We start from the raw sequence: 57671 nt of genomic DNA, 5'->3' as shown, positions 1-57671 counted from the left end.
AACTATACTCGAAACTCTTGCAGACTATGCAACAACTACCCATGACACAGATGTGCTTACGGAGTATGTAAGGCAGGGGCTTAAGAGGGCCATATCCAATAAGTATTTTCCTCCTAATGAGACTACCAGTGTAGTAACACTTGATCCAAAGATTGAACAGGAGATTATGAATTCTGTAAAACAGACCGAGCAGGGGGCATATCTTACCATAGACCCTGCTGTTGCACAGAATATAATGGATTCACTTAAGATAGAAATAGACAAGCTCGACAAATTAGGAAAGGTTCCGATAGTAATGACCTCACCAATAGTAAGGATGTACTTCAAGAAGCTGACCATGGACTATTTTGCTGATCTGATAGTGCTTTCTTACAATGAGGTAGAATCTAACGTTGAATTACAATCGGTAGGTATGGTAACTATATGATAATTAAAAAATTTAAGGCAGAAACAGAGAAAGATGCTATCCTTTTGGCAAAAGAAGAACTTGGCGGAGATGCAGTCGTAATGAATATCAAAACTACAACACCAAAGGGATTTTTTAGGTTCTTACGTAAACCATATGTGGAGGTTACTGCTGCAATTGATGAGAACATCGAAAGTAAGCCTAAAACTGAACCTGTTACCGAAGGGGCTGTTCCTAAGCCTGCTCTAAAGCCTGTTCCTCCTGTAGCGAATGAGGTATCTGCTATAGAGAAGAAGCTAAACGACCTTCAGGGGCTTCTTGAAAAGCAGTTAAATGATTCCAAAATCAAAGAAATAAGAGATGGTTCAAAGGCGGCAGAAGCTGTGGTAAAGCCGTCTGAAATAATAGGTGATTTTTCGGACAGCCTTGAGGCAGACGCTCATGCTGAAGCCACTCAGGCAGACAAGAATCAGGATAAGAAGGAAAGCAAGCTTAATGCCTGTATGCAGCTCATATACAAGCAGCTTTTAAGCAATGAAGTAGATGAAAAGTATGTGAATGAAATAACAGGTGAAATAGAGAATTCAATTAAGAAGGATGCACAGCTTGACCGCATTCTTGGTGCTGTATATCAGAAGCTTGTCCTTAAGCTTGGACAGCCTAGCCTCATAGAAGCTGCTCCCGGTAAGACTAAGTATGTATTCTTCCTTGGTCCTACAGGAGTAGGGAAAACTACTACCATAGCTAAGATTGCTTCTAGCTTTAAGATTAAAGAAAAGAGAAATATAGGTCTTCTTACCGCCGATACCTACAGGATAGCTGCAGTGGAACAGCTAAGAACCTATGCTAATATACTTGGTATACCGCTAAGTGTGGTATATTCTGCTTCTGAGATACAAGAAGCAAGGAAAGACCTTGATAGATACGAGATTGTTCTTGTGGATACAGCAGGAAGGTCAGATAAAAATATAGAGCAGATTGATGAACTTAAGAGGCTCATTAGTGCTGTTCCAGAAGAAGACAGGGAAGTATATCTGGTGCTATCAGCCACAACCAAGTACGGAGACTTGATGCGGATTGCTGAGACCTATAAGGAGGTAGCAGATTATAAGCTCATTTTTACAAAGGTAGATGAGACCGGAACTATAGGAAATATATACAACATTTTGATGCAGACGGGTGCGAGCCTTTCTTATGTGACATTTGGTCAGAATGTTCCGGATGACATAAGCGCAGCGGATACACAGGCAATTGCAAAACAATTGTTATCATAAATTGTAACTATAAAGAGAATGGGAAAAATATGGATCAGGCACAAAATCTTAGAAATATAATTAAAGCTGAAAATGCTGTCCCTGTGCTATCCAGGGTAATAACCATAACCAGTGGTAAAGGTGGAGTAGGTAAGTCAAACCTCGCAATTAACCTTGCTATTTCACTTAGCAGACTGGGTAAGAAGGTGGTAGTGTTGGATGCTGATTTTGGTCTTGCCAACATTGAAGTAATGCTTGGTATAAGACCACAGTACAATCTTTCTGACCTTATGTTCAGAGGAAAGTCTCTCTCAGAGATTATAACGAAGGGGCCGGAAAATGTGGGCTTTATATCAGGAGGCTCGGGCATAAGAGAGATGACCAATCTGACCAAAGATCAGCTTGCCAATCTCTCTGCAAGGCTTTCTGAGCTTGACAGACAGGCGGATGTAGTGATAATCGATACAGGTGCAGGAATTTCAGAAAATGTAATGGAATTTGTGATGTCAAGTGCAGAGGTTCTTCTGGTTGCAACACCTGAACCTACATCTATAACTGATGCCTATGCATTATTAAAGACTCTTGACCGTCAGCCTGAGTTTACAAGAGAGCATTGTCATATAAAGCTTATTGCCAACAAGGTAAATGATGATCAAAGTGGTAAGGAATTATTTGAGAAGCTAAGCGTGGTGGCGGACAAGTTTCTAAATATTTCCTTAGAGTACATGGGGGCTGTACCAACGGATAGCAACATCAATAAGGCTGTGATGAAGCAACAGCCTCTGTCTATTGCATTTCCTAAATCACAGGCTTCAAGAGCAATAGATGATATAGCAAAGCTTATAATAGATCCTCAGGGAGAGACTGTTAATAAGTCAAAGAGGAGAGGGCTTGCTGGGATATTTACGGAGACTTTGAGAAGAACATTAAACAGATAAAGAAAGGGCGTAGTTAATATATGGCAACTTATTCTGTTTCTATAGGAGATAAAGTTGATATAGTTCGTCAGGCTTATGTAAGCAAGGATACAGATGAATTTGATACTCTAAGCAGCAAGGTAATAGATGTGATTGATGAAATTACATTCAAGCTTACCATGCCTATGAATAAAACAGTAACCATACCTCTTGAAGAGGGTGAAGAAAGTTATATGTATTTTTATACTGCTTTTGGAATTTTGGCTGCAAGGACGATGGTTACTGAGAGATTTTTCGAGGGAAGTATTGCAGTTATGATAATTAAGCTTGTGACAGAGCTTGAAAAGAGCCAGAGAAGGCAGTTTTACAGGCTTCAGTGCTCGATAGGAGCCAGATATCATATACTTACTGAAGATGAAAAACAGGGACTTAGCGATTTTATTGGCGAAAGTAGGTTAATTCAGGAGAATAAAAGCCGATATATAGATTTGGTAGCAGGTAATACCTATCTTTGGGAAGATTGTATCGTAATCGACCTGAGTGGGGGCGGAGTGAAGTTTCTGTCAGATAAGGAGATACCTAAAAATGAGCTTGTCATTCTTGGTATTGAATTTAACGTTGGAGACGATTCAAAAGAACAGTATTTTCTTATGAACGTCATTGGTTCATTTAGAAAATTGTCGGATTCATCGCCTACTAAATACGAAATCAGAACCAAGTTTATGGGGATGAGGGAGATATCGAGGGATACAATAGTTAGGTTTGTATTCGAAGAAGAACGTAGAAACAGGCGTAAAGAGCTGTTATAAAAGGCCTTTGATGCCCGTTTGTAATTAAGAGGTGTATTGAAAATGAAAAAAATTTTGATAATTGATGACTCTGCACTCATAAGAAGGGTACTATCTGATATAATAAAATCCGATAAGAGATTTCAGGTTAAAGATATTGCTCGTGATGGCCTGGAAGGATTGAACCTGCTTCTTACTAACAAGGGAAACTATGATGCGGTAATCTTAGATATCAATATGCCTAAGATGAACGGGCTTGAGTTACTGGCGGAGCTGGTAAGGGTAAAAAATAAAATTCCCGTAATTGTAGTGAGTACTCTTGTAAAAGAAGGAGCATCTGAAACTATCAAGGCTTTGGAATTAGGTGCGTTTGACTTTGTTCTCAAACCTGACAGCTATGCTAAGGTAAGGGAAGAAGTATTTAAGAACAATCTAATCGATAGTCTTGAAGCAGCGACAAAGGCTTTACCTCTCACAGACAAGGATGCTAATGCATCTGATAAGATGAAGGCTGTTAAAGTGGCTAAAGAATTTGTCTATCCTAAAAGGTTAGGTGCAGGAAACGGAAAGACGCTTATTGCTCTTGCCTGTTCAACTGGTGGTCCCAAAGCACTTCAGACTCTGATTCCTTTGCTTCCGCATAAAATAGGTGCGTCGATGCTGATAGTACAGCATATGCCGGAAGGCTTTACAAAAACTCTGGCGGACAGACTTCAGGAATCAAGTATGGTAAATGTAAAAGAAGCTGATGATGGCGACAGGCTAATGGAAAATCAGCTCTACATTGCAAAGGGAGGATATCAGCTTAGAATTAAAGAACAGTCAGGCGAAAGCTTTATTTCTCTTGAAAAAGATCCTCCAAGAGGAGGCCTAAGACCTTGTGCCGACATCATGTATGAATCCCTTATGGGAAGCGCGTATGACAAGATTGTCTGCGTGGTACTAACCGGGATGGGAGCAGATGGAACAGCCGGAATCAAACAATTGAAACAAACTAACAATGTTTATGTTATAGCCCAGGATGAGCCGACATGTACAGTGTACGGCATGCCAAGGATGGTAGCTGAAGCGGGACTTGTAGATGAAGTTCTGCCATTAGATCAGATTGCCGATGCTATAGTAAAAGCGACGGGGGTACATTAAATGGATACAAGTCAATATTTGGATATTTTCGTAGACGAAACTAAGGAACATATTCAGGTTTTAAGCGATCAGATTATGGTTCTTGAAAAAGAGCCGGACAACAGCGATGCAATTGCAGAAATATTCCGTTCCGCACATTCCTTAAAGGGTATGGCAGGAACTATGGGATTTAAGAGAATGCAGCGCCTTACACACGATATGGAGAATGTGTTCTCCGCAGTTCGTGAAGGAAAAATGAAGGTTAACGACAGCCTCGTGGATACTCTTTTTAGAGGTCTTGATGCTATTCAGGAATATCTTGATTTGATTCAGGAAACTTCTGATGAGGGAGATAATGACAATGAGGCAATTATAAATGAACTCAACCAGTTCTTAAATGGTGGAGGCGGCGAAGCGCCTGCGGCTCCTGCAGCAACCTCTGCACCTGCTGCAACGGCCTCAGCAGCTGCCACAGCTACTGAAGAGAATGCAGAGACAAATGCCAAGGCAAAATTTCATGATATCAAATTATCTGAAGTTGAGGAGCATGCAATAAAGAAAGCATTTGATGACAATATGAATGTGTTCGGTGCTACCGTGTATATTCAGGAGTCTTGTCTTCTAAAGGCTGCAAGAGCTTTCCTTGTGTTTAAGGCTCTTGAAGAAATAGGTGAGGTTATTATATCTAGTCCTGCTGTTCAGGAAATTGAAGATGAAAAATTTGATTTTGACTTCAGTCTTATCTTCTTAACAAAGGAGACTGAGAATGAAGTTAGGGCAGCTATACAGAACGTTTCAGAAATCGAAGATGTTGTGATTGAGGCTATTGATGAGCCTAAGGCTGACGAACCTAAAAAGGCTGATGAGCCTAAGAAGGAAGAGGCTCCTAAGTCTGCCGCTCCTGCTGCCACAGCCGCAGCCGCAGCACCTGCTGCAAAGCAGGATGCAAGCAAGGCTAAGGGAAAAGGAAAGCCTGTAGTCAGCCGTTCAGTCCGTGTGGATATTGAGAAGCTTGACAGCCTTATGAATCAGGTGAGTGAGCTTATTATAGCTAAGAACGGTCTTGTCTCAATGAGCGCAACTGATAAGAGAGACAGCGGTGATATGTCTGCATTTAATGAGCAGATTGAATATCTTGGAACTGTTACCACCAATCTTCATGAGACTGTTATGAAGGTGAGGATGGTACCTATTGAAAGTACAGTTCAGAAGTTCCCACGTATGATCAGAGACCTTTCAAAGAAGCTTGACAAGAAGATGGAACTCTACATGACAGGTGAGGATACTGAGCTTGATAGAACTGTTGTAGATGAGATTGGTGATCCTCTTATGCACCTTCTTCGTAACTCAGCAGACCATGGTCTTGAGTCAAATGAGGAGAGAGTGCGTCTTGGTAAGCCTGAGGTAGGATCAATCTTCCTCGATGCTTATCAGGAAGGAAACAACGTAGTTATAGAAGTACGTGATGATGGTGCAGGTATCAATGTAGAAAAAGTTAAGAAAAAGATGGTTGAAAGAGGACTTGTTCCTGCTGACCAGATTGATACAATAACAGATAAAGAAGCTATAGCTACATTATTCTCACCTAGCTTCTCTACTGCGGATAAGGTAAGTGATGTGTCGGGACGAGGAGTTGGTCTTGATGTTGTTAAGACTAACATTGAATCTCTTGGCGGTACCATTGAGTGTAAGACAGAGCGTGGAGCAGGAAGCAGTTTCACTATCAGACTTCCACTTACACTTGCTATTGTTCAGGCACTTATGGTAGAGCTTGGCACTGAGAAGTATGCTATACCTCTTGGAAGTATTCAGACAATAGAAGAAGTTACAAAGGACGATATAAAGTACGTTCAGTCTAAAGAGGTAATCAGCCTTCGTGGTACTGTTATCCCTCTTATCAGGCTTGATACACTTCTTGATGTTCCGGAGAGAGAGGCTAATAACGACAACATTGTGATAGTAATTGTAAGAAAGGCTGACAAGCTTGCAGGTCTTGTAGTTGACGGCCTTATAGGACAGCAGGAAATCGTTATCAAGTCAATTGGAAAATACATCAGCACTCCTAAGCTTATAAGTGGCTCTACCATACTTGGTGATGGTGAAGTTGCACTTATCTTGGATGCAAATGTATTACTTTAGTCCGGATGAAAGGGGTATAAACTCATGGATAAAAGAAGTTTAGAGGTAGAAGCTAAACAGTATATAGTTACAAAGCTTGGAACAGAGCAGTATGGAATAGATATTAGTTTTGTAGATAACATTGTAAGAATGACCAGGATTACAAGGGTACCTAAGTCACAGCCTTATTTCAAGGGTATCATCAACCTTAGAGGTGAAGTAATCCCTGTTATGAGCCTTAGGCTTAAATTTGGACTCTCTGATGATGAATTTACAAATGCTACAAGAATCATTATAATAAAGCTTGAAGAGCTGGGCGGCTCAATCGGCATCCTTGTTGATGAGGTAAAAGAGGTAGTAACCATTGCTGATGATTCGATTGAAAAGCCTTCTAACAGCAATAACAGCGAGAAAGCCAAGTACCTTATAGGCGTTGGAAGAGCTCACGATGCACTTATTTCTTTACTTAACATGCAGAATGTCATCATAGAAAAGGATAAGGAAAAGGATAAAGAAAAGGATAAGGAATTGGCATAATTTTGGAGGTACCAGGGTGGCAAATTTTGATTTAAATAATGTTGAAGGAATGCAGTTTGATGTCCTTAGAGAGTTAGGTAATATAGGAGCAGGTAACGCTACTACAGCCCTTTCAAGCATGCTAAATACAAAAGTAGATATGAATGTTCCTAAGGTAGACCTTCTTAGCTTTGAAGAGCTGCACGAAATAATGGGCGGGGCTGAGACAATAGTAGTTGGTATCCTTGTCACACTTGACGAGGATATTGACGGAATGATGATGTTTATGATGAAAACAAAATCAGCCTTTGGACTGGTGGACATTCTCTTTGGAAGGCCTGTAGGTACCACACCTGAGGATGCAGAGCTTGATGAAATGTCATTATCTGCCCTCAAGGAGCTTGGTAACATTATCTCTGGTGCCTACATATCGTCGTTGTCCTCAATGACACAGTTAAAAATAAATCAGTCAATTCCATACTTGTCCATTGACATGGCAGGTGCTATACTAAGTGTACCGGCTATTGAATTTGGCAAGCTTGGCGACAAGGCATTGTTGATTGAATCCCAGTTTATGGAGGATGATAACGATGTTACCGGTTATTTCATCCTTACACCTACCTTGGATTCGTACAATAAGATATTGACATCTCTTGGTTTGTGATTCTAATACAATAAAAGTTTGGGAGAGCCACAGGCAGTTAGAAGGCTGCCTGTGGATTAGGTTTATTATGGAAAAAATGATAAAAGTCGGAATGGGAGACCTTAAAGTTTGTAAGGCTCCGGATAACCTCACAACGCTTGGACTGGGTTCCTGTGTTGGGGCTGTTGTATATGATAAGACCACTAAAGTCAGTGGTATGCTGCATTGTATGCTTCCTGACAGTACTAAGATTGCCAATAATAGTAATATAGCCAAATTTGCAGATACAGGGCTTGACGAACTATTGAAACAAATGATATCCTTAGGTGCAAGGAAATCTTCTATGATTGCAAAAATTGCAGGTGGAGCTCAGATGTTTGCTTTTTCGAACTCTAACGATATGCTAAGAGTAGGAGATAGAAATGTTGAGGCAGTTAAGACTAAGCTGAAAGCCCTTGGAATACCTATTGTTGCTTCTGACACCGGGTTGAATTACGGTAGAACTATTGAATTTTACTCATCAACCGGAGTACTTTTGATAAAAGCTGTGGGTAAGGGAAGTAAAGAGATATGAAATACAGATATTTACCTGCTACAATTATGCTGTCAGCAGGTGCTATTACGATATTTATATGTATATATAACAGATACGAAACCCTGCGTAGTCTTGAAATATTATTAGCTGTACTCATAATATTTTTGATTATCGGAAGTCTTACAAAGAAGGCTCTTATTAAGATAATTAATATGGAGAATGACAAAACGGCAAATGCTAATGCTAATGCAAATGCCAAAGAGCAGGCTGAGACGGAAGAAAATAAAGAAGAAGAGAAGGCTGATAACGAAGACGAAGGTAATCAAGCGAACTAAAATAAGCATATAGAGGAGAGAGTTGTTTATGGCAGAGGAAAAAGTTGGGATGAAGTTATGGGAGCAATATGCCAAAAAACCGACTCAGGAAATAAGGGAAAAACTTATTGTTGAATATGCAAACTTAGTTAAAATTATAGCAGGACGTATGTCTATGTATCTCGGCTACAATGTAGAGTATGATGACTTGGTGGGATATGGCGTTTTTGGGCTTATAGATGCAATAGATAAGTTTGACTATGTAAAAGGAGTCAAATTTGAGACATATGCCAGCCTGAGAATTAAGGGTGCAATTCTTGACCAGATTAGGAAGATGGACTGGATTCCCAGAACTACCCGTCAGCGTCAGAAAAAGTTAGAGGCTGCTGAGCGCGCTATCGAAGAGAGATATGGTAGAATGGCTACTGATGAGGAGATAGCTGAGGAGCTTGGTATATCTGTCGAGGAGTATATGAATTGGCAGAGTCAGGTAGGGATGTCGGGTGTTATATCACTTGATGACTACCTTGAACAGGGTAGCGATCTGGTTGCCGACAATTCAGGCAGCAAGCTTGGGATATCAAGCTATGTACAGCCTGAGGAGGCTGTGGAAAAGGAAGAGCTTAAAGAATCTCTGGCGACTGCAATAGAAGGGCTAACTGAGAAAGAACAAAAGGTTATTGCCCTTTATTACTATGAGGAGCTTACCCTAAAAGAAATAAGCCAGGTGCTTTCCGTATCTGAGTCAAGAGTATCTCAGCTACATACTAAGGCACTTACTAAGCTTAAGGATAAGCTTGGCGATTACATGGATATTTTTACAAGAGCAATGTAAGGACGGTTATTCATAAAATATCCTTTAGTATACAGAGATTAACCATATACTTAGGATTATAGATGGATTACACGGGGAATATTACAGGGAGTGGGTATATGGTTTATAAGAATGCTTTTTTTCAGATGCTTATTAAGGATGCAGTATATATCAAGTATTTTCCGCCCCGTGAGGGTGGAGCACCGCTAAATCTTGATGAATTGTCAAGTTATCTTGGTTCTCATAGCATTGAGATGGACTATAAAGAATTTTCAAAGGCGGTACAGGAGGCTAAGGAGCCGTTTATATTTAAGACAAATACCGAAAAGACCTATCCTGAGGCCGAGAAAATGATAGTTACTATCTCGGATGATGGAATGCAGGCTGTATGCAGGTTTATACCACCTTCAACAGGAGGTAGAATTATGCATAAGGAGGATTTGCTAAAGGATCTTGAGTTTAATGGAGTTAAATATGGCATAATTGAATCTGCGGTAGATAGCTATATGAACAATAAGCAGTACTGTACAGATTATATTATGGCAAGAGGTAAAGCACCTATAGACGGGCATGATGCCAAGATTATTTATAAATTCAATACCGACTTACAGGCAAAGCCTAAGGAAAAAGAGGATGGCTCTGTGGACTTCTTTGACCTGGATATTATTGCAAGTGTAGAGGCAGGTGATGAGCTTGCAGAGCTTATCAAAGAAGATGAAGGTACACCGGGGACGGATGTTAGAGGAAGGCTCATTAAGCCGTCTAAGGTGGAAAAGCTTGTGCTCAAATATGGTAAAGACATAACCTTATCTGAGGATGGGCTTCACCTTATAAGCAATATTTCCGGACACGCTATACTTGATAATGAGAAGAGAGTCAAGGTATCCAATATATTTGTAGTAAAGGAAGACGTAGACTTGTCTACAGGCGATATTAACTATGATGGCAATGTAGAGGTGAAGGGCAATGTCATAAACGGACTGAAGATTAATGCTACGGGAGATGTTGTTATAGGAGGAACTGCCGAAGGCGTTGAAATAGTAGCCGGAGGTAAGATTATACTTAAGCGTGGTATCCGTGGGATGGGTAAGGGAATACTTAAGTCCGGCGGCAATATCGTGGCTAAGTTCCTAGAGAATACCACGGTGAATTCCGGTGGCTACGTGATGGCTGACGCTATTATACATAGTGATGTATCCGCTAAAGGAGATGTCATAGTAAATAGCAAGAAGGGCTATGTAAATGGAGGAACAATAAGGTCAGAGACATTAATCAGAGTTAAAAATGCAGGTTCTGAAATGGGGACAAAGACCAACATGGAAGTGGGTGTGGATCCAACTTTGCTGGTTAAGTTTAAGACTTTGCAAAATAAAATCGAAGAGACAGTCCGGAGAATGGACGTATCAAGTAAGTCAATTGATCTATATAGAAGAAAGCTTCAAAGTGATGGTAAGCTGCCTCCTGACAAGCTGGCTCAGTTTAAGCTTCTTGCAATGGAATATAAAAAGGATAGCGAGGATATTGTAACCATGCAGGAAGAGTTTGCTGCCGTGCAGGAAGAAATCAACACACAGGATGGCGGTGTGATAGAAGTAGGAAACTTGGTATATCCGGGAGTGAAGGTAGTTGTTGTAGATGCCACCCTTTATGTGAGGGAGATTGTTAAGAACGTTAGATTTGTCAGGGATGGGGCTGACGTCATAGCAAGGCATATGTACTAGGATAGCGAGGTGTAGCTTATGCCCATTCAAAATATTGATAATTATCTTATGCCTAACCGTAGTCAGGAGGTATCAATACATAGAACTGCAGAGGAGAATAGGATACCTGCGGAACAAAGGTTTTTAACTCATGAAGTGAATGCTCAGGCTGACAGGAAGCTTACAAGAACCAATGAAGCCGATAATGCAGCACTTAGGGATTATGGCTTTGATCCCAGAGAAAAGGGTAATAACGAATACTACGTCGACAAGGATAAGAAAAAGAGAAAAAAGAAGACTGAAGATGATGATGAATATTTTTCTGAAGTTATGGACAAGATGCTTGAAACTTCCGGAAGGACAATAGACATAAAATTATAAGTGAGGGTGTATGGATATTATAGTAATAATATGTCTTATAATTGGAGTAGGCTGTATAGGCGCCAGTTTCTTTATAAAAGAAAAGGCCGACATTGATAATCACGAGAAAGAAAAGATTGCGGAAGAGATACGAGGGAGGGCACTTAGTGAAGACAGCGTCAAAAAGGTGATGACGCGCGTTGAGAAGGGCTTTTCTGAGAAGCTTTCAGCTATTTCTGAGGACAAACTTGGAGGCTTTGCTGACAAGATGTCCGAGATTGCCAATGATAAGATGCTTGCAATCAATGATATGAGTGGACAATTGATGGAGAAAATCGAGCAGAACCATAAGGAAGTTATATTCCTTTATGATATGCTTAATGAAAAGAGTGATTATCTTAAGGACTTCTCCGCTAAGATTGATGGCTTAAGACACGAGCTTGAGAGAGAAGAAGAGCGGATTAAAGCCCTTAACAACGATCTTGATGATAAGATGATTAAGGTCAAAGAGGTAAGGCAGACTGTGATAGCAAAGCCTGTGGCTCCTGTGGAAGTAAAGCAGGAGAAGTCTCGCAGAGTGCCTACCGGTATTGAACAGGCAAAGGCTGCCATAAAGCCTGCTGAAGTCCCTGCTCAGGCTAAGAATCTGGTAAAGATGAAGAAAGAGGTAGAGGACATTCCGTCTGATATAAATGATATCTTTGACACAGATGAGAGGGACATTTTTAAGGATGCAGAGGTTCCTGAGATTACCGAAGAAATTGATGAGATTGACCTTAGCCCTGAACTTACTGAGGAACTATCCACCAATGATAAGATATTAAAAATGCATTCTGAAGGCAAATCTGTAATGGAAATATCCAAGGAATTAGGTATGGGACAGGGTGAAGTGCAGCTGATACTTGGATTATACGGTAAGTAATGGAGGAAGCATAGGTGAAGTTAAAATATATGCTAAGAGGAATAGGGCTTGGTGCTATTTTAATGGCTGCTATTATGTATTTTGTATATGGGAAGTCTAATAAGGCTCTTAGTGATGATGAAATCAAGGCAAAAGCCAGAGAGCTTGGTATGATGACGGTAAGCGAGTTTCAGGAGAAGGAGCTTAATTCACTGAAGGATAAGATGCCTAATCTCTCTGATATCAAGGTGGATGAAAATGCATCAAAGGTTGAAGGCAGTACATCTAAGACAGAAGATAAAGTGTCAAATACGTCTTCAACAATAAGCAATACACCCAGTGAAGAAAGTGGAGAAACCGAGCAAACCTCAGATGAAGGAAATAAGACCAAAGAAGAAGGAACTGCCACAGGAGATAATACCGGCAATGCCGAAACCGGAAATGCCAAAGCAGAGCCTTCCAAGGAAGGAACAGCACAAGCAGGAACTTCCGCAGGTGGAAACTCCACAGCTAGTGAGGCCAAAACCTCAGATACCCAAAACAGTAACACCGAGACCACAAAGTCCAAGTCCAGGGACACCAAAAATAAAAAGGTAACTAAAAAGGCTAAACCAAAGCCAAAGCAGGTTAAAGAAGCCCCTAAACCAAGCGTGGCATATAGCAAGGTTAGTTTTACGGTTTCTGTAGGTATGACATCAGAGAGAGTATCGGCCTCGCTTAAAGCTCTAGGTATTATAGATGATAGTGCCAAGTTCAACAGATATCTCGTAAGCAACGGCTATTCAACAAGGATAAAAGTCGGAACAGTTGAACTTCAGGCAGGGCAAAGCTATGCTGAGATAGCGTCTAAGTTAGTGAAGTAGGATAATATCTAATAAAATGAAAATAAAATGAAAGGTTGTTAGTCTTAAAGATTGACAAAAGCTTAAATATAATTTACCATGGTAGGGGCAGTTCTTTTGCCCCTACATTTTTTTGATGGAAAGAGGGAATTATAGTGTACAGAGAAGTCAAAACTGATATGAACTTTGTAGACCGTGAAAAGGCTACGCTTAAATTTTGGAATGATAACAAGATTTTTGAAAAATCTATAGAGAGTAGGAAGGATGCTCCTACCTATATGTTCTTTGATGGTCCTCCTACTGCCAATGGCAAGCCACATATAGGACATGTTGAAACCAGAGTAATTAAGGATATGATTCCACGCTATAAGACTATGAAGGGCTATAGAGTGCCTAGAAAAGCGGGCTGGGATACCCATGGACTTCCTGTAGAGATAGAGGTAGAAAAGCTCCTTGGCTTAAACGGCAAAGAGCAGATAGAAGAGTATGGTATGGAGCCTTTCATTGAGAAATGTAAGGAATCTGTATGGAAATTTAAGGGAATGTGGGAAGACTTCTCAGGAACGGTAGGCTTCTGGGCAGATATGGACAACCCTTATGTTACCTATCACGATGATTTCATTGAGTCAGAGTGGTGGGCGTTAAAAGAAATATGGAAAAAGGGCCTTTTATATAAAGGCCATAAAATAGTACCTTATTGTCCTCGCTGCGGTACCTCCCTCTCTTCTCACGAGGTTGCACAGGGCTATAAGAATGTAAAGGAGCGTTCTGCAGTAGTTAGATTTAAGGCGGTTGGTGAGGATGCATATTTCCTGGCTTGGACAACCACACCTTGGACACTTCCTTCCAACGTAGCTCTTTGTGTGAATCCTAAGGAGAGCTATGTAAAGGTTAAGGCGGCAGACGGATATACCTACTATATGGCAGAAGCACTTTTAGACAAGATTCTTGGTCCACTTGCGTCTGAAGATATAAAGGCTTATGAAATCCTTGAGAGATACAAGGGCTCAGACCTTGAAAAACGTGAGTATGAACCACTTTTTGCCTGTGCGGGTGAGGCTGCAAAGAAGCAGAACAAAAAGGGCCACTACGTAGTTATGGATGACTATGTTACTATGTCAGATGGTACCGGTATAGTTCATATTGCTCCTGCCTTTGGTGAGGACGATGCCAGAATCGGAAGAAAGTATGACCTTCCATTTGTACAGTTTGTTAATGAACAGGGTGAGCTTACTGAGGACACCCCTTTTGCAGGCAAGTTTATCAAGGCTGCGGATCCTCTAGTGCTTCAGGACTTAGAAGACAGAAAGCTGCTTTTTGATGCGCCTAAGTTTGAACACGAATATCCTCACTGCTGGAGATGTGACAGTCCTCTTATTTACTACGCAAAAGAGACATGGTTTATCAAGATGACTGCAGTAAGAGATGACCTGCTTAAAAACAATGCTAAGATAAACTGGATACCTGAAAGTATAGGCAAGGGAAGATTTGGCGACTGGCTCCAGAACGTACAGGACTGGGGACTTTCAAGAAACAGATACTGGGGTACTCCTCTTCCTGCCTGGACCTGTGAGTGTGGCAAGGTACACGTTATAGGAAGCAAGGCAGAGCTAAAGGAAATGAGTGATAACTGCCCTGATGATATTGAGCTTCACCGCCCATTTATTGACAAGGTAACCATAAAGTGTCCGGACTGCGGTAAGGAAATGCATAGAGTACCTGAGGTTATTGACTGTTGGTTTGATTCAGGAGCCATGCCTTATGCACAGTATCACTATCCGTTTGAAAATGTGGAACTCTTTAAGAAGCAGTTCCCGGCAGACTTCATTTCAGAGGCTGTAGACCAGACCAGAGGCTGGTTCTATTCACTTCTTGCTGAGTCCACCCTTCTCTTTAATGAAGCCCCTTACAAGAATGTCATCGTGCTTGGACACGTTCTTGATGAAAACGGACAGAAGATGAGTAAATCTAAGGGAAATGCAGTAGATCCTTTTGATGCACTTGCAAAGCATGGTGCGGATGCAATACGTTGGTATTTCTATGCTAACAGTGCACCTTGGCTTCCAAACCGTTTCTCAGACAAGCTTGTAACTGAGGGACAGAGCAAGTTTATGAGCACACTTTGGAATACCTATGCTTTCTTTGTGCTCTATGCAAATATAGATGAATTTGACGCAACCAAATATAAGCTTGAGTATGACAAGCTTGCAGTTATGGACAAGTGGCTCCTCTCAAAGCTTAACTCTACAATAAAGGCTGTAGAGGAGAACCTTGATAACTACCGCATACTTGAGACTGCAAAAGCACTCCTTAACTTTGTAGATGAGATGAGTAACTGGTATGTAAGACGCTGCCGTAACCGTTTCTGGGCAAAGGGAATGGAGCAGGATAAGATAAATGCTTACCTTACTCTTTATACAGCCCTTGTAGAGATAAGCAAGGCTGCGGCCCCTATGATTCCTTTTATGACGGAGGAGATATATCAGAACCTGGTTAGAAGTATAGACAAGACTGCTCCTTTGAGCATACATCTGTGCGACTTCCCTAAGGTTGATGAAAGCCATATTGACAAAGAGCTTGAGGACAATATGGAAAAGGTGCTTGAGATAGTTGTGCTTGGACGTGCAGGCAGAAATGAGGCGAATATAAAGAACCGTCAGCCTATTGGCAATATGTATGTGAACTTTGCAACAGGTAAGAATGTTCTTCCTGAAATGTATATGGACATCATAAAGGAAGAGTTAAATGTTAAGAATATAACAATGCTTGATGATGTAAGCAAGTTTAGCGGTTACACCTTTAAGCCACAGCTTAGAACCCTTGGCAAGAGATTTGGAAGCAGACTTAATGCACTTAAGGAAGTGCTTGCCAATGTGGATGGTGTTAAGGTAATGACAGAGCTTAAAGAAACTGGCAAGACTGTGCTTAATGTAGGCGGAGTAGATGAAGAGCTTGCTATGGATGACCTTCTCTATGAGGCCGTACAGGTTGAGGGCTTTGAGACTCAGTCAGAGAATGGAATAACAGTGGTTCTTGACAGAGAGCTTACTCCTGAGCTTATCGAAGAAGGCTTTGTTAGAGAGCTTATAAGCAAGATTCAGACTATGCGTAAGGAAGCAGGCTTTGAGGTGATGGACAAGATTACTGTATATGCTAAAGGTAATGAGAAGCTCGAGGCTCTTATGCAGGCAAATAAAGAGAGCATACTTACTGATGTAATGGCGACCGAGATTGTAACCGGCTCTTTGGATGGTTATACTAAGGAGTGGAACATCAACGGTGAGAATGTAGAGCTGGGTGTAAAGAAGAATTAAGTTGTGAAGATGGATAGAAGTAATGGGGAAAGGTTTGCGGGTAATGTGCAAGCCTTTCTTCTGTAGTGCGCCTAGCGGCGCACGTTTCTAACAGGTTAAAGTCCCGAATCCGCCCGGTAGTGGGAAGGATGCGCCGAAAGCAAGGGTGTCGAGGGCGACCCTGAACAGGGCTACACATATGCGGTAGTTCTAGACTTGTCGAAATATTTCAGATTGGATAAAGATCAATTATATGATAATATAGTCCAATAATTAAAATATTTAAACAGGAGGATTGATGTATGTTATCAAAAATTAAATTGTGGTTTTTTAATCATAAAAATTATTTAAGGATGTCAAGATTTTTAATTGTAACAGTGGCGCTTCTTTTAGTTACCTGGATTTTTGATCATCAATATATTGCAATTAAATCTTATATTCCCAAACAACTATTGTTGTCGGTTGAAGTTTCGGTAGATTTCCTTTCTAATTTATCTGGAATATTTTTGACTATAAGTACTTTTAGTTTTACAATTATTGTCACTGTACTTAATAAATATAGCAGTAACATATCACCTAGGATGCTTCAGAGTTTCATAGATAGGACCGGAGTTCTTGGTTTATATGGTATATTTGTCAGTGGTTTTTTCTATTCAGTAATCAGTATCCTATTATTGCAAGATATTGCTCCAGACCAACATGTTGTCGCTGGAAGTTTCGGAATTGCTTATTCCATAATTGCGATGCTAAGTTTTATCGCTTTCTCAAGACAGGTTCTTGATAATCTACAAGTATCAAATATTATAGAAAATGTTTTTAATGATTGCGAGAAACTTATTGATAAAGAGGTAGAACTAAGAAAAAAAGCTAAGTATTATGAAGAAGGCTACGAATCTACAAACTTATCAATTGTAGCTGAGAGCTCAGGTTATTTATTTGAAATAAAATCAGATGATATTTTTAAAAAGCTTAATGGCATAAAAGCAGAATTTGTTATAAACAAGAGAATTGGTGAATACACAACCAAAGGAGAAAGCGTAGGGGAATTAAATATATTCCAATGCAAGTTAGATGATAATGATAAAAAAGAATTAAAAGAAAAATTAAGTCCATTGTTTATAATAAATGCTTACAATAATAGAGAAGAAGATTATCACCGTGGAATTGTAAACTTAACCGAAATCGCTAATATGGCCCTAAGCCCTGGCACAAATGACCCAAATACTGCAATAATGTGTATAAATAAAATGTCATCATTGCTTGGGAAACTCTTATCTACAGGCAATCATTTTATAATCCTGAAAGAGGACGAAGATGTAAAAATAATTTATCAAAGTTATTCTGTAAAGGACGAACTATATCTTGGTTTCAGCCAGATAATTGCCTATTCAGCAGGTGATCCTTTGGTTACCAAAGAGATTTTACAAGGGATTTATATCATATACATAATGGCAGATATGGGTGCTAAAAAAAGCATAAAAAGATTTTTTGATGATAGCTATGATATTTTAATGGGAAATTTTACTCACGAAATTCATTTGGATATTTTTAATAAAATAAAAAACAATATGGAAGAGCACGTAAGCTTATAGGAAAATACATCTGAATCCATTTGAATTTAAATGCATTCAAAATCAAATTAAAAACGTGGTCAATTAGTTTAGTATTTGTGGACCACTTTTCGATAATAACTCTGGGCCCATTTTCGGTTGATATTTACATGATGAAATATTTACGTTTGAGCCTAATGCATTTAATATAAGCAAGAAATAAATATCTTTAAATAAAAAATACGAAAAATTACTATTGAAAAACAATGATTTTGAACCTGTTTCAATATTAAAGGATAATGGGACAATTTTTTAAAAAAAATAGAAAATGATTTTAAACCAAAAAATCTATATGATAGATTTAATAATTACAGATCTACAAATTATATTTCTCTGATACTGGTACTGGGACGGGACTAAAAACTAGATGGTGGTGTGCGAAAGCTTGGCATACCAACAGTGATAGACCGTACACTTCAACAGGCGATAACACAACAGTTAGTTCCAATCTATGAGCCACTTTTTACAGACGGCAGTTACGGTTACCGTCCAAACAGAGACGCAAAAGGAGCAACACGTAAGGCTGTGCTTAATTAGAGATGAGGGAATTACGATATACTGAATATGGGCTGTGATTATTTAGAGTATAAGGAACTTAGGATATATAGAGGATAGGATTGTTTTAATTTGTGGTGTAAGGGGGATGTATGAGGACTGAGGATAGGGTTCTTGAACTGCTTGAGGAGAGTAGGGGTAAGGCTGTTTCCGGAGAAAGACTGGCGGAAATGCTAGGTATTAGCAGGACTGCGGTGTGGAAGCATATTAAGGCTCTTAAGGAGAAGGGATATGAGATTAGTTCGGGTAGTAACAGAGGGTATGAGCTGATTGAAAGCATCGATGTGTTTTCTACCAAGAGTGTTATGGATGAGCTGGCTGATGAGGCTGGAGGCTATACAGGCAGGATTGGGATTGAAATAGAGGTTAGGGATGAGGTCACTTCAACCAATGCCCTCCTTAAGGATATGGCTGCAAAAGGTGCACTAGAGGGCAGGGTTCTTATAGCTAAAAGACAGACAGAGGGCAGAGGAAGGCTTGGCCGGAATTTCTTTTCACCTAAAAATGGGATTTATTTAAGTATTTTACTTCGTCCTGATATGGATTTTAGAGAGGCTATGCTCCTTACTACCATAGCGGCTGTAGCTGTGGTTGAGGCGGTAAGAGAGGTCACTGGAAGGGATACTGGTATAAAGTGGGTGAATGATGTCTACCTTGAGGGCAGGAAAATCTGTGGTATACTTACTGAGGCAGTAACTGATGTTGAAAGCGGAAGGCTTTCATACGCTGTGGTGGGCATTGGAGTCAATATTACAAAGCCATCTGAAGATGCTTTTCCTGATGAATTAAAGGATATTGCGGGCTTTGTCTATGATGATGAAGAGCCACCAAAGGGTGTGATGAGCAGGCTCTCAGCTGCTATAGTGAAGAATTACTTTAAGTATTATGAGAAACTGCCTGAGCATAGATTTATGGAGAGCTATAAGAAGTATCAGATTTTGATAAACAAAGATATATTTGTTATCACTCCTGAGGGAAAGAAAAAAGCGAGAGCTTATGGAGTTGACGATGAGGCAAGATTACTGGTAGAATATGAGGAAGGTGGTAAGGAAGCACTGTTTACAGGTGAAGTAAGCGTCAGGGAAGCTGGCGATGAAAGGAAAAATATGCCAAAATTCAAAAAAACAAAAAGTATGATTATGCTTTTTCTATGTATTGGAGTATTAGCTTTGTTTACAGGCTGTAAGCCTGAGGATGGTAAACTTGCGAATAATATCAATTCTCTGGTTGAGAAGGTAAAAGACAAAGGTTATGTATTTATTGCAGATGATACCGAATTTGTCATAGGAGAAGATCCAACAGATAGTATAAATAAGCTTGACGCAAAGTCTGATACCTTTGAGGCACCAAGCTGTGCTATGCAGGGAGAGGATAAGGTGTATACCTACAGCGGTTTCACACTTACTGTTCACGCTGAGAGCAAAAAGGGGTCATATAAGCTTATGTCGATTCTTTTAACTGATGATAGTGTACAGACAGCAGAAGGCATATACATAGGAAAAAGCAGAAAAGATGTTGAAGAAGTCTACGGAACTAAAAAGAAAAAATTAAGTGAGTATGTCTATAAAAAGGGTGTAATGGAGCTTAGCTTTATATTTGCAAAAGATAAGGTAGTATCCATAGAGTATAGAGAAAAAGGAGAATAATATGGTTGAAGTTATATTACATGGCTGCAATGGCAGGATGGGGCAGATGCTCTCAGAATTGATTTCAAAGGATGAAGAGATGAAGGTGGTAGCTGGTATAGAGCCTTCCGGTGAGGCGAAAAATGACTACCCTGTATACAAGAGCTTTGATGAATTAAAAGAAACAGCAGACGTAATTATAGATTTTTCTACTGCTTCTGCAATTGATGGCCTTCTTGATTACTGTGAAAAGACACATACACCGCTGGTGCTTTGCTCTACAGGACTGTCTGAGGCTCAGCTAGGCAGAGTCGAAAGACTTGCCAAGGTATCAGCTGTCCTTGTATCAGCCAATATGTCACTTGGTATCAATGTGCTTCTTAAACTTCTTAAAAATGTCACCAAGACACTTTATGAAAACGGTTTTGATATAGAGATAGTTGAAAAGCACCACAATCAGAAGCTTGATGCTCCTAGCGGTACAGCTCTTGCACTCGCTGATGTAATGAAGGATGAACTTGATGATATTTCTTATAACCTTGACAGAAGTAAGGTAAGGAAGAAAAGAGAAAGAAATGAAATCGGTATCTCAGCAGTAAGAGGTGGAACCATAGTTGGAGAACACGAAGTTATATTTGCGGGAACTGATGAGGTTATTGAAATTAAGCATACTGCGTATTCTAGAGCCATATTTGCTAAAGGTGCTATGAGTGCGGCAAAGTTCCTAAGTGGTAAAAGCGCAGGAAAGTACAGTATGTCTGATGTAATTGGCTAAATTATGAGTAAATTAAAAAGAAATCTTATAATTTCTGGTGTAAGCTTTGTGATACTCCTTATTTTGTTGGGACTATCAGCATTTATAACTGCTCCTCTTAAGTCAGTAATGACAGTTGAGGCGGGTACACCAGACCTTAAGCAGACAGATTTTTATAAGAATCCCGAAATTTATGAGTTTTTGCTAAGCCACCATATACCTCTTATCAATTGCAAGATGGTAACTCCGCTTAAGGATATCCCTCTTGATAAACCGGGAGAATATCCTGTACAGTTTTTGGTAAACGGCAATATAAATACAACCCTGTTAACTGTAGAAGATACTGAAAGTCCGGTTATAATTGCAAAGGAAGTTGTAATTGCGGCAGGAGATAGCTGTAAAAAAGAGGACTTTATAGAGAAGGTAGAGGATGCTACAAAGTCCAAGGTAAAGGAGAGCGGTTTATCCGAATATAAGGGTGAAGCCGGGATATATAAGATAACTTTGACTGCCACAGATATAGCAGGTAATGTATCAGAGGAAGTAACTCATTTATATGTCCTAGATGTAAGAGAAAAGCTAACAGTAGAACTTGGAACTACCTCTCTACCTGCTGATAGGTTCATAAAATCAGATAAGACAGGGATTAAGCTTACCTATGGCAAGAAGTTTAATATTAATAAGGCCTTGCAAAAATCAGGGAAATATACTGTTCCAATCAGGGCTTTGGTAAAGAAAAACGAGAAGGAGATTAAGCTTACTTTGGTGGTAAAAGACACCAAGGCTCCTGTAATTAAAGGAGCCAGGGATTTAACCATATACATAGGCAGCCCTTTTTCATACAGGGAGGGCGTAAGCGTTACGGACAATCAGCCGGGAGGTACTGCCCTTTTGGTGGATGCTTCAAAAGTAAATCCCAGAAAAGAAGGGGTGTACAAGGTAACCTACCGTTCTGAGGATAAGGCCGGTAACAAGACTTCAAAGTCTGTAAAGGTAACAGTTAAAAAGTCATCTAAAAGCCACGCTAAAGAAGTGGCAAAATATGTGAAAGAAACACTGGCTGAGATTACTAATAAGAATATGACTGAGCTGGAGAAGCTTGACAAGATATTTGAATTTTGCCATACCAAGATAAGCTACACAGGGTACTCAGATAAAAGTGATGCTATAGAAGCAGCTTATAACGGTTTTAGGACACATACCGGTGACTGCTTTACCTACTTTGCTGTATCTGAGGCACTTATCACAGGAGCGGGCTTTGAAAATATCATGGTTACCAGAGATGGAAAAGGCAGTGACCACTTTTGGAACCTAATCAAATATAAGGATAAGTGGTATCATTTTGATGCATGTCCTCTGGCGGGAGCAGGCTCATTTAAGGCATTTATGCTTGGAGACCTTGAGCTTGCAAAGTTTGACGAAGAATACGGTAAAGTCAATTCTGCTAACAAGGACTACTATAATTTTGAAAAAAGTGCTTATCCTAAAAGGGCGGAGCACGGTGTGAAGGAAGATTAGTACATATGGAGAATTTGACAGAGAAACAAGAAGAAATATTGCACTACATTGTGTGTGTTTCAGGCGGCTTTATGGGTGGCTATGCACTCTTTACCAGACTAGGCAACTTCGGCTCTGCCCAGACAGGGAACCTTATTGAGATAGTACTGAATATATTCGGCAGGGACTACAAGGAAGTGGCACTTAGGTTTGCAGCCCTACTCTTGTTCATATTTGGCAATGTCTCCTGTGTTTTGATTAAGCAAAACCTTGGAAAGCTTGTACTTAAAATATATACCTTTGGTATTTTGTTTATCGGCTATATTTTTCTTGCTTTTATACCCGCTGATGCAGATGCAGTCTTAGGTTTACTGCCTATATTCTTTATGTCATCAGTGCAGTGGTTTACATTCACAGGAACAAGGAAATATAACTGCTCCACTATATTTTCGACTAATAACCTAAAGCAGATGGTCTTAGGATATACTTATTATCATCTGACTGGAAAAGAAGAAGATAGGGAAAAAGGAAGATTTTACCTTTTATCCCTTACCTTCTTTTATGCCGGAGTGGTTCTTGCGGTAGCTCTATGCCATAGATTTGGAATAAGAGCTAGCTGCTTTGGCTTAATCATTATCATAATTGCGGAAATTGTCTCAATCGAAAGAGATGCTAAGCAGAGAACTTAACTATCATGCTCTCGACAGCGATGTATTCATTCATCTCTCCGGTCTTTATAGCATTATCAGCAAAGATGCCATATTCAAGGGCATCTTTTAGTTTTTCAAAGGAAAAGTTATTTGCCTGATCTATGTATTTTTTTACAAAAAAAGGAGGGAGCTTGAGGAGGGAGGCTATTTCACCGGATTTCCCTTCTGCCGCCAGATTCTTTACGTTGTAAAGCCTTGTAAAATGATTGTTAATTAAAGACAATATCTTGACGGGTGATTCCTGAAGGCCTATTAAATCAAGGTAATAGCCAATTGCATTTTCCCTGTCTTTTTTACCCATGTAGTCCATTATGTCGAATATTTTGTCAGAGAGCTGTCTTGCACAGACATTATCTATGTCTTCCTTTGTTACAGTTCTTTTCTCATACACATAAGAAATCAGCTTGTCTGCCTCGCTGAAAAGCTCATCCATAGAAGTCCCTATGCGGGAAACAAAGTATCTTGCTAGGTCAGAAGAAATTTGGATTTTATCAGCAGCAAATTTTTTGATAATGACATTAACCAAGTCCGACTCTTTCTGTACTTCAAATTCCACTGAAAGGCCTTGTTTATTTACAGCCTTATATAGCTTTGTTCTTTTATCAACCTCTGCTTCAGCAAAGATAATGACAGTGCTTTCAGGGATTTTATCTATGTATTCTGAAAGCTCATTTGCAGAAGAAAAAAGCCCTGAGTTTTCAATTAGTATGCATCGGTAGTCTGTGAAAAAAGGCAGGGTTTCTGCAATTTCTATTATACTGTTTATATCAGTGACTTTACCTGTAAAAGTGCTTAGATTCATCTTATCACCGCTGCCAAGCAAAGCATTCTTTAAGGCATTTTTATAATGCCTTATCATAAATGGCTCTTCGCCAAATAGCAGGTAGCAGCGCTTGAAAGCGTGGTTTTTAATATTATCATTGAGTGTTGCAAGTGACATGGAGGGCTCCTTTACTTTTTCTTTCGTTCTCTGGCAATTTTTAATATATCAGAAATATTATTTTCATTTAATACTTCGGGATAATTATCATTAAATTCTATTAGGATATCCTTGTTTTCAAATTCAAGTTTAATACATTGTTCGTAAAATGCTTTTAAATCATCTTTTTCAAAAATAGATTCAATAAATAAGCGGGAAGTCTCAGGTATAACATCATAGGAGCCATATAGTTCTATGATAGCATTTTTAACTCTATCAAAAGTTAAAGTATCTCCAAGTCTGTCTTGCTCTATCAGGATACCAATTACATCTGAAAAATCATTTTTATACTGTCTTCCTGCTCTTAACTTCATTGCGACCAGATATTCTGAGGCAATAGTTCTGATATGTAATATATTTGAAAAAGTTTTATAGTATTTTGAAAATTCTATTAATTTGGGTGTATATGAAGAAGTATTAATAAAGTCAGTATTTATCCATCCTGTAGGGAGATTTAGCCTATCACCAACAGTATTTATTGCTTCTTTCATGACACTTGATGATTTAATAATAGCATCTATATCATAAGTCATTTCTCTAAAACCATAATTTAAAAGAATTGAGGCTCCTCCAATTATAGTAATTTCAGCAGGAATTTTGGCTCCATTCTTTTTCCGAAATTCTTTTGCTAACTCTTTTAAGCAGCGTTCCAAATTTTCCTTAGTAAACGGTTTATTAACACACATTTCGTATCTCGCTTTCTACAATATTGAATCGCATAAACTCTGGAATAGCCTTTTCTATTGCATCTTTTTTTATATGTTCGTCTCCTAAAGCTGCAAAAGACAAAATAGTTCCAGATGCGAAAAACGGTTTTTTTAATTTTTTTTTCCGAATATCATTATAATTTGTACATATTGGAATATCATTTAATCTCGACAAATAATCTACCATAGCCAAGAGATACATGGATTCTCTATATTGCTGCTTATCATATAATTGACGAATTTTATCAGTTTCCAGAGCTTCAATGATAAAATCAATATCACCCAGGTCTTTCACCTGATGGCAGGTATTGCTCTTAAAAGTCTCAAAAGAAAATATATAATCCTCAGTATATACATAATTATTTTCTAGTAAATAATCAATTGTAACATCAAGTGCCTTTGCAATCTTATATAAGGTACCAACGTTACATTTATCAAGCTTGGCCTTTCCAGTGCATATATCTGTTATAGTAGTCATTGCGACTCCGCTGTCTTTACTTAATTGATATCTTGAAATATTTTTTTTCTTAAGCAGTTCATTAATAATCATAAGTATATCCCTCCTTTGATACAGTATATCGGTTTACCGAACTATTGTCAATTTAATATTATTTTAGCGTTTTGACCCCAATCCTGCTTAAAAAAATAATTAAAACTTGAATACATACGATTTTTTTGGTAGAATGAAGGATATACTTTTTAAAAATTGGGAAAATTGGAGGGAAGACAATTATGCTTAAAACAGCAAAAAAGATTGGTTTCTTTGCATTTTTACTTATATCATTACTTTTGATAAGCAGGGACGTTAAGGCAGATATTGATGAAGGAGAAGTAATACATATAGGTGATAATGTCACAGCCCGCTTGAATAAAAAAGGTGTACTCACCATATCAGGTAAGGGTGATATGTGGAACGATACAGATGATACTAATGTGTATTACAACAAGTGGTTCAATAACAAAAGAAATAGAATATACAAAGTAGTAATCAAAAGGGGTGTTACCACCATAGGAAGAAGAGCATTCAGCTATATGGAGAATATACAGAGTGTATCTATTCCTGACACTGTTAATTATATCGATACCTACGCATTTTTAAAAACTACATCACTAAAAAGTATAAAGATTCCTGCCAATGTTAAGAAAATAGGCATCCAGTCCTTTTATGAATCAGGAATTAAAAGCTGTACTATCGGTAAGGGATTCGGTGAAATCGATGATTTTGCTTTCTCGCATTGTTATAGGCTAAAATCCATTTCTATACCTAGTGGAACTAGGGCAATAGGAATGGGAGCTTTTGCGGAGTCCGGCTTAAAAACGGTGAAGATAGGTGACGATGTAAGAGAAATCAGAAAGAATGCATTTCCTGTGGTTAAAGCTACTGTTTACTCTCAAAATATAATCTTGGGAGAAAATGCATTTGAGCCTCTTACAATATTCTATGCCTATAAAGGTTCATCTATAGATCAGTATGCTGCCATGAATGGGCATATAATCAATTACCTTAAAGATAAGAATGATAAAAGTAAAGAGCCAGCCAAGATAAATGGTGTCAGGGTGTCATCCTTAAGTAAAGGATTTAGAGTAAGGTTTAACAGAGTAAACGGTGCAAGGGGATATGAAATAAGATACGCTGCTAACTCAGCTCTATTGGATGCAAGCAAGACCATTACTGTAGCCAATATTTACAATGTTACAGGCCTTGAAGGTGGAAAGGCCTACTATGTAAAAGTAAGGGCTTATACGATAGTTAAAGGCAAGAGAGTATATGGAAAATACAGCAAAGTAGTAAAATGTAAAACAAAAAAATAAATATTAGAGAATATTAAGCCATGATACAGATAAGTAATAAAATAGGCTGTATTATGGCTTATTTTCATGTATAATGGTAGGTAACAGATTAAGAATTATATTAAATAGAGTTCTTAATCGGGAGAGGTATAGAAGCTAAGTTAATCAGAGTATGAGGAATTTATGAATATAGTAAAAATAGGGGCACTTATTAACTATGAGCGTGTTAAACAAGACATTAGCATAGAAAAATTAGCAAAAGGAGTCTGCTCGGAGTCTGTCATAAGAAGGACTGAAGCTGGGGAAAGAGGGGCTGGCTTTTTTGTGCTTGATATGATTGTAAGCAGGCTAGGCAGGTCTGACAATAAGGTTGAGCTTATGCAGGATGAAAAGGACTATGAATTGTATGAACTAAGAGAAAAGCTCACTGACGAAATTGAAAATAAAAGCTATGATGAAGCAGCTAAATTGCTTGCGGACTATGAAACGTTAGCAGACATAGAAAGCCCTTTACACTTGCAGTTTATTAAAATGATAAAAGGATTTATCTCTGAAGAAAAATACCGTGATTTCATAGAGGCTGATAGAAGTTACTATCAAGCATTAACACTAACATTGCCTGAGTTTTCTTTAGAGAAACTGGAGAACTATCTATTAGGAGAAAATGAGCTAATACTGCTTACTTTATATCTTAATAATAAAGAAAAACTGGGTGAGAATCTTCTTAAAACATATGGTATTACAATACTTGACTATATTGAGAGACATTTTTATGATGAGGAGATAAAGTGCAATTTGTATGGCAGGGTTTCATTGATTGTAGGAAACAGCTATATCAAAAATAATAGACCTGATGAGGCTTTACAGGTTATCTTAAAGGCTGAGCAAATGCTTACAGATAACGGACTTTTGCTAAATATATCAAAGCTTTTGGAGAATATCCTTTTCATATCTAAAAACATAAATATAACATTGTACCAAGATTACAAGAAGATGCGGGATGCATTGAAAGATTTATATGCAGAATATGGATTTGAATGGAATACTAAGGATATTAATTTGCTTACCGGATACAAGCAGAGAAATGTGAATATTATTTCAGAGATAGTTAAGCAGGAAAGGGTGATAAGAGGTATATCTCAGCAAAAACTTGCAGATGATTTGGATATAGATGTTAAGACAATTTCAAGGATAGAATGTGGTAAGGCTAAGCCTAAGCGGGGAACAATACAAAAAATACTGGATTATTTTAATATAGAGGTAGAGACTGTAGAAAGTAGGATTATAACTGACGATTTCCGCTTGCTTGATATGGAAAGGGAGATAGCAAAACTAACTACCTTTCAGAAGTATGGGGAAGCAGAGTACCTTTTTAACGAATTAAAGCGGAAAATACCCCTAGATAATAAGAAGAACAGCCAATATGTAGAGTATATGTCTGCACTATTTGATCTAAGAATCAGGCAATGTAATGCTAGTGAAGCCGCCGACAGATTAATAAAAGCCTTTAGTATAACAAGAGGAGAAATGGGACTTGATAATGTTGGTGGATATGTGCCAAGTAGAGCAGAAGCTATTATAATCAATGGTATAGCAGTCTGTTATAAAGCCCTTGGTGAGGCGGATAAAAGTATAGAATTGCTTGAAAAAACTGTCATGGCTTACGAAAGAAGTAAAGTTAATATGAAATATCGTTATATACCTCTGGCGTTGCTTTATGTTACCTTATGCTCAGCTTATGAAGAAACAAATCGTTTTGAAAAGGCGATACAGTACGCGGATAAGACAATAGACTATTCTATTAGATCACTGAGGGGAGATTTTTTAGGGTTTTTACTTGAAGAAAAAACTTATACCTTAGATAGAATGACAGGAGATAACACGAAGAGTAAGTCAAAGTACATTCAGAGCTATAGAATTAGATGTTTGATGAAGGCCAGCGAAAGACAAAAAGCCCCTTTAAGGAGGGCTTTTCAAAAGTGGTATGGGGAGGAGTTACGTTGAAAATATCGATTTACGGTTATATATAGTGACACAATCATCGGTATTTTCAATGTTACAGATGTGTGAGATAGCTGTTGAGTGAAGATTATCTGGTTTTTTAGAAGAAAATAGTGAAACGATAGTCATAAGCAAAGTAGCCATAATAATTGTATTTTGGTATATCTTTTTCATAAGTACCTCCAATATTGCAATAATGAGAATGATAGCATATTATTATAGTTAAAACCATACCAAAAGTGGACAGAAAAAACTTCCACTTTTGGTATGGTTTTTTCAGTAGTTAAATATTAAACTAATATCAAAGTAATTAATGTATAAAAAAACTTATGAAATATTGCTATATCAAAGCATGCTGCATAGAAAGCTTCCTGTATACTATAAATAGGTCAAGAGATTGACATAAAAAAATACCTCAAGTAAATTTAGATTATTACTGACCTGCCAGTTGGTAAAATCTAAAAAACACAAGAGGTATCTAAAATGAATATTAAAGGCACAAAGAAAAAAAATCAAGTAGTAACAGCAAATATTTTTGAACAGCAGGAGCTTTTGAAAAAATCGGAGGTGATTAAGGAAAATCTCGCAGCTTCAACCTGGCGTGAGTTGGAAACCAATGGTAAGTTCGATAAAAATAAAAAACTCTCTTTTATCAGCGATGACATGCTTATCTTGGGATGTGATGTAGGCAGCGAAACGCACTATATGAGAGCAATTGATACCAGAGGACGGGAACTCAGTAAGTCCGCACATTCTTTCAACAATAATCAAGAGGGCTTCCGGAGTGCAAAGGAATGGGCAGTGAGGATAGCCGCTGAACATGATAAGAGTCAGATAGTGCTTGGCTTAGAGCCGACCGGTCACTACTGGTTCTGCCTTGCTACATGGATGATTACAAATGGAATCAGTGTTGTTCAGGTAAACCCTTATGCTGTTAAGCAGACAAAGGAGGTTGAAGATAACAGCCAGCTCAAGGATGACAGGAAGGATCCAAAACTGATAGCAAATCTTGTCAAGGATGGCAACTTTGGTATGCCATATCTTCCAGAAAAAATCTATGCTGAACTTCGTAGGTTATCCATGTTCAGAGACCAACTGAATGAAGACAGAATTCGAACAATCAACCGGATGCACAGGGAGATGAAGATATATTTCCCGGAGTATAAGGAAGCATTGGGAAAAGTCGATGGAGCATTTAGCCTTGAACTGCTGAAAGAGGCACCATTTCCGGATGAACTGACCGCACTTGGAGAAGAAGGGATAAGACAGATTTGGCATGCTGCTAAACTTAGAGGACGCGGGTACAGCAGAGCCAGAGAAATCTTACAGTACGCAAAAGCAAGTGTTGGGATTAAGGATGGATCTATTGCAAGCAAGGCAGCTGTAAAGTGGTTCGTGCAGAAAATCATGGAACTGGATGTTGAACTTGCTGTTATAGAGAACCAGATCAACCAGAAATGTCAGGAGATACCGCATACAGGTAACGTTCTGGAGATATCTGGGATTGGAGAAAATACACTTTCCGGTATTCTTGCAGAGATGGGAGATATTTCAAGATTTGATGATGTTAAGGAAATACAGAAATTAAGCGGATTAGGCCTTGTGGCATGCAGTTCAGGAAAGCATAAGGGAGAAACCAAAATCAGTCATAGAGGACGCAAACGACTCAGATATTGGTTATTCCAGGCAGCAAAGTCAGCAGTGGCCCATGCAGAGGAATTCAAAGAACTCCATATGTATTATACGACACGAGCCGATAATCCGTTGAAAAAGATGCAGTCATTGATTGTGATAGCCTGCAAGCTTCTGAGGATTATCTATACGATTCTGAATACTGGTACGAAATATGCTCCGAAGAAGATGTTGATGGACATCAGACGTCCGGAAAATAAGGAAGCTATTGTAGCGTAAAACAGTCGACAGCAAAATTTATTCCAGAGCCTTGCCGGGTGTCGGATTATTCCGAGATCGGGCAGGGTTCTGGAAGGAAACCCGATAACGATGGAGCGCTACAGGTGCTGCATCATCACAATGACCAGCAAAACGAGTCAGGGTAAGCATCCACGGAATATCCGTACCCTGTGGAGTATGCAGGTCAGTAAAATCAAAAAACAAACAAGAGCTGTAGCTTGCAGTAGTTCTCTCCGTAGGGCATGACCCTGTTAGAAAGCTTAGCAGGCACTCGGTGTATGGACAGGTGGGACGAAGGAAGTTGGGACACGATCCCTTTAGACACGGAAGGTTCACCATCATAGTTAGCAGAGGATTTATAGCCTTTATAAAGCAAAACAATGGGATGCTTTATAAACTACACCCTCTTTTAGCTGTTCAGTATAAAATACAATGACTGTCATACATTTTTTGCTCTGTTTTATGAGGTAAATATTTAAAGAAAAGCCTGAAATTAAATGATTTAGGGCTTGACATTATAGGAAGGAGGCTTATATGTCAATCAGAAATCAAAACCCTCAGAGATATAAAAATGGAGATTAAAGTTGTTTTTACTTACTATTACGATTAATTAAATTAAGAAATGGAGGTATGTTGAAATATGATTAAAAATTTTAATAAAATAATTAGTGTAGCGTTTTGTTTTATATTGGTAACTTGTTTCATGATATTACCTATTTATGCAAATAAACGAGTTTCGGATGTAGAACAGATTTTTCCAAAAAATGAAGTAAATGAGCTTTTAAGAGATGTACAGAAAATGCCAATTTATACAGATTATAAGGGAAGTAGATTTTTCAAAATGGCAAATAGAAAAAAAGTTTATCCTTCAAGAAAAGGAGTAATCTTAGTTACTGCCGATAAGTTTAAGGATAAATTACCTTTAGGACATGCAGCAATCATATATAACCAATATACTGTTATTGAAGCAGAATTCCCTTATGTTACTACTGGAAACAATGATTGGAATTACACAAAAAAAACTTGCTATGGATTGAACGTTAAAGGAACAACTCTTGCACAAGATAATGATGTGGCGGATTGGTGTTATAGACAGATAGGAAAAAGGTACAATATTGATTATTTTAATACATCAACAAGAGAAGAGTTTTATTGTTCACAATTAGTTTGGGCTGGATTCAAAGATGTTTGTGGGGTTAACCTGAATACGCCAATTTTTGGAGATGCGATTCACCCAATGGAACTTGTAAAAAGCAACAGAACTTATATAATATATGAGAAGTAGTTTTTCTTCTTTAGAAAGGAGGCAGAGCCGGTAGAGCAACTCTATCGGCTTAAAATTATTGTGAGAAAAATATTGTTTTGTTGTATATTATCCATTAGTTGTTTTTTGATATCGTGTAACACAGGGAATTCTGACACCAAATATGATTCTACTATAGGGATTGTACATACTTCACAGCAAATGTATAAGAGTAGGATTGATTGGTATAATGATGAACTAGAGCTGCTTGGTTCTAGTAAATTGACATATGCAGGGTTAGGTTCTCATTTTTATAAACCTTTAACTGTTGATAATGAGGTATATATGATACCTCAGGGATTGGGAAATAATAAAAGTACTAAAAAGGTTATTAGCCTAAATAAAAATACTTTTGAGATTTCGGAATATCCTTTCAGCAATATTGCTCTTAATCATATGGCTGTTATAAATAAATATGTATATGCAGTTAATACTATGAATGGGTCGAGCTATATAGAAAGGTATGATAAAGAGTCTCATAAAAATATAATTAAAGAATATAAAGAAACTTATATTTATGGGATTTTTCCAATGAGTGAAAAACTTTTGGCTTTTTCGATAACAGCTGATAAAGGCTTAGACAGCTGTACACTTAGAGTTATGGATAAAGATTTGAATATAGTTAAAGAAATTTCTTTGACTAAATTCGGTAGAACTACTGAAATGTATTGTGAGGACGATAGTTATATGTATTTTACAATGCAGATAAGCACTGATGATAAGCCAATTTCTAAAATATTGTCAATAGACAAAAGGAATTATGACATTAAAGTTATAGATATTCAGGCAGAGCAACCTTCAGATATATTTAAGTATGAAGATAAATTTTTGATTACTAACTATAATCCTGTTGAAGTAAAAGGTACTAAGGTTAGTGTGGTAGATGAAGAAGGACGGCTTTATAAGGATATCGAACTTAACAATGAGTTGTCTCTTACACAGATTTATGGAAAATATTTGGTTGTTGCAAACCTGCAAAAGCTAAGCTTATACGATATAAACACATTTGAACTTAAAAGGGAAGTTAAGCTTGATATTGATTCGGAGTCGTATGTATCAGCAATTATAATTAGGGGGAATTGATTAAAACACTATATAAAAGAGGTTTACACTATGGATAAAAAAAGAAATGCATTTGTTATAGGATTAGTTGTCCTGATGGTGGTTTTTACAGTTGTCAATTTCATAATAAGCAGGTACTATACCAGGGGGATAAATTCAACTAAAGAAACTGACACAAAGGTATCGCAGTCTTCTGTGTCATCAAAACAGTCTTCAAATTCATCCTCATCAGAAGAAAAAATGATACTGTCATTTGATGAGTATCAGAAGTTTTATGAATATATGGCTGAGAATTTAAGGCTAAAAGGTTATGAAAAAAAATATGAGACGGACCACAATTTTCTGCTCTATATTCGAAAGGAATGGACATTTAACTCTCGTGACAGCCTGATTATGAAAAATTCAAATACTGTTCCTGAGCCAACCTTTGAATACATTATATATGAAAACAAAGAAAGCACAAGTCAAATTAGGTTAGGTGTAAGTTTCAATGAATACTACATTGGAGATAATTTACATTCTTTTTATGCTAAGGATAATGATTTAAGCAAAATCAATAAAAAGCTGGCTGGGCAGGCTGTTGGAGCAGTAATGTCATATCGCAATTTATTATTCCATGTCCAAGTCAGCCAAGAGAATGAAGCAAAGGATGTGTTAGATGATACCTTAACAGCCATAAGCAAAGAGACAATTAAGTATTTTAACTAATCTTAACCAACCTGTGAAAATAATCCCCTATAACCTGTTTACATCCTTGCCAACCCATACTGCCCTATGTTATAATCTTTTCTTGTGAATAAAAAACAAAAGGTGGTGAGATAGTGGTAGAGTTAGACCAGTTCAAAGTTACATTAAACTCTTATGCAGAGCCATTAGTCGAAGTGAGGGATTCACTTTGACTTAACGAGCAAGAAGATGAGGCTCGAGGAGTTAAACAGACTCATATCCGAACCGGGATTTTGGGATGATGCCGAGAAGGCAAATGCTACTATGGCTGAAATATCAGGTTTAAAAAATAATATAGAAGGCTTTGACGAGCTGCAGGGGCTCTTTGATGACATAGGTGCACTTATTGAAATGGCAGAAGAAGAAAATGATGCCTCAATGATTTCAGAAATAGGAGACGAACTTGAGAGATTTAAGACAGAGTTTGATGCTCTTAGAATTTCAACCCTGCTAAGCGGTCCTTATGATAAAGATAATGCTATTATCACCTTACATGCGGGTGCAGGCGGTACTGAAGCCTGTGACTGGACAAGCATCCTTATGAGAGCCTACACAAGGTGGGCAGAAAGCAAGGGATATAAGACAGAGGTTATCGACTATCTGGCAGGAGAAGAAGCAGGAGTAAAGTCCTGTACCATTGAAATTACGGGGACTAATGCCTATGGCTACCTAAAGAGTGAGCATGGAGTGCACCGTTTGGTTCGTATTTCACCTTTCAATGCTGCGGGAAAGAGGCAGACCTCCTTTGTATCCTGTGATGTAATGCCGGATATTGAAGATGATATAGATATCGAAATCAAAGATGATGATATAAGGATAGATACCTTCCGCTCAAGCGGTGCAGGTGGACAGCATATCAACAAAACCTCATCTGCGATTAGAATTACACATTTCCCTTCGGGAATAGTAGTAAGCTGCCAGAATGAGCGTTCTCAGTTCCAGAATAAAGCCAAGGCTATGCAGATGTTAAAGGCAAAGCTTTATATGCTTAAACAGCAGGAAAATGAGGCTAAGGAAGCGGGTATCAGAGGAGAGCAAAAAGACATTGCCTGGGGCAGCCAGATTCGTTCCTATGTGCTTCAGCCATATACAATGGTCAAGGATCATAGGACAAATGTAGAAATCGGCAATGCACAGGCGGTTCTTGATGGCTACTTTGATCCTTTTATCAATGCATATCTAAAATGGAAGAGCATTAAAAAAGAAGATTAACTATAATAAGTCAGTATGGGAGATATTCCTGTACTGGCTTTTTTAATTTGATAGGAAATTTCTCCCAAATTCCCTATCTAATAGAATAATCTATAAGGGATTGTGCGGCGGCGGATATATAGATCTCACTTATGAGACTCGTCACAGGAGGCGAATTAGGTAAAGCAGGAATTTGATTGTAGAACTATACGGCTTTTAACGGTAAATAGGGTTGGAGATGAATCATATGGCAAATTTGATAGTAAAAACCCTAAAATAAAGTATAAAACTATTAGCTTTAACACTTGCAATTAATGGTAGTCTGTGTTAATATTCTTTCTGTTACACACAAATGACCGTTAAGGGCACACAAAGTTTTGATATGGGTGGAAGAAATGGGAAAAGATAAACTCTATTTAGTTTCAGAAAGGGCTTTACCTGAGGTTTTATTACAGGTGGTTGAAGCAAAGAAGCTGCTTGAGACAAAAAAGGTGATGACCGTAGGTGAGGCAGCGGAGGCTGTAGGCATAAGCAGAAGTTCGTTTTATAAGTACAAAGATGAAATTAACTACTTTCATGAAGATGCAAGAGGAAAGACAATCTCATTTTTGCTTGAAATGGAGGATAGACAGGGACTGCTCTCAGAAGTGCTTAAGGAGGTAGCCCGTTATGGAGTAAACATACTGACTATCCACCAAAGTATACCGGTTAACGGCTTGGCTTCTTTGTCACTGAGCTTGCAGATTCTTAACGGACTGACTGATGTTACTGATATGGTGGCAAGCGTAGAAGCAATTGACGGAATTAGAAGAATGAAAATACTCGCAAGAGAATAAATTAGAGGTGAAGAATGGTAAATGTAGGAATTATAGGATATGGAACTGTAGGCTCGGGAGTTTTTGAGGTTATTAATACAAACAGACAAAGTATAGCAATAAAGGCAGGAGAAGAGATTAAGGTCAAGAGAATCTGCGATCTTAGAGATATGCCTGGAGATCCTGCTGAGAAGCTAATTACTCACGATTTTAACGATATCTTAAATGATGATGAGATTTCTGTTGTAGTAGAGACCATGGGTGGGACCAAGCCTGCTTATGATTTTGTAAAGTTAGCTATTGAAGCAGGAAAGAGTGTGTGTACTTCTAACAAGGAGCTTGTGGCAAAGTATGGTGCAGGACTAATTAAGCTTGCAAAGGAGAAAAATGTCAACTTCTTATTTGAAGCCAGCGTAGGAGGAGGTATACCCGTAATAAGACCTCTTAATTATTCTCTTACAGCAGAGGAAATAATTGAAATTCAGGGTATACTTAACGGAACCACCAACTATATCCTCACCAAGATGGATAAAGAAGGGCTTGACTATGACACAGTCTTAAAAGAGGCGCAGGCTATGGGCTATGCTGAGAGAAATCCAAGTGCGGATGTGGATGGATACGACAGCGGTAGAAAGATAGCCATCCTTACTTCTCTTGCCTACGGCAAGCAGGTTGACTTTGAAGACATCCCTGTAGAGGGCATATCGAGAATAACCAAGGAAGATATGGAGTATGCCAAGTCCTTAGATGCTACTATCAAGCTAATAGGCGAAAGCAAGAAGGACGGTGGAGTAGTGTATGCAAGAGTTGCTCCTGTAATGCTAAGCAGGAATCAGCCTCTTCATAGCGTAGAAGATGTCTTTAATGCCGTTTTAATAAAGGGAAACATGGTTGATGATGTTATGTTCTACGGCAGGGGAGCGGGCAAACTTCCTACTGCAAGTGCTGTTGTTGCAGATGTGGTGGAAGCAGTTAGAAATAAGGACAGACACCTTGATATCAACTGGGATGAAGAAAAGCTTACTCTTGGTGACATCAGGCAGTATAAGCAGAAGTTCTTTGTAAGAGTTCCTGAGAGTGAGAAAGAGGCTGCAAAGCAGAAGATATCAGGAATTGAAGAAGTAAAATCTGATAAGGTAGTGGGAGAATTTGCCTTCATCACCTCGCCTTTAACTGAGGCTGAATTCGAAGAGCTAACCGGAGATTTAAGTGTAAAAAATAAAATAATAATTAATTTTTAATAAAAATATCTTGCAAATATTACAATTAAGCGTTACGCTTATAAAGTGGTATTTGCAAATGTTTTTAGGAGCAGGTAAAACCAATGCTCTTATATCATAAGGTGTCAATATTTTTGACACAGATAATTCTATTAATCAATATGTGAAAGTTGCAATACACAGGTCTTGCTTAGATGGATTTGGAGGGAAAATAATTGTTAAAGGTAGTAAAATTTGGCGGAAGTTCGCTTGCAAATGCAGAACAGTTTAAGAAGGTTGGAGAGATAATCAAGTCTGAGAAGGAGAGGCATTATGCCATACCTTCAGCACCCGGCAAGAGGTTCAATGCTGATATAAAGGTGACAGATTTACTGTATAAATGTCAGGAGAAGGCTTCTCGTGGGGAGGACTTTTCTGAAGAATTTGAAGATATTAAGTCAAGATACAACGAAATCATAGAAGGACTTGGCATAGAGCTTTCTCTCGAGGATGAGTTCACCCTTATCGAGAAAAACCTTAAGGAAAAGGCAGGAAAGGATTATGCGGCTTCCAGAGGCGAATACTTAAATGGTATTATTATGGCAAAATACCTCGACTTCACCTTCGTGGATGCTGCTACTGTCCTCTTCTTTGACAAAGACGGCAACTTTGACTCTGAAAAGACAAACGAGATACTTGCAAAGAAGCTTAAGAAGATAGAATATGCTGTCATTCCGGGCTTTTATGGCGCTATGCCTGATGGAACTATAAAGACATTTTCAAGAGGAGGATCCGATATCACAGGTGCGATAGTAGCAAGAGCTGTGAAAGCTGATGTATATGAGAACTGGACAGATGTGTCGGGTTTTCTTGTTGCAGACCCAAGAATTATTTACGATCCAAAACCAATTGACATTATTACCTATAAAGAGCTTCGAGAGCTTTCCTATATGGGAGCATCAGTCCTCCACGAGGATTCCATCTTCCCTGTCAGAAAGGCAGGCATCCCTGTAAATATCAAGAATACCAACGCTCCTGAAGATCCGGGAAGCTGGATAGTTGAAAGCACAGGACAGAAGTCAAAGTATGTCATCACAGGTATTGCGGGAAGAAAGGGATTTTCAGCCATTAATATCGATAAAGACATGATGAATGTGGAGATAGGATTTGGCAGAAAGGTGCTTCAGGCATTTGAAGAAAATGATATTTCTTTTGAGCATATGCCATCAGGTATCGATACAATGACTCTTTTTGTAGAGGAAAAGGTATTCGAGCCAAAAGAACAGTTGGTTGTATCTGCTATTCACAAGCTTGCTGAGCCTGACTCCATAGATATTGAATCAGGCATCGCCCTCATTGCTGTAGTAGGAAGAGGCATGAAGTCTGTAAGGGGTACAGCGGGAAGAATATTTGCTGCCCTTGCCCATGCCCGCATCAATGTAAGAATGATAGATCAGGGCTCAAGTGAGCTTAATATAATAATCGGAGTAGACAATGATGACTTCGAGCTTGCGATTAAAGCAATATACGATATCTTTGTAGAAGTTCAACTATGATAATATTTAGGGGTTAGAAAGATGGACATAGCAAAAAAGATTGCGGAAGAACTCGGTATTAAGACGGAACAGGTAAATGCAGTTATCAAGCTTATAGAAGAAGGGAATACCATTCCTTTTATTGCGAGATACAGAAAAGAACAGCATGGAGCACTTAATGATGAGGTGCTCCGTAATCTTGATGAGAGGCTTAGATATCTGAACAACCTTGAAGAGAGGAAAACTCAGGTTATAGGTCTTATAGAAGAACAGGGAAAGCTTACTGATGAGCTAAGACAGGCTATAGAGGCAGCAGAAGCCTTGGTTACTGTAGAAGATTTGTACAGACCGTACAAGCAAAAGAGAAGAACCAGAGCAACTATAGCAAAAGAAGCAGGCCTTTCAGGACTTGCCATCATTATTTCCTTACAGCAGACAGACAAACCACTTGAAGAAGAGGCACTTAACTACCTCAATGAAGAAAAGGGCATAACAGATGCCCAGTCTGCTATCAAGGGCGCTATGGACATAATTGCGGAAGAAATCTCAGACAATGCAGAGTATAGAAAGTACATCAGAAATATAACCTTTGATAAGGGAAATGTAGTTTCAGAGGCAAAAGATAAGGAAGCGCAGTCCGTCTATGAGACCTATTACAGCTTTAGTGAGCCTGTAAAGAAGATAACAGGATATAGAATACTTGCGATTAATCGAGGCGAAGCTGAAAAGGTATTGACGGTAAAAATCGAGGCTCCTGTAGATGAGATACTCCTCTACTTATGTAGAAAAGTTATAATCAGAGATAATAAATATACTACTGAAGTCTTAAAGGAGACAGTAGCCGATTCTTATACAAGGCTTATAGCTCCATCAATTGAAAATGATATAAGGTCGGAGCTTACGGAAAATGCTGAAGACGGAGCTATCAAGGTGTTTGGAAAGAACCTTACCCAGCTTCTTATGCAGCCTCCAATCACAGGAAAGCGAGTGCTGGGCTGGGATCCTGCGTTTAGAACCGGATGTAAGCTTGCTGTAGTGGATGAGACAGGTAAGGTGCTCTATACTACAGTTGTCTACCCTACAGAGCCACAGAATAAGGTGGCTGAGACCAAGAAGATAGTGGCTGATTTAGTTAAGAAATACGGAATTTCACTGATATCTGTAGGCAATGGTACTGCCTCCAGAGAGTCTGAAATGATAATTTCAGATATGATTAAAGAGCTTCATCTTCCTGTATCCTATGTTATAGTAAATGAAGCAGGAGCTTCTGTTTATTCAGCAAGTAAGCTGGCTACGGAGGAGTTCCCGGAGTTCGATGTGGGACAGAGAAGTGCAGCTTCCATAGCAAGAAGGCTACAGGACCCTCTTGCTGAGCTGGTTAAGATAGAGCCTAAGGCTATAGGCGTTGGACAGTATCAACATGATATGAATAAAAAGAAGCTTGAAGAAGCCCTTGGCGCAGTGGTAGAAGACTGTGTAAACAGAGTGGGAGTCGACTTAAATACTGCTTCAGCTCCGCTTCTTTCCTATGTTTCAGGAATCAATGGAACTATAGCAAAAAACATTGTTAACTACAGAGAAGAAAACGGTAAATTCAAGAATAGAAAAGAACTATTGAAGGTTTCTAAGCTTGGACCAAAGGCATTCTTACAATGTGCAGGCTTTATGAGAATAATGGATGGAGACAACCCTCTTGACTCAAGCAGTGTTCATCCTGAGTCCTATAAGGCAGCAGAAGAGCTCCTTTCTGCGCTTGGCTATGATCTTTCTGCACTTAGAGGCGGAATTAAGGGCATAACCGTCGAGATTAAGAAGCATCCTGACTTAACAGCCAAGGTAGACGTAGGTGAGCTTACTCTTAAGGATATTATAAGTGAGCTTGAAAAGCCGGGAAGAGACCCTAGAGCAGACCTTCCTGCCCCTATTCTTAGAACTGATGTCTTAGACATGAAGGATCTTAAAGAGGGTATGGTTATGAAGGGAACTGTCCGCAATGTCATTGATTTTGGCGCTTTTGTAGACATCGGTGTACATCAGGATGGTCTTGTTCACATATCCGAATTATCAGATAAGAAGTTTGTAAAGCACCCGCTTGAAGTGGTGAGTGTTGGTGATATAGTTGATGTAAAAGTTATTGGAGTAGATATTCCTAAGAAGAGGATATCTCTAAGCATTAAACAGGCAAAGGGTTAAAAAATGACCATTTACGAGAGTAATTCAGAGGAAGAGACATTTGATATAGGTAAGAAACTTGGAGAAAAGGCAGATAAGGGTGAAATTATCTGCCTTGAAGGCGACCTTGGAGTTGGTAAGACCGTATTTACCAAGGGTTTTGCTGTGGGACTTTTGATAGAGGATAATATTGACAGCCCCACCTTTACCATAGTTCAGGAATATACACAGGGAAGGCTTCCTCTATATCATTTTGATGTATACCGTATAGGAGATATATCTGAAATGGATGAAATAGGCTATGAGGACTATTTCTACGGAGACGGAGTCTGCCTCATCGAATGGGCTTCAAGGATAGAAGAACTCATTCCCAAATCAGCAATACACATAAGAATAGAAAAAGATTTGGCAAAAGGCTTTGAATATAGAAGGGTAGTGGTAGAAGAATGAAAGTTTTAGGTATGGATACTTCAGGCTTAGTGGCATCAGTTGCAATAGTTGATGACGAGACTCTAGTGGCTGAATACACTGTTGAGCATAAAAAGACACATTCTACTACTCTTATGCCCATGCTTAGTGAGATAGTTAGAATGTCTGAGCTTGACCTTAAGGAAATAGACGCATTTGCCATAGCTGCGGGACCCGGTTCATTTACAGGGCTTAGAATAGGCTCTGCCACTGTAAAGGGGCTTGCCTATAGTCTAAATAAGCCTATTATTCCAGTGCCTACCCTTGCCGCCCTTGCCTACAATGTGCAGTTTTTTGACGGAATAATCTGCCCTATTATGGATGCAAGAAGAGAACAGGTCTATAATGGACTTTATACATTTAAGAATGGCGAGTTTACTGAGTTGAAACAGCAGAGAGCTTTGGCTGTGGAAGAGCTTTTAGCCGAGCTTAACAATGAATTTGCAGGAGAAAAAATAGTTTTCCTTGGAGACGGGGTGCCTGTATATAAGCGTAATATTGAAGAAGGGCTTGTAAACCCTCATTTCTTCGCCCCTGCCAATATTTCAAAACAAAATGCAGGAAGTGTGGCAGTTTTAGGAAAAATGTATTATAATAGAGGTGTTATGGAAACTGCAAAAAGCCATGAGCCTGTCTATCTTAGACTTTCTCAGGCTGAGCGTGAAAGAAATGAAAAAGAAACAGGAATTAAAAAATAACTATGGATGTATTTGATATAGTAGAGTTAAAGCCGGAACATTGTAAAGAAGTGGCTGAGATTGAAAAAACGATATTTTCACTGCCCTGGTCTCTGCAGTCATTTAGGGAATGTGTAGAAGGTGAAGATAAACACTATTTCTGTGCTATCGAAAATGGAGAGGTAATAGGATATTGCGGCTACTGGGGAGTGCTTGATGAGGCTGAAATCTGCAATGTTGCAGTAAGAGCAGATGCCAGAAAAAGAGGAGTTGGCAAGGCTTTGCTTAATAGACTTATTGAATATGGGAAATCAGATAAAAGAACAAAATTTTTATTAGATGTAAGAGTAGGAAATGAGGCTGCAATCAGCCTGTACAAGAAGCTTGGGTTTAAGGAAGACGGAATCCGCCCGAACTTTTATGATGAACCTAAGGAAGATGCCTTGCTTATGTCGCTTACAATCTGATATTATATAGTTATTCAGGGTGAGATTAGGCTTTGTGCGCTTATTCAACCTTTGTACGTCGTATTTAACTGAGATTAAGGAGATTTAATGCTGGATATATGTTTATTAGGTACGGGTGGGATGATGCCTTTACCTAACAGGTTCCTCACCTCACTGCTTGCCAGATACAATGGAAACAGCGTGCTTATAGACTGTGGTGAGGGAACTCAGGTTGCCGTTAAAAAGAAGGGATGGAGTGTAAATCCCATAGGTCTTATATGTATAACTCATTTTCATGGTGACCATGTTGCCGGGATTCCGGGACTTTTACTATCCATTGGCAATTCAGGAAGAACAGAGCCTATTACAATTTTAGGCCCAAAAGGAATAGAGAGGGTTATAAAGTCTTTATGCATAATTGCGCAAGAACTTCCCTTTGATGTTAACTTTGTCGAGATTGAGGGAGATGGCGGTAATTTCGAGTTTTTTGGAATGAAGATTGAAGCCTTTAAGCTAAAGCATAATGTGATTTGCTATGGATATAATATAATAGTAGATAGAGCGGGCAGATTTTTACCTGAAAAGGCAAAAGAAAATGAGGTTCCTCTAAAATGTTGGAACAGACTTCAAAAAGGTGAAACAGTTGAATATGAAGGAAAAACCTATACACCCGATATGGTTATGGGAGGAGAAAGGAAGGGGCTTAAGGTTACCTACTGTACCGATACAAGACCTGTACCTATTATTGCAGAAATGGCTGCAGATGCCGATTTATTTATATGTGAGGGCATGTATGGTGATTTGGAGTCTGTAAATAAGGCAAAAGAAAAGAAACATATGACCATGCAGGAGGCTTGCGAACTTGCCCAAATTGCCAAGCCTAAAAAAATGTGGCTTACGCATTACAGTCCTGCTATGGCACATCCTGAGCAGTATATCAAAGAGGTAAGAGAAATCTTTGATAATGTAAGACTTGGAAAAGATGGTAAAAGTATAGATTTGATGTTTGTTGATGAGGAGTAAGGGGGATTTATGTACAAAAAAACGCAAAATCCGGTTGTAGTTGGTATAGTTATGGCTCTTCTTGCTATATTTATAATCGGCGGCTTCTTTCTTGTAAGAAGCATTGGACTTAAGAATCTGGAGTTAAAAAAGAGTAAAACAGAAGTAGAGAAGCTTATGGAGCTTAACCTAGATGATAATTATCCGGGAAACGCCAGAGAGGTACTCAAAATATATAACAGAATTTTGAAATGCTGCTATAATGAAGAGCTTACTGATGAGCAGATTAAAAAGCTTGCAGAGCAGAATCAAAAACTCTTCGATGAACAGCTGCTTGAAAAGAATCCTCTTGATCAGTACGTTGAAAAGCTTAAAAAAGACATTGAAGACTATAAGAGTAAGAAGACCACGATAGCCAATATTGCTATTCAAGATCTCGCTGAGGCTGAAAGAGAAGAGCGAGGAGGCTATAAGTTCTGCAATCTTTTAGTGTCCTATATAGTTAAAGATACCAAAGGGCTTAAGACCACCAATGAGAAATACTATTTAAGAGAAGATGATAAAGGAAGATGGAAGATTCTCTTTTGGGAATTGACTTACAAGACTTTTTAGCTGACAACTATCATATTTGATAATAACCGAGGTTAATCAAAAATCAAAATATACGGATGATATTAGATATTAATTCTTCTGTAAGTATTATACAGCAGGTTTTGATACTTTTATTACTTGTAACTTTAAAATTTTAAATCTTAGAGGTGGGTGTCGAATCAATTTGGCACCCACATCGTTTTGGCAGTAAAGGGAAGATGTGAAAATATGAATATATTAGCGATTGAATCATCCTGTGACGAGACAGCTGCGGCTGTAGTACAGGATGGAAGGAAGGTGCTTTCAAATATTATTTCGTCTCAGATCGAGATACATAAGCTGTACGGTGGTGTTGTGCCTGAAATTGCATCAAGAAAGCATATAGAAAAGGTGATTCAGGTAGTGGATGAGGCACTTAAAGAAGCTTCGCTTACAATGAATGAAATAGATGCTGTTGCGGTCACTTATGGTCCCGGTTTGGTGGGAGCTCTTTTGGTTGGAGTATCGGCTGCAAAGTCCATAGCTTTTGCTCATAACAAGCCTCTTATTGGAGTACATCATATCGAAGGGCATATATCTGCCAATTACATAGAAAATGAGGAGCTTGAACCGCCCTTTTTATGCCTTGTTGTATCGGGAGGTCACACCAATCTGGTTATAGTTAAAGACTACGGAGAATATGAAGTTCTTGGTAAAACAAGGGATGATGCAGCGGGAGAGGCATTTGACAAGGTTGCAAGGGCGATAGGGCTTGGTTATCCGGGAGGTCCTAAGATTCAAAAAATATCTGAAGAAGGTAATAAAGCTGCTATAGCTTTCCCTAGAGCTAAGGTGGCAGACAGCCCATTTGACTTTAGTTTCAGCGGGCTAAAGTCTTCTGTTCTAAATTATATCAATTCCTGTGAAATGAAGGGCGAGGAAATAAACAAAGCTGACATAGCTGCATCCTTCCAGGAGGCTGTAGTAGATGTACTTGTAAGTCATACAATAGAAGGTGCGAAACAGCTTGGTTTTAAGAAGATTGCCATGGCGGGTGGAGTTGCTTCTAACACAGTGCTAAGAGAAGAGATGAAAGAGGCTTGTGAAAGAAGGGGCTTTATGTTCTATCATCCTTCACCGATATTGTGTACTGACAATGCTGCAATGATAGGGGCGGCTGCTTACTATGACTACAAAAAGGGACTGATTTCGGACCTGACATTAAACGCAGTCCCAAGCCTTAAGCTGGGACAAAAATAGGATTTTTAATTATAGGCAGAATACGATAATTAAAAACCTGAAAAAAGTTTAAAAATCCACTTGACAAGATTTTACGTATATGTTAAACTGTTCTAGCTGTCACAGTTACAGACAGTCACTGGAGAGGTGTCTGAGTGGTTTAAAGAGCCGGTCTTGAAAACCGGTGATCCTGAAAGGGACCGTGGGTTCGAATCCCACCTTCTCCGTTTTATATGGTTTATGTGTAAGCCTTGGAGAAATACCCAAGAGGCTGAAGGGGCTCCCCTGGAAAGGGAGTAGGTCGTTAATAGCGGCGCCAGGGTTCAAATCCCTGTTTCTCCGTTGATTTTGCTGAATAAAACTTGAAAAAAGTTGTTGACATAAGCAAAATCGTATGATAGAATGTTTGAGCTGAATTGCGAAAGTAAGAAGGCTAAGACAGAACCTTGATAACTAAATAGTGAGACAATCTTGAAAATTCAAACGAACGCGTATAAGTAGTAATACTTGTACACCTTTAAAAAACAGTAAAATTTATTGACTTTAGCCGGTCGATAACGGAATGAGCAAAGATTAAAGTCAGCTCATTTTGAACGAGGCAAACACTTTTTATGAGAGTTTGATCCTGGCTCAGGATGAACGCTGGCGGCGTGCCTAACACATGCAAGTCGAACGGAGATTACAGACGGAAGTTTTCGGATGGAAGACTGTAATTCTTAGTGGCGGACGGGTGAGTAACGCGTGGGCAACCTGCCCTATACAGGGGGATAGCAGCTGGAAACGGCTGGTAAGACCGCATAAGTCGGCGAGACCGCATGGTTTTGTCGGGAAATGAGCAATCAGGTATAGGATGGGCCCGCGTCCGATTAGCCAGTTGGCAGGGTAAAAGCCTACCAAAGCAACGATCGGTAGCCGGACTGAGAGGTCGGACGGCCACATTGGGACTGAGACACGGCCCAAACTCCTACGGGAGGCAGCAGTGGGGGATATTGCACAATGGAGGAAACTCTGATGCAGCGACGCCGCGTGAGTGAAGAAGTATTTCGGTATGTAAAGCTCTATCAGCAGGGAAGATGATGACGGTACCTGACTAAGAAGCCCCGGCTAACTACGTGCCAGCAGCCGCGGTAATACGTAGGGGGCAAGCGTTATCCGGATTTACTGGGTGTAAAGGGAGCGCAGGCGGTTTGGCAAGTTGAGAGTGGAAGCAGGGGGCTCAACCCCCTGACTGCTCCCAAAACTGTTAAACTTGAGTATGGGAGAGGCAGGCGGAATTCCTAGTGTAGCGGTGAAATGCTTAGATATTAGGAAGAACACCGGTGGCGAAGGCGGCCTGCTGGACCAAAACTGACGCTGAGGCTCGAAAGCGTGGGTAGCAAACAGGATTAGATACCCTGGTAGTCCACGCTGTAAACGATGAATACTAGGTGCTGGGAGGCATAAGCCTTTCGGTGCCGTCGCAAACGCATTAAGTATTCCACCTGGGGAGTACGTTCGCAAGAATGAAACTCAAAGGAATTGACGGGGACCCGCACAAGCGGTGGAGCATGTGGTTTAATTCGACGCAACGCGAAGAACCTTACCCGGTCTTGAGATCCTCCTGAATACAGGGTAATGCCTGTAGTCCTTCGGGACAGGAGAGACAGGTGGTGCATGGTTGTCGTCAGCTCGTGTCGTGAGATGTTGGGTTAAGTCCCGCAACGAGCGCAACCCCTATTTTTAGTAGCCAGCGGTTAGGCCGGGCACTCTAGAAAGACTGCCGAGGATAACTCGGAGGAAGGCGGGGATGACGTCAAATCATCATGCCCCTTATGACCGGGGCTACACACGTGCTACAATGGCAGTTACAGAGGGAAGCGAAGGCGTGAGCCGGAGCGAATCTCAGAAAGGCTGCCTCAGTTCGGATTGTAGTCTGCAACTCGACTACATGAAGCTGGAATCGCTAGTAATCGCGAATCAGAATGTCGCGGTGAATACGTTCCCGGGTCTTGTACACACCGCCCGTCACACCATGGGAGTCGGAAATGCCCGAAGTCAGTGGCCTAACCGCAAGGGAGGAGCTGCCGAAGGCAGGTCTGGTGACTGGGGTGAAGTCGTAACAAGGTAGCCGTATCGGAAGGTGCGGCTGGATCACCTCCTTTCTAAGGAAGAAGAAGTAGAGATTGTTTCACTGTCTAGTTATCAACGAGATAACAAAATATGTCTAGTGGCGATGCGTCTAGGGGTCACACCCGTTCTCATCCCGAACACGAAGGTTAAGGCCTAGGCGGCCGATGGTACTGCACTGGAGACGGTGTGGGAGAGTAGGTGGCTGCTAGATTTATGGGCTTATAGCTCAGCTGGTTAGAGCGCACGCCTGATAAGCGTGAGGTCGATGGTTCGAGTCCATTTAAGCCCACTCAGGATAATATCCTGAAATGTACCTTGAAAACTGCATACCGAACAAATATTTATGCAAGTATAGCTTTTAGTGATTTATTCATTAAGGGATATACAGCTAGATATGAAACAACATCGAGAAGTTGTTTTCTTGACAAACAAGAGTCGAAGACAAATGTTAATAGAGAGAACAATAAAACAATGTATTTATTAAAAATGATTTAATACTGATACGCTAGTCAGTGTTAAATTAAAGAGAACCATAATGAGTTATCTAAAATACCGTTGAGATGGGTCACTCGCAGAAATGCTTCGCATTTCACGCTCGTGATAGGCGTTTCGTAGAAACGCCTCCTCCACGGCACACACCGTCGTCTGCAAGCGAGCTTGCGCCGCCGGAGATGTACCGTGTAGCATTCCCATCTCAACTTAAGGTCAAGTTACAAAGGGCGCAGGGCGGATGCCTTGGCACCAGGAGCCGAAGAAGGACGTGATAAGCTGCGAAAAGCTGCGGGGAGGAGCAAATATCCATTGATCCGCAGGTATCCGAATGGGGAAACCCGGCAGAAAGAACTTCTGTCACCGTATGATGAATCCATAGTCATGCGGAGGGAACCCGGCGAACTGAAACATCTAAGTAGCCGGAGGAAGAGGAAGAAACATCGAATCCCTAAGTAGTGGCGAGCGAAAGGGGACGAAGCCCAAACCAAGGATTTATCCTTGGGGTTGAGGACCACGTACGAAGAAGCAGTAGGTAGCAGAACGGTTTTGGGAAAGCCGGCCATAGAGAGTGAAAGCCTCGTATGCGAAACAGACTGTGATTCAGTGGTATCCGGAGTACTACGGGACACGAGAAACCCCGTAGGAAGCAGGGGGGACCACCCCCCAAGGCGAAATACTACCTGGTGACCGATAGAGTATAGTACCGTGAGGGAAAGGTGAAAAGAACCCCGGGAGGGGAGTGAAAGAGAACCTGAAACCCTGTGTCTACAAGCTGCGGAAGAGCGACTAACGCTCGACCGTGTACTTTTTGTAGAACGGTCCGGCGAGTTGCCGTTGCTGGCAGGTTAAGTACTTAAGGTACGGAGCCGAAGGGAAACCAAGTCTTAATAGGGCGGTAAGTCAGTAACGGCAGACCCGAAACCGGGTGACCTACCCATGGCCAGGATGAAGTCTGCGTAAAAGTGGATGGAGGTCCGAACACACGTCTGTTGAAAAAGGCGGTGATGAGCTGTGGGTAGCGGAGAAATTCCAATCGAACTCGGAGATAGCTGGTTCTCCCCGAAATAGCTTTAGGGCTAGCCTCGGTATAGTCTAATGGAGGTAGAGCACTGAATCGCTGCGGGGGCGTCAAAGTCTACCAATGCGTATCAAACTCCGAATGCCATATAGATGTTTACCGGGAGTCAGACTGTATGAGATAAGTCGGACAGTCAAAAGGGAAACAGCCCAGACCATCTGCTAAGGTCCCAAAGTGTATGTTAAGTGGTAAAGGATGTGGGGTTTCGAAGACAACTAGGATGTTGGCTCAGAAGCAGCCATTCATTCAAAGAGTGCGTAATAGCTCACTAGTCGAGAGGTCCTGCGCCGAAAATGTCCGGGGCTGAAACATAACACCGAAGCAATGGAATATACCGTAAGGTATGTTGGTAGGGGAGCATTGATAACACGAAGAAGCGGTACCGTAAGGAGCCGTGGAGAGTTATCAAGAGAGAATGCCGGAATGAGTAGCGAGATGAAGGTGAGAATCCTTCAGGCCGTATATCCAAGGTTTCCAGGGTAAAGCTGATCTTCCCTGGGGAAGTCGGGACCTAAGCTCAGGCTGAGAAGCGTAGGCGATGGACAACTGGTTGATATTCCAGTACCTCTGGCTATCAGAAATGTGGGGACACGGAGATTCAGGGAGTGCCTGTAAAGGATTCAGGTGCAAGCATGGTTTATGCCGGGCAGGCAAATCCGTCCGGGTAAGTGGACTGTGTGATGCGGACCGAAATATAAGTAGGGAAGCTCCTGGGAGAGCCGTCGAGAAAAGCCGCTATTGTGTAGTCAGAGCCCGTACCGTAAACCGACACAGGTGGATGGGGAGAGTATCCCAAGGCCGGCGGGAGAAGCATTGTTAAGGAACTCGGCAAAATGGCCCCGTAAGTTCGCGATAAGGGGTGCCTGTAGAGATACAGGCCGCAGAGAATAGGCTCAAGCAACTGTTTAGCAAAAACACAGGTCTATGCGAAACCGTAAGGTGATGTATATGGGCTGACGCCTGCCCGGTGCTGGAAGGTTACGGGGAGTGCTTAGGAGTAATCCGAAGGTACGAACTTAAGCCCCAGTAAACGGCGGCCGTAACTATAACGGTCCTAAGGTAGCGAAATTCCTTGTCGGGTAAGTTCCGACCCGCACGAAAGGCGTAATGATTTGAGCGCTGTCTCAACAATGCACCCGGTGAAATTGAAGTACCAGTGAAGATGCTGGTTACCTGCGCCAAGACGGAAAGACCCCATGGAGCTTTACTCCATCTTGGTACTGGGATTAGATATATGATGTACAGGATAGGTGGGAGACTAAGAAGCAGGGACGCCAGTTTCTGCGGAGTCAATGTTGGGATACCACCCTTCGTGTATCTGGTTTCTAACCTTTGCCCGTTATCCGGGCAGGGGACAATGCCAGGAGGGGAGTTTGACTGGGGCGGTCGCCTCCGAAAGTGTATCGGAGGCGCTCAAAGGTTCCCTCAGAATGGTTGGAAACCATTCGCAGAGTGTAAAGGCAGAAGGGAGCTTGACTGCGACACCGACGGGTGGAGCAGGTACGAAAGTAGGACTTAGTGATCCGGTGGTATGTAAGTGGGAATGCCATCGCTCAACGGATAAAAGCTACCCTGGGGATAACAGGCTTATCACTCCCAAGAGTTCACATCGACGGAGTGGTTTGGCACCTCGATGTCGGCTCATCGCATCCTGGGGCTGTAGTAGGTCCCAAGGGTTGGGCTGTTCGCCCATTAAAGCGGTACGCGAGCTGGGTTCAGAACGTCGTGAGACAGTTCGGTCCCTATCTGGCGCAGGCGCAGGATATTTGAGGAGAGCCGTCCTTAGTACGAGAGGACCGGGATGGACGAACCGCTGGTAGACCAGTTGCAGTGCCAGCTGCACGGCTGGGAAGCCAAGTTTGGCAGGGATAAACGCTGAAGGCATCTAAGCGTGAAGCCCCCTCCAAGATAAGATATCCCATAGCGTAGGCTAATAAGACCCCTTAGAGAGTATGAGGTTGATAGGTCAGTGGTGTAAGCGGAGTAATCCGTGTGCCTTCTGATACTAATAGGTCGAAGGCTTGACCAAAGTAAAAGGAAAAGATGTTGATTCGGTTGCAGTTTTCAAGGTATATTCATTCCTCAATAGCTCAATGGTAGAGCGCACGGCTGTTAACCGTGATGTTGTAGGTTCGAGCCCTACTTGGGGAGCTTGACATATTAGATGTCGAAATTGTGTGTATGGCTCCATGGTCAAGCGGTTAAGACACCGCCCTTTCACGGCGGTAACAGGGGTTCAAATCCCCTTGGAGTCACTTTTGGTTCTTTAGCTCAGTTGGTTAGAGCAACCGGCTCATAACCGGTCGGTCCTGGGTTCGAGTCCCCGAAGAACCATTTTTTTATTTAATAACAAATTTCATATGAAATTTTTATTATTTTTGGGATCTTAGCTCAGCTGGGAGAGCATCTGCCTTACAAGCAGAGGGTCACAGGTTCGAGCCCTGTAGGTCCCATTACTGCATTTATGTAGTATGCCGGTGTGGCGGAATTGGTAGACGCCCGGGACTTAAAATCCCGTGGGTAGTAATACCCGTACCGGTTCGACCCCGGTCACCGGCATTACAGAGGAATGGCTGCAGATATTATATCTGTGGCTGTTTTTTTATGTCGTTATACAATTTTTCTTATAAAACTTCTTTTATCTATGGACATAATGCTATCATTATATTATACTAGACAATAAGAACTTTTGTTCTGTTTGAAAATTTATTTTATATTTTGATTTGCTCTACATTATCATACATGGAGGTTTCTTATGTGGGATATTGTTTTAATAGTAGTTGTAGCATTGACGCCGGTAATAATTTCATTATTATATTTATGTCTTTCTTTATTTTTGGTGGGAGATATAAAGTTTGTAAGCGAGATAGAAAAAGATGTGGAAAAAAATAATACGGGAGCTTAAGATGCTTGGAAATGAAGCCTTAATGGAATTTTTAAGGAAAATTTTGCCTGATGAAACTGATGAAGAAAAGATGGAGGAAAAGGCTCGTAAACTAGCCATTAGAAAGCCTGCACAATCTGATTCCGGTTATCTGCTTATCGATCCTTTAGAAAACAAGGGAAATGGAAGGTACGAAAGAGAAAGTATTGAGAGGAGGCTACAAGAGCCTGTGGCTGAGAGCGAGCCTTATTCCACCTTCCGTCAGATGAGAATTTTAGGCAAGAAGGCTGGTTTAAGCAGTGATTGGTATCTTGGGGATACTGAGACCTTTCTAAAACAGGCAAAATTCATGGAGGACTTTAGTGACGATGCAGACAAAGCCTATCCTTTGGAAGCCTACTATACTACCTATGATAGGATGAATGATAATCAGCTTAGGACCTATTTTACTTGGAGGACAAAGGTTAGGAACTCTAATGTAACGGATATATCTGTATCCTACTTGTTTTGTTATGTATATGAACTATTAAACGGGATAGGTACGAAGTGTGCAGAAGAGACCATTGAAAAGCTAATATATATATGGACTGAGTTTAGAAAATATGATGACAGCATCGATGGACATTTTCGAACCTGGATAAGGGACTACTATATTGTAAACCATAATGAACTTTTACAAGGTTTTTCGTATTATAGAGACTTGATGCCAATTAATTACTATGGTTTTGAACCTCGCTTATATGTTGAAATGATGGACTTTAAGTGGAAGAGTTTAAAAGCAGTTGAAATTTTTTCATCTTTTAGGATAACTGATGGACAGTTTTATAAATCCGGCAATCAGGAGATTATCGAAAAATGTGCCTGCTTTGTACTTGAGAGACTTTCACAGACTTTGAATGAGGCTGAAACAGATATCAAAAAATTGTTCACAGCTAAACAAAGTGAGATTATATACTCTTTCTTTAGAGGAGCAGTGGTTAAGCCTTCTAACTTTTTTGAGCAGGTTGTCCCGCTTGATGGTATTGAGACCTATAAATTCAATGGAAAGTCCCGTAAAATAGATGCTCCTGACATAGGAAAATACAAAGCTATTGTGGGATACATATTAAAGCTTACTGAAGTTAATATGAGGAAAATGTTTGGCTCAAAGAGAAGTCTACAGCCTCCTGCGATTAAACAGGTGGAGAAATGCTTTTTCAATGATAAAAGTGATTATGGTTACTATGCCGGCAGCCATATTTCTAAGTTAAGCTCCTGGAAAAGAAAAATGCTTGAGGCATTGTATGAAGATAGTTTTGAAGAAACTATAATTCAGGCAATTTCTGACTTTATAAAAGAGGAAAACATAGTAATAAAAAATGGCAAACTTGAAATAATTAAGCCTATTGAGATAGACCTCAGCAAAATCAAAGATATTGAAAGAGACCATATTGAAACTGCTAAAAGGCTCATTCTTGAAGAGGATATCGAAAGAGATGAGGGACAACTTTCAGAAATATATAATTGTAAGAAGAATTATAGACAGCAAGAAATAAACTTAATTAACAAAGCTGAAGTACAATCTAATAATGAAAGTGATATTAAGTCAAAAAATGATGCAAATGCTGCTAAAATACCATTACCATCTATAAATCAAATCTCTAAAATAGATGAGGTACATATAGTGAATGGAAGTTATGAAAATGAAAGTCAGTCAATTGGACAATTAAATATATTTGATTTTGCTAAAGAAACAATAACTGATGAAGGTAATAAGCCTGAAATTGAAACTAAACATTATGATAATGCTGAGCTATCAGGCTGCCAAGCAGTTATAAATGTCTTGTCGAACGAGGCAAAAGACCTGATTTCACATCTTGCAAATGGTGAAAAAACAGGCTCAAATTATGAACTTCTTGTTGAAGAAATAAATGAGAAGGCACTTGAAATAACAGGTGATAACCTGATTGAATATGTATCAGGTGAGCCACAGATTTATGAAGATTATTTGAATGAAGTAAAAGAGGCAGTTGGAGGAAGGTAATGAATGTAACAGACAGAATACCGCTTAGAATAGCAAACACCCTGCTAAATTCCCTTAAGGGTGGAGTTGTGCCACGCACCGGCTTAGGCTATATAACGGTAGGTAGGAAAGATGAAATAGATGCACTTTTAAATGATATTGAAATGATATCCGAAGGAGGTGCTTCATTTCGATTTGTTGTTGGGAAATACGGAGCTGGTAAGAGTTTTTTGCTACAGACTATTCGTAACTATGCTATGGAAAGGGGCTTCGTAGTGGTGGATGCTGACCTTTCACCTGAGCGAAGGCTTGTAGGCAATAAGGGTGACGGGCTCGCTACTTACAAAGAGCTTATGAAAAACCTCTCCACTCAAACCTCTCCCGATGGAGGAGCCTTAAGTCTCTTACTAAGCAAATGGATAAATGCACTTAAAACTGAAGTGATGACAGAAAACTCACTAACTGCTGACAGCGAGAAGCTTAACGGACTGGTTGAGATTAAGATTCATCAAACTGTAAATGAGCTTGAAACCATAGTACATGGCTTTGATTTTGCAAGGATAATTTCCCTTTACTGGAAAGCTGTAGTTACTGAGGATGAAGAGCTTAAAAGTAGAACCTTAAAATGGCTTAGAGGAGAGTATGGGACTAAGACTGAGGCTAAGGCGGAGCTTGGAGTTGGTGTCATTATAAATGATGATGACTGGTATGAGTATATTAAGCTCTTTTCTATGTTCGTAGTAAAGGCAGGATATAAGGGGATGATAATGATGATTGATGAACTCGTCAATTTATTTAAGATTCCCAATTCTATATCAAGGCAAAATAATTATGAGAAAATCTTAACAATATACAACGATATAATGCAGGGCAAGGCGAAGTACTTGGGAGTGATAATGGGAGGTACGCCTCAGTGTGTTGAGGATACAAGAAGAGGTATATTTAGCTACGAGGCACTTAGGTCGAGGCTTGAAAGCAGTAGATTTTCTGATGGAAGTACAAGAGATTTGCTGTCTCCTATTATAAGGCTAAAACCTCTTACCCCTGAAGAAATGTATTTTCTTATCTGTAAGCTAGAGAAAATTCATGCTCAGGTGTACAAGTATGAGGCAGGGCTTAGCTCTGAAACCTTGCAGTATTTTATAAAAACTGAATTTAGCAGGGTAGGAGCAGGACAGAATATTACACCACGTGAGATAATAAGGGATTTTATAGAAATACTTAACATCCTCATTCAAAATCCTGACAAAACCCTTGAGGGCATACTTGGAGGGGATGATTTTAACTACGCTAAGTCAAGCGAAGATACTGAGGAAATAAAGAGCGAATTTAAGGGATTTGAGATATGAGTACATTTGATAAACTTGCTCCTTTTATACAGGATTATATCTATAGAAATGGCTGGGAAGAGCTAAGGGAAATACAGGTTGCGGCCTGTGATGTTATATTTAATACTGACTCCAATCTTCTCATAGCTACGCCTACCGCATCGGGTAAGACGGAGGCTGCCTTTCTGCCTGTGATAACTAAGCTTTATAATGAACCCTGTGAAAGTGTAGGAGTCTTATACATAGCTCCACTTAAGGCTCTTATTAATGACCAGTTTGCCCGTATTGAGGAGCTGCTTCGGGAGGCCTATATTCCTGTGACAAAGTGGCATGGGGATGTGTCTGCCACTGCTAAGAATAAGCTGCTTAAAAAGCCTTCAGGCATACTACAGACTACACCTGAATCCCTTGAAGCAATGCTAATGAGAAGGAAAGAACAGGCGGTTAAATTATTTTCTGATTTGAGATTTATCATAATTGATGAGGTACATAATTTCATAGGTGAGGAAAGAGGAACCCAGCTTATTTCCCTGCTTGAAAGGCTTCAAAAGCTAACAGGCATGATTCCTGTAAGGATAGGACTATCTGCAACACTTGGGGATATAGAGGGTGCAGAAGACTGGCTAAACGGCGGTACAGAAAGAAAGTGCATTACTCCTGATACCGGTGTTAAAAGGCGGAGAGCAGTGGTAATGGTGGAGCATTTTTATGAATTTGCCTTTCAGGAAAAAGATAAGAAGAACGAAATATCCTTTTACGATAATCTATATGAGCTAACTAGAGGGAAGAAGAGCATTGTATTTTCAAATGCGCGCTCTGAGGTAGAAAAAAACATTGTTAATCTTAAGGACGTGGCTAAAAAAAGAGGAGAGCCTGATGTATTTATGGTTCATCATGGCAGTATTTCAGCATCTGACAGGGAGTTTGTGGAAGAACAGATGAGGCTGTCTGACTTACCCCTTGTTACAGGTGCGACTGTTACCCTTGAGCTGGGTATCGATTTGGGGGATTTGGAGAGAATAATACAAGTGGGCTGTCCTAAGTCAGTAGCCAGCCTATCTCAAAGACTTGGAAGAAGCGGGAGACGAAGTGGAGTTTCTGAGATGTGCTTTTTGTTTGAAGAGGAAAAGCGAAGTGAGTCCACTGAGTTCTATAAGGCGATAAATTGGAGCTTTATTAAGTGTATAGCTTTAATTGAACTATATAGGGAAAATTATATAGAGCCGGTGCTGCCTGAGCGATATCCATTTGGTATACTCTACCATCAGACTATGAGTTTTTTATATAGTAGAGGTGAGGCAAGTCCGGAAGTTTTGGCGCAGTCACTCCTTAGTGAATATGCTTTTAGATTTGTTACACAGGAGGACTACAAGGAATTATTGAGGTATCTCCTTAAGATAGGTCATATCGAGAGAACTGAGAACGGAGGCTTCATCTTAGGTACCGAGGGAGAAAAGATAGCAAATCACTATGACTTTTATTCGGTATTTGAATCTGATGTGGAATATTCTGTAAGAGAGGGCTCACACGAAATAGGTACTCTTACAAGGCTTATGCAGCCTGATACAACCTTTGTTCTGGGGGGAAAGAGCTGGATGGTTACAGAAATAGATAAGGAGAATAAGAATATCTATGTAAAGAGTGCCGAGGGTAAGCCGCCTACAGTCTGGGATGGAACAGGAGAGGTTATTGAGCATACCAGAGTACTTAAGAAAATGAAGGAGATAATAACAACTGACTGCATGTATCCTTATTTGGGAGATGGAGCAAAGAAGAGACTTGCTGAAATAAGACAGGTAGCAGCAGGTGCAGGGCTTGAAACCAAAGAAATCTTTGAAATATCTCCGGATACTTATGGGATATCTCTGTGGTTAGGCACAAGAGCGCTTAATTCCTTAGACTATATCTTAAATAAACTCCTGCCTGATAGAAAATTTGCAGAGCCTTACTGGCCGTTTTTAATAGTTAAAAATGTAACAAAGAATGAACTTATGGATGCACTTGACTACATAAGAAAAAATGATGTTACGGAAAGTGATTATATTGTTCCTAAAGATGCTAAAACCTTCGGGAAGTACAATGACTTTGTTCCTGAAAACCTCTTAATCAAGCAGTATGTTGATAGATATACTGATGTGGTGGAGATGAAAGAAGAGATTAGCTTATAAAAGTTTCGCCTTTTAAGAAGATATTAGAAGGTATTAAAAGCTACTGGAAAGCATGGACTAGGAGAATGTTAGATGATAATAAGGACTCTGTCAGACTATTGCAAAGAAAAGTTTGGCACAAAGGTATATAGGTTGTCTTTATCCACAGGATGTAGTTGCCCAAACAGGGATGGAAGGGCAGGAAGAGGTGGTTGCAGCTTTTGCTCTGAGGGCGGTTCCGGGGAATTTGCCACCAAGGTAAAGCCGATAGAAGAACAGCTTGAAGAGGCAAAAGATAGGGTGAAAAGCAAATTTCCAAAGGACATAAAGGAAGAAGACAAGAAGTATATTGCGTATTTTCAGTCATTTACCAATACTTACGGAGATGTAGACAGACTTGGCAGGATTTTTAAGACTGCTATCTTAAGAGATGAGATTGCCGCCCTATCTATAGGAACAAGGCCTGACTGCTTGGAAGATGATATGCTTGACCTGCTTAACGAGCTTAATAAAATAAAACCTGTATGGATAGAACTTGGCTTACAGACGATTCACGAAGACAGC

Annotated in this window: 46 protein-coding genes, 8 tRNA genes, 3 rRNA genes and 1 pseudogene (2 of these 58 only partly in view); 55 read left to right on the top strand and 3 right to left on the bottom strand. The window is 39.9% G+C overall.

What is annotated here, in order from left to right:
• From flhA to JJN12_RS06675, 22 genes and pseudogenes are all read left to right on the top strand, one after another.
• A protein-coding gene (gene flhA / locus JJN12_RS06775) for a flagellar biosynthesis protein FlhA (protein ID WP_208428958.1) crosses the window boundary here: on the top strand, positions 1–427 show its 3' portion. The gene continues 1610 nt to the left of window position 1, outside the view; only the last 427 of its 2037 coding nucleotides appear in the window; its start codon lies beyond the left edge, outside the window; its stop codon occupies positions 425–427.
• On the top strand, positions 424–1680 hold the full coding sequence (gene flhF, locus JJN12_RS06770; protein ID WP_208428957.1) for a flagellar biosynthesis protein FlhF: 1257 nt from the start codon (positions 424–426) through the stop codon (positions 1678–1680). Before flhA ends, flhF begins: the two co-directional genes overlap by 4 nt.
• Before the next feature lie 29 nt (positions 1681–1709).
• Positions 1710–2597 (top strand): MinD/ParA family protein, encoded by an 888-nt coding sequence (locus JJN12_RS06765; protein ID WP_208428956.1) that lies wholly within the window; start codon positions 1710–1712, stop codon positions 2595–2597.
• 20 nt (positions 2598–2617) lie between these two features.
• Entirely contained in the window at positions 2618–3385 is a 768-nt protein-coding gene (locus JJN12_RS06760; protein ID WP_208428955.1) for a flagellar brake protein, read from the top strand.
• Between the two features lie 42 nt (positions 3386–3427).
• Positions 3428–4507 carry a chemotaxis-specific protein-glutamate methyltransferase CheB gene (gene cheB / locus JJN12_RS06755; RefSeq protein WP_208428954.1) on the top strand — a complete coding sequence of 360 codons (1080 nt, stop codon included), beginning with the start codon at positions 3428–3430 and terminating at the stop codon, positions 4505–4507.
• Positions 4508–6625 (top strand): chemotaxis protein CheA, encoded by a 2118-nt coding sequence (locus JJN12_RS06750; protein WP_208428953.1) that lies wholly within the window; start codon positions 4508–4510, stop codon positions 6623–6625. It abuts the gene before it with no gap.
• Positions 6626–6649: 24 nt separating this feature from the next.
• A complete protein-coding gene (locus JJN12_RS06745; RefSeq protein WP_208428952.1) occupies positions 6650–7141 on the top strand; it encodes a chemotaxis protein CheW in 492 nt (163 codons plus the stop codon).
• A 16-nt stretch (positions 7142–7157) separates the two neighbouring features.
• Positions 7158–7784, top strand: a complete 627-nt coding sequence (locus tag JJN12_RS06740; protein WP_328706792.1) for a chemotaxis protein CheC — start codon at positions 7158–7160, stop codon at positions 7782–7784.
• 67 nt (positions 7785–7851) lie between these two features.
• Entirely contained in the window at positions 7852–8337 is a 486-nt protein-coding gene (locus tag JJN12_RS06735) for a chemotaxis protein CheD (protein ID WP_208428951.1), read from the top strand.
• Positions 8334–8633, top strand: coding sequence for a hypothetical protein (locus JJN12_RS06730; protein ID WP_208428950.1), 300 nt, complete (start codon positions 8334–8336; stop codon positions 8631–8633). The genes JJN12_RS06735 and JJN12_RS06730 overlap by 4 nt, the downstream gene beginning before the upstream one ends.
• A gap of 28 nt (positions 8634–8661) precedes the next feature.
• Positions 8662–9447, top strand: coding sequence for a sigma-70 family RNA polymerase sigma factor (locus tag JJN12_RS06725; protein WP_208428949.1), 786 nt, complete (start codon positions 8662–8664; stop codon positions 9445–9447).
• A gap of 98 nt (positions 9448–9545) precedes the next feature.
• Positions 9546–11147 carry a DUF342 domain-containing protein gene (locus JJN12_RS06720; RefSeq protein ID WP_208428948.1) on the top strand — a complete coding sequence of 534 codons (1602 nt, stop codon included), beginning with the start codon at positions 9546–9548 and terminating at the stop codon, positions 11145–11147.
• An 18-nt stretch (positions 11148–11165) separates the two neighbouring features.
• Positions 11166–11507 carry a hypothetical protein gene (locus tag JJN12_RS06715; RefSeq protein WP_208428947.1) on the top strand — a complete coding sequence of 114 codons (342 nt, stop codon included), beginning with the start codon at positions 11166–11168 and terminating at the stop codon, positions 11505–11507.
• Positions 11508–11517: 10 nt separating this feature from the next.
• A complete protein-coding gene (locus JJN12_RS06710; protein ID WP_208428946.1) occupies positions 11518–12408 on the top strand; it encodes a DUF6115 domain-containing protein in 891 nt (296 codons plus the stop codon).
• Positions 12409–12422: 14 nt separating this feature from the next.
• Positions 12423–13250 carry a hypothetical protein gene (locus tag JJN12_RS06705; protein ID WP_208428945.1) on the top strand — a complete coding sequence of 276 codons (828 nt, stop codon included), beginning with the start codon at positions 12423–12425 and terminating at the stop codon, positions 13248–13250.
• Between the two features lie 134 nt (positions 13251–13384).
• Positions 13385–16543: an isoleucine--tRNA ligase gene (ileS, locus tag JJN12_RS06700; RefSeq protein ID WP_208428944.1), complete on the top strand. Its 3159-nt coding sequence runs from the start codon at positions 13385–13387 to the stop codon at positions 16541–16543.
• A 281-nt stretch (positions 16544–16824) separates the two neighbouring features.
• The gene (locus JJN12_RS06695) at positions 16825–18114 is read left to right on the top strand and encodes a DUF2254 domain-containing protein (protein WP_208428943.1); all 1290 of its coding nucleotides are present in this window, start codon (positions 16825–16827) and stop codon (positions 18112–18114) included.
• A 378-nt stretch (positions 18115–18492) separates the two neighbouring features.
• Positions 18493–18654, top strand: a pseudogene (locus JJN12_RS14625) (group II intron reverse transcriptase/maturase); the annotation flags it as partial.
• 125 nt (positions 18655–18779) lie between these two features.
• Positions 18780–20333 (top strand): biotin--[acetyl-CoA-carboxylase] ligase, encoded by a 1554-nt coding sequence (locus JJN12_RS06690; RefSeq protein ID WP_208428942.1) that lies wholly within the window; start codon positions 18780–18782, stop codon positions 20331–20333.
• A 1-nt stretch (position 20334) separates the two neighbouring features.
• Entirely contained in the window at positions 20335–21087 is a 753-nt protein-coding gene (dapB, locus tag JJN12_RS06685) for a 4-hydroxy-tetrahydrodipicolinate reductase (RefSeq protein WP_208428941.1), read from the top strand.
• A 3-nt stretch (positions 21088–21090) separates the two neighbouring features.
• On the top strand, positions 21091–22584 hold the full coding sequence (locus JJN12_RS06680; protein ID WP_208428940.1) for a transglutaminase domain-containing protein: 1494 nt from the start codon (positions 21091–21093) through the stop codon (positions 22582–22584).
• A gap of 5 nt (positions 22585–22589) precedes the next feature.
• Positions 22590–23252 (top strand): YoaK family protein, encoded by a 663-nt coding sequence (locus tag JJN12_RS06675; protein ID WP_208428939.1) that lies wholly within the window; start codon positions 22590–22592, stop codon positions 23250–23252.
• On the opposite strand, the gene holA is transcribed toward JJN12_RS06675, so the two are convergent.
• The 3 genes from holA to JJN12_RS06660 are packed head-to-tail and all read right to left on the bottom strand — an operon-like array spanning position 23236 to position 25509.
• A complete protein-coding gene (gene holA / locus JJN12_RS06670) occupies positions 23236–24213 on the bottom strand; it encodes a DNA polymerase III subunit delta (RefSeq protein ID WP_208428938.1) in 978 nt (325 codons plus the stop codon). The two genes, JJN12_RS06675 and holA, sit on opposite strands and share 17 nt — an antisense overlap.
• Positions 24214–24224: 11 nt before the next feature.
• Complete coding sequence (locus tag JJN12_RS06665) at positions 24225–24938, bottom strand: DUF6036 family nucleotidyltransferase (RefSeq protein ID WP_208428937.1); 714 nt, start codon at positions 24936–24938, stop codon at positions 24225–24227.
• On the bottom strand, positions 24928–25509 hold the full coding sequence (locus tag JJN12_RS06660) for a helix-turn-helix domain-containing protein (protein WP_208428936.1): 582 nt from the start codon (positions 25507–25509) through the stop codon (positions 24928–24930). Before JJN12_RS06660 ends, JJN12_RS06665 begins: the two co-directional genes overlap by 11 nt.
• Positions 25510–25691: 182 nt before the next feature.
• Between JJN12_RS06660 and JJN12_RS06655 the strand changes: the two genes are divergently transcribed.
• The 33 genes from JJN12_RS06655 to JJN12_RS06495 form a co-directional block, all read left to right on the top strand.
• Complete coding sequence (locus tag JJN12_RS06655; RefSeq protein ID WP_208428935.1) at positions 25692–26771, top strand: leucine-rich repeat domain-containing protein; 1080 nt, start codon at positions 25692–25694, stop codon at positions 26769–26771.
• Between the two features lie 162 nt (positions 26772–26933).
• Complete coding sequence (locus JJN12_RS06650) at positions 26934–28754, top strand: helix-turn-helix transcriptional regulator (RefSeq protein ID WP_208428934.1); 1821 nt, start codon at positions 26934–26936, stop codon at positions 28752–28754.
• Between the two features lie 480 nt (positions 28755–29234).
• A complete protein-coding gene (locus JJN12_RS06645; protein WP_208428713.1) occupies positions 29235–30662 on the top strand; it encodes an IS110 family RNA-guided transposase in 1428 nt (475 codons plus the stop codon).
• Between the two features lie 640 nt (positions 30663–31302).
• Positions 31303–31947, top strand: coding sequence for a YiiX/YebB-like N1pC/P60 family cysteine hydrolase (locus tag JJN12_RS06640; protein WP_208428933.1), 645 nt, complete (start codon positions 31303–31305; stop codon positions 31945–31947).
• A gap of 303 nt (positions 31948–32250) precedes the next feature.
• Positions 32251–33048 (top strand): hypothetical protein, encoded by a 798-nt coding sequence (locus JJN12_RS06635; RefSeq protein WP_208428932.1) that lies wholly within the window; start codon positions 32251–32253, stop codon positions 33046–33048.
• A 30-nt stretch (positions 33049–33078) separates the two neighbouring features.
• Positions 33079–33735 carry a hypothetical protein gene (locus JJN12_RS06630; RefSeq protein ID WP_208428931.1) on the top strand — a complete coding sequence of 219 codons (657 nt, stop codon included), beginning with the start codon at positions 33079–33081 and terminating at the stop codon, positions 33733–33735.
• 113 nt (positions 33736–33848) lie between these two features.
• Positions 33849–34965 (top strand): peptide chain release factor 2 gene (prfB, locus tag JJN12_RS06625; RefSeq protein ID WP_208428930.1). Its coding sequence is split into 2 segments (ribosomal slippage): positions 33849–33923 and positions 33925–34965, totalling 1116 coding nucleotides; the frame shifts between segments, so codons are not numbered across the junction.
• A gap of 374 nt (positions 34966–35339) precedes the next feature.
• Complete coding sequence (locus tag JJN12_RS06620) at positions 35340–35780, top strand: ACT domain-containing protein (RefSeq protein WP_236013722.1); 441 nt, start codon at positions 35340–35342, stop codon at positions 35778–35780.
• Positions 35781–35794: 14 nt separating this feature from the next.
• Complete coding sequence (locus JJN12_RS06615; RefSeq protein WP_208428929.1) at positions 35795–37000, top strand: homoserine dehydrogenase; 1206 nt, start codon at positions 35795–35797, stop codon at positions 36998–37000.
• A 194-nt stretch (positions 37001–37194) separates the two neighbouring features.
• Positions 37195–38514, top strand: coding sequence for an aspartate kinase (locus tag JJN12_RS06610; protein ID WP_208428928.1), 1320 nt, complete (start codon positions 37195–37197; stop codon positions 38512–38514).
• A gap of 21 nt (positions 38515–38535) precedes the next feature.
• Positions 38536–40686 (top strand): Tex family protein, encoded by a 2151-nt coding sequence (locus JJN12_RS06605; RefSeq protein ID WP_208428927.1) that lies wholly within the window; start codon positions 38536–38538, stop codon positions 40684–40686.
• Positions 40687–40689: 3 nt separating this feature from the next.
• Positions 40690–41115 carry a tRNA (adenosine(37)-N6)-threonylcarbamoyltransferase complex ATPase subunit type 1 TsaE gene (gene tsaE / locus JJN12_RS06600; RefSeq protein WP_208428926.1) on the top strand — a complete coding sequence of 142 codons (426 nt, stop codon included), beginning with the start codon at positions 40690–40692 and terminating at the stop codon, positions 41113–41115.
• Positions 41112–41831 (top strand): tRNA (adenosine(37)-N6)-threonylcarbamoyltransferase complex dimerization subunit type 1 TsaB, encoded by a 720-nt coding sequence (gene tsaB, locus JJN12_RS06595; RefSeq protein ID WP_208428925.1) that lies wholly within the window; start codon positions 41112–41114, stop codon positions 41829–41831. The genes tsaE and tsaB overlap by 4 nt, the downstream gene beginning before the upstream one ends.
• A 2-nt stretch (positions 41832–41833) precedes the next feature.
• A complete protein-coding gene (gene rimI / locus JJN12_RS06590) occupies positions 41834–42277 on the top strand; it encodes a ribosomal protein S18-alanine N-acetyltransferase (RefSeq protein ID WP_208428924.1) in 444 nt (147 codons plus the stop codon).
• Positions 42278–42364: 87 nt separating this feature from the next.
• Positions 42365–43279, top strand: a complete 915-nt coding sequence (locus tag JJN12_RS06585; RefSeq protein WP_208428923.1) for a ribonuclease Z — start codon at positions 42365–42367, stop codon at positions 43277–43279.
• 9 nt (positions 43280–43288) lie between these two features.
• A complete protein-coding gene (locus JJN12_RS06580; RefSeq protein WP_208428922.1) occupies positions 43289–43870 on the top strand; it encodes a DUF6715 family protein in 582 nt (193 codons plus the stop codon).
• 207 nt (positions 43871–44077) lie between these two features.
• Positions 44078–45088, top strand: a complete 1011-nt coding sequence (tsaD, locus tag JJN12_RS06575; protein WP_208428921.1) for a tRNA (adenosine(37)-N6)-threonylcarbamoyltransferase complex transferase subunit TsaD — start codon at positions 44078–44080, stop codon at positions 45086–45088.
• 120 nt (positions 45089–45208) lie between these two features.
• A tRNA-Ser gene (locus JJN12_RS06570) sits at positions 45209–45294 on the top strand.
• A gap of 26 nt (positions 45295–45320) precedes the next feature.
• A tRNA-Ser gene (locus JJN12_RS06565) sits at positions 45321–45409 on the top strand.
• Between the two features lie 265 nt (positions 45410–45674).
• Positions 45675–47208 (top strand): 16S ribosomal RNA (locus JJN12_RS06560).
• A gap of 61 nt (positions 47209–47269) precedes the next feature.
• Positions 47270–47387, top strand: a 5S ribosomal RNA gene (rrf, locus tag JJN12_RS06555).
• A 4-nt stretch (positions 47388–47391) separates the two neighbouring features.
• A tRNA-Ile gene (locus JJN12_RS06550) sits at positions 47392–47465 on the top strand.
• 414 nt (positions 47466–47879) lie between these two features.
• A 23S ribosomal RNA gene (locus tag JJN12_RS06545) occupies positions 47880–50775 on the top strand.
• Together the 16S, 23S and 5S rRNA genes with 8 tRNA genes alongside form the textbook arrangement of a ribosomal RNA operon.
• Before the next feature lie 50 nt (positions 50776–50825).
• A tRNA-Asn gene (locus JJN12_RS06540) sits at positions 50826–50897 on the top strand.
• Positions 50898–50929: 32 nt separating this feature from the next.
• A tRNA-Glu gene (locus tag JJN12_RS06535) sits at positions 50930–51001 on the top strand.
• Positions 51002–51006: 5 nt separating this feature from the next.
• Positions 51007–51080 (top strand) — tRNA-Ile (locus JJN12_RS06530).
• Positions 51081–51126: 46 nt separating this feature from the next.
• Positions 51127–51199, top strand: a tRNA-Val gene (locus JJN12_RS06525).
• Positions 51200–51219: 20 nt separating this feature from the next.
• A tRNA-Leu gene (locus tag JJN12_RS06520) sits at positions 51220–51305 on the top strand.
• A 196-nt stretch (positions 51306–51501) separates the two neighbouring features.
• Positions 51502–51651, top strand: coding sequence for a hypothetical protein (locus tag JJN12_RS06515; protein WP_208428920.1), 150 nt, complete (start codon positions 51502–51504; stop codon positions 51649–51651).
• Positions 51623–53653: a TerB N-terminal domain-containing protein gene (locus JJN12_RS06510; RefSeq protein ID WP_208428919.1), complete on the top strand. Its 2031-nt coding sequence runs from the start codon at positions 51623–51625 to the stop codon at positions 53651–53653. Before JJN12_RS06515 ends, JJN12_RS06510 begins: the two co-directional genes overlap by 29 nt.
• Positions 53653–54981 carry an ATP-binding protein gene (locus JJN12_RS06505; RefSeq protein WP_208428918.1) on the top strand — a complete coding sequence of 443 codons (1329 nt, stop codon included), beginning with the start codon at positions 53653–53655 and terminating at the stop codon, positions 54979–54981. Before JJN12_RS06510 ends, JJN12_RS06505 begins: the two co-directional genes overlap by 1 nt.
• Positions 54978–57128 carry a DEAD/DEAH box helicase gene (locus JJN12_RS06500; RefSeq protein ID WP_208428917.1) on the top strand — a complete coding sequence of 717 codons (2151 nt, stop codon included), beginning with the start codon at positions 54978–54980 and terminating at the stop codon, positions 57126–57128. Before JJN12_RS06505 ends, JJN12_RS06500 begins: the two co-directional genes overlap by 4 nt.
• Positions 57129–57200: 72 nt before the next feature.
• Positions 57201–57671, top strand: the 5' portion of a protein-coding gene (locus JJN12_RS06495) for a TIGR01212 family radical SAM protein (RefSeq protein ID WP_208428916.1). Its footprint extends 435 nt past the window's final position; 471 of the gene's 906 nt are visible here — the first part of the coding sequence; the start codon lies at positions 57201–57203; its stop codon lies beyond the right edge, outside the window.

The organism is Catonella massiliensis, from assembly GCF_016651435.1.
Taxonomy (GTDB): Bacteria; Bacillota; Clostridia; order Lachnospirales; family Lachnospiraceae; genus Catonella; species Catonella massiliensis.
This window is presented reverse-complemented; position numbering and strand designations above follow the sequence as displayed.

What these genes read in the sequence shown, in the direction of transcription:
- flhF (WP_208428957.1), top strand. Translation starts at nt 424, where the DNA reads ATGATAATTAAAAAATTTAAGGCAGAAACAGAGAAAGATGCTATCCTT.
- JJN12_RS06765 (WP_208428956.1), top strand. Translation starts at nt 1,710, where the DNA reads ATGGATCAGGCACAAAATCTTAGAAATATAATTAAAGCTGAAAATGCT.
- JJN12_RS06760 (WP_208428955.1), top strand. Translation starts at nt 2,618, where the DNA reads ATGGCAACTTATTCTGTTTCTATAGGAGATAAAGTTGATATAGTTCGT.
- cheB (WP_208428954.1), top strand. Translation starts at nt 3,428, where the DNA reads ATGAAAAAAATTTTGATAATTGATGACTCTGCACTCATAAGAAGGGTA.
- JJN12_RS06750 (WP_208428953.1), top strand. Translation starts at nt 4,508, where the DNA reads ATGGATACAAGTCAATATTTGGATATTTTCGTAGACGAAACTAAGGAA.
- JJN12_RS06745 (WP_208428952.1), top strand. Translation starts at nt 6,650, where the DNA reads ATGGATAAAAGAAGTTTAGAGGTAGAAGCTAAACAGTATATAGTTACA.
- JJN12_RS06735 (WP_208428951.1), top strand. Translation starts at nt 7,852, where the DNA reads ATGGAAAAAATGATAAAAGTCGGAATGGGAGACCTTAAAGTTTGTAAG.
- JJN12_RS06730 (WP_208428950.1), top strand. Translation starts at nt 8,334, where the DNA reads ATGAAATACAGATATTTACCTGCTACAATTATGCTGTCAGCAGGTGCT.
- JJN12_RS06725 (WP_208428949.1), top strand. Translation starts at nt 8,662, where the DNA reads ATGGCAGAGGAAAAAGTTGGGATGAAGTTATGGGAGCAATATGCCAAA.
- JJN12_RS06720 (WP_208428948.1), top strand. Translation starts at nt 9,546, where the DNA reads ATGGTTTATAAGAATGCTTTTTTTCAGATGCTTATTAAGGATGCAGTA.
- JJN12_RS06715 (WP_208428947.1), top strand. Translation starts at nt 11,166, where the DNA reads ATGCCCATTCAAAATATTGATAATTATCTTATGCCTAACCGTAGTCAG.
- JJN12_RS06710 (WP_208428946.1), top strand. Translation starts at nt 11,518, where the DNA reads ATGGATATTATAGTAATAATATGTCTTATAATTGGAGTAGGCTGTATA.
- JJN12_RS06695 (WP_208428943.1), top strand. Translation starts at nt 16,825, where the DNA reads ATGTTATCAAAAATTAAATTGTGGTTTTTTAATCATAAAAATTATTTA.
- JJN12_RS06690 (WP_208428942.1), top strand. Translation starts at nt 18,780, where the DNA reads ATGAGGACTGAGGATAGGGTTCTTGAACTGCTTGAGGAGAGTAGGGGT.
- dapB (WP_208428941.1), top strand. Translation starts at nt 20,335, where the DNA reads ATGGTTGAAGTTATATTACATGGCTGCAATGGCAGGATGGGGCAGATG.
- JJN12_RS06680 (WP_208428940.1), top strand. Translation starts at nt 21,091, where the DNA reads ATGAGTAAATTAAAAAGAAATCTTATAATTTCTGGTGTAAGCTTTGTG.
- JJN12_RS06675 (WP_208428939.1), top strand. Translation starts at nt 22,590, where the DNA reads ATGGAGAATTTGACAGAGAAACAAGAAGAAATATTGCACTACATTGTG.
- holA (WP_208428938.1), bottom strand. Translation starts at nt 24,213, where the DNA reads ATGTCACTTGCAACACTCAATGATAATATTAAAAACCACGCTTTCAAG.
- JJN12_RS06665 (WP_208428937.1), bottom strand. Translation starts at nt 24,938, where the DNA reads ATGTGTGTTAATAAACCGTTTACTAAGGAAAATTTGGAACGCTGCTTA.
- JJN12_RS06660 (WP_208428936.1), bottom strand. Translation starts at nt 25,509, where the DNA reads ATGATTATTAATGAACTGCTTAAGAAAAAAAATATTTCAAGATATCAA.
- JJN12_RS06655 (WP_208428935.1), top strand. Translation starts at nt 25,692, where the DNA reads ATGCTTAAAACAGCAAAAAAGATTGGTTTCTTTGCATTTTTACTTATA.
- JJN12_RS06650 (WP_208428934.1), top strand. Translation starts at nt 26,934, where the DNA reads ATGAATATAGTAAAAATAGGGGCACTTATTAACTATGAGCGTGTTAAA.
- JJN12_RS06645 (WP_208428713.1), top strand. Translation starts at nt 29,235, where the DNA reads ATGAATATTAAAGGCACAAAGAAAAAAAATCAAGTAGTAACAGCAAAT.
- JJN12_RS06640 (WP_208428933.1), top strand. Translation starts at nt 31,303, where the DNA reads ATGATTAAAAATTTTAATAAAATAATTAGTGTAGCGTTTTGTTTTATA.
- JJN12_RS06635 (WP_208428932.1), top strand. Translation starts at nt 32,251, where the DNA reads ATGATACCTCAGGGATTGGGAAATAATAAAAGTACTAAAAAGGTTATT.
- JJN12_RS06630 (WP_208428931.1), top strand. Translation starts at nt 33,079, where the DNA reads ATGGATAAAAAAAGAAATGCATTTGTTATAGGATTAGTTGTCCTGATG.
- JJN12_RS06620 (WP_236013722.1), top strand. Translation starts at nt 35,340, where the DNA reads ATGGGAAAAGATAAACTCTATTTAGTTTCAGAAAGGGCTTTACCTGAG.
- JJN12_RS06615 (WP_208428929.1), top strand. Translation starts at nt 35,795, where the DNA reads ATGGTAAATGTAGGAATTATAGGATATGGAACTGTAGGCTCGGGAGTT.
- JJN12_RS06605 (WP_208428927.1), top strand. Translation starts at nt 38,536, where the DNA reads ATGGACATAGCAAAAAAGATTGCGGAAGAACTCGGTATTAAGACGGAA.
- tsaE (WP_208428926.1), top strand. Translation starts at nt 40,690, where the DNA reads ATGACCATTTACGAGAGTAATTCAGAGGAAGAGACATTTGATATAGGT.
- tsaB (WP_208428925.1), top strand. Translation starts at nt 41,112, where the DNA reads ATGAAAGTTTTAGGTATGGATACTTCAGGCTTAGTGGCATCAGTTGCA.
- rimI (WP_208428924.1), top strand. Translation starts at nt 41,834, where the DNA reads ATGGATGTATTTGATATAGTAGAGTTAAAGCCGGAACATTGTAAAGAA.
- JJN12_RS06585 (WP_208428923.1), top strand. Translation starts at nt 42,365, where the DNA reads ATGCTGGATATATGTTTATTAGGTACGGGTGGGATGATGCCTTTACCT.
- JJN12_RS06580 (WP_208428922.1), top strand. Translation starts at nt 43,289, where the DNA reads ATGTACAAAAAAACGCAAAATCCGGTTGTAGTTGGTATAGTTATGGCT.
- tsaD (WP_208428921.1), top strand. Translation starts at nt 44,078, where the DNA reads ATGAATATATTAGCGATTGAATCATCCTGTGACGAGACAGCTGCGGCT.
- JJN12_RS06515 (WP_208428920.1), top strand. Translation starts at nt 51,502, where the DNA reads ATGTGGGATATTGTTTTAATAGTAGTTGTAGCATTGACGCCGGTAATA.
- JJN12_RS06510 (WP_208428919.1), top strand. Translation starts at nt 51,623, where the DNA reads ATGTGGAAAAAAATAATACGGGAGCTTAAGATGCTTGGAAATGAAGCC.
- JJN12_RS06505 (WP_208428918.1), top strand. Translation starts at nt 53,653, where the DNA reads ATGAATGTAACAGACAGAATACCGCTTAGAATAGCAAACACCCTGCTA.
- JJN12_RS06500 (WP_208428917.1), top strand. Translation starts at nt 54,978, where the DNA reads ATGAGTACATTTGATAAACTTGCTCCTTTTATACAGGATTATATCTAT.